The following is a 57,671-nucleotide window of genomic DNA, read 5'->3' as shown; positions in this document are numbered from 1 at the left end:
AGCGTAACCAACACGGCCACTTAAAGGCCAAACGTGCTGTGGCAATTAACAGCTAGGGAAGCGGCGCACCCTATAAAGCGCTTGTAGTTCTCGCGTAAATTGTTAAAATAGCGCGCTCATTTGGTGGGGCTGGATTAGTGATCGGCTCTTACCGTATTAAAACACTCATTTTTTGGAGTTATTTATGTCACTAAGCAACCAAGAAAAAGCAGATATCATCGCAAAATTCGCACGCGCTGAAGGCGACACAGGTTCACCTGAAGTACAAGTAGCTTTGCTAACTCACGATATCAACAAGCTTCAAGGCCACTTTGCTAACCACAAGCAAGACAACCACTCACGTCGTGGTCTGCTTCGCAAAGTAAGCCAACGCCGTAACTTGCTTAACTACCTAAAAGGTAAAAGCATCGAGCGTTACACTGCACTAATTCAAGAACTTGGCCTACGTCGCTAATTCTTTGAAATCAGTTTACAAAAAGGGGCTATCTAGCCCCTTTTTTTGTGTGCTTTTGGCGAGTATACTAGGCCCTGTCTAAGTCGATAGGGCAATGTATAGCCGTCGGCTAAGATGGCACCATATTGCCAATTGTAGTAAATAAAGGCATTCCAGCGTGAGTGTGGTTATTTACTGTAATTGGTAAGGTGCTTGAGAAAACCAAACTTTAGTCTGCTTAGGATGATTAAGTGGGGCTAAATGCAACTTAAAGGAAATAATTAAGTGCAACCAATTATTAAAGAATTTCAATACGGTGAACACACTGTAACGCTAGAAACGGGTGCTATTGCACGTCAAGCAGACGGTGCCGTACTTGCTAGCATTGGCGATACCTCGGTACTTGTGACTGTGGTTGGTAAGCGTGAAGCAAACCCAGGTCAAGACTTCTTTCCTCTGACTGTTAACTACATTGAAAAAATGTACGCAGCGGGTCGTATCCCTGGTGGTTTCTTGAAGCGTGAAGGTCGTCCATCAGACGGCGAGACACTGATCGCGCGCTTGATTGACCGTCCAATCCGTCCACTGTTCCCTGATGGCTTCGTAAACGAAGTGCAAGTTATCGCAACCGTTGTTTCAGTAGACCCTGAAATTCAACCAGATATCGTAGCGCTGATTGGTACTTCAGCGGCGCTTGCGCTTTCGGGTATTCCATTCAATGGTCCAATCGGTGCGTCTCGTGTAGGCTTTATCGACGGTCAATATGTCCTTAACCCAACACTTACTGAGCTAAACGAAAGTAAGCTAGACCTTGTTGTTGCTGGTACTGATAACGCGGTACTGATGGTTGAGTCGGAAGCTGAAACATTGCCAGAAGACGTGATGCTAGGCGCCGTTGTTTACGGTCATGAGCAGTCACAAGCCATTATTACTGCAATTAACGAATTTGCTAGCGAAGCAGGCAAGCCTGTATGGGATTGGACCGCACCAGCGAAAGACGAGTCGCTAGCGGAAAAAGTGGCTGCCATCGCGGAAGCGAAAATCGGTGAAGCGTATCACATCACTGACAAGGTAGCGCGTAAAGATGCGCTAAGCGCAGCGAAAGCACAAGTAATCGAGAAGCTAAGCGCTGAGCTGGGTGAAGACGAAAGCTTAGATGAGCAAGAAGTATCGGGTGTATTCGGTTCACTTGAGAAGAAAATCGTACGTGGGCGCATCATTGCCGGTGAAAAACGTATTGATGGCCGTACTCCTGAGATGATCCGTGCCCTAGATGTTAAAACCGGTGTGCTTGCACGTACGCACGGCAGCGCTATTTTCACCCGTGGTGAAACTCAGGCACTTGTTACTGCAACTCTGGGTACAGAACGTGACGCACAGATGATTGATGCCATTACGGGTACCTCAACTAACCGCTTCATGTTGCACTACAACTTCCCTCCATTCTGTGTTGGCGAAACAGGCTTTGTAGGCTCACCTAAGCGTCGTGAAATTGGTCATGGTAACCTTGCTAAGCGTGGTATTGCGGCTGTTCTTCCTACGCTTGAAGAATTCCCTTACTCAATCCGTGTGGTATCGGAAATCACTGAATCGAACGGTTCATCTTCAATGGCCTCGGTATGTGGTACTTCGCTGGCGCTTATGAATGCCGGTGTACCAACTAAGGCATCTGTAGCGGGTATTGCTATGGGTCTTGTTAAAGAAGGCGACAACTTTGTTGTTCTTTCTGACATCTTGGGTGACGAAGACCACCTAGGCGACATGGACTTTAAAGTAGCCGGTACTTCTGAAGGTATCACTGCGCTGCAAATGGATATCAAGATTGAAGGTATCACTAAAGAAATCATGCAAATTGCGCTTAACCAAGCACAAGCTGCCCGTTTGCATATTCTTGGCGTGATGGATGAAGCCATCTCTTCACCAGCGGCTGAGCTTTCAGATTACGCACCACGCATTTACACGGTGAACATTCCACCGAAGAAAATTGCTGACGTAATTGGTAAAGGCGGTGCGACAATCCGTGCGTTAACTGAAGAAACTGGCACTACTATCGAAATCGATGATGACGGTACCGTTAAGATCGCTGCCACCGATGGCGAAAGCGCACGCGCTGCAATCGCTCGCGTAGAGCAGTTAACTGCAGAGCTTGAAGTAGGCACTATCTACGAAGGTAAAGTAGTTCGTATCGTAGACTTCGGTGCGTTTGTTAATGTACTGCCAGGCAAAGATGGTTTGGTACACATTTCACAAATCAGCGAAGAGCGTGTGAATAACGTGACTGATCACCTTAGCGTTGGTCAAGAAGTTAAAGTTAAGGTACTAGAAGTAGACCGCCAAGGCCGCGTTCGCTTGAGTATCAAAGAAGCGCAGGAAAAACCAGCTGCAAACGCAGAAGAGTCAAAAAGCGCTGAATAAGCATTAATCTGATGTAAAAGGGGGCTGTTTAGCCCCCTTTTTTGTGGTTTAATGAAAATCTATAGCCGTTGAATATAGGTGCAGGACGTTGAGAAAACCCATTTCGCTCATTATTGCAGGCGCACTAGCCGCTGTGTTGGCTGGTTGCCAATCCACTTCCCAAGAGCCTCAGTATTTAGTTGCAGTGCCATTTACAGCGCCTTTGCCCAGTGATTTTCGCAGCGAAATTGCCATAGCTCGTTATACCGAGCTCATTGAGCAAGCTGAACTTCCTAATGAGCAACAAGCGCAGCTTTACTATGACCGAGGCGTACTGTTTGATAGCTTAGGGCTTAGTACCTTGGCGCGCATTGACTTTAACCGCGCGGTAAAACTCAAGCCTGATTTAGCCGAGGTCTATAACTTTTTAGGCATTCATCACACCCTAATGCAGCAATACGGCAAAGCTTACGAAATGTTCGACTCGGTGTTGGAGCTTAACGCTGAGCATGAATACGCATACTTAAACCGAGGCATCGCTCTGTATTATGGGGAGCGCCCTAAACTGGCCAGTGACGACTTACAAGCCTTTTTAGATTTTGCACCAGACGATCCCTACCGTGTGCTGTGGCTTTATTTAGCGCAAAGTGCGAACGACGCTCAACAAGCAAAAGCCAATTTAGCTAAGATGGCGCAAGCGTTAGACCCACAGAATTGGGCCTATCAGTTGGTCGCTTATTACAATGGCGATATTGATGAAAAGGCTCTGTTAAACACCTTGAGCGAGGGCGTTGAATCGCACCAGGAGTATGCTGAGCGATTGTGTGAGGCGTATTTCTATATCGCCAAGCGTCACCAAGCTGAAGGCAATACAGCCTTGGCCAGTGACTACTTTAAATTGGCGTTATCGACTAATGTGTACGAGTTTGTTGAATATAAGTACGCCCGTTTGGAGCTGAGCTTAATGGCAGGCGAGGGTGCGCACTAGTGTAATTATACTGCTGGCACTACTACTTTGTGCCAGCAGCAGTTTCTCCCCTCATTTAGCTTCCCATCTAGCGGCAAACTCTGCCAGTTACCTTGGTTATTGGCATCGCTATCAGCCACACAGTATCGACTATCAATCACTTAATCAGGCACAGCTGCGAGTGTTGGCAGGGCAGAGTGTGGCGCCAGCGCAACTGGCCCTAGCCGTCAAGCTACTCAATGACCACCGTATAGAGGATGCCACGCCGTATTGGCAGGCGGCGTTATCACATCAAAACGACACCCAAGCTGTGCAGTGGCAGCAACTAACCAAGGGGCTACTTCTTAATGAGCAATGGCACTCGCTCACGACCATCTCACAACACCGTGCGCTTAGTGAAGAGGTTGCTCAGCCTCTACTGATGCACCAAGGTGTGCCGCCAAGTCGAATTACCACTGACTATGCGCAGCATCATGATTTTGAAGTGCGCTTAGGAGCAATTGAGGCACGCCAATGTGATTACAATATTTTATTATTGGCAGATCACGCGCAAGGCATCGAGAGGTTAAAACAATTGCGTGAACGATACCTTGCAAAAGCAGAGCCACAACCGGGACTGATGTGTTTATCTAAGCCTGTTTATATGGGTAGTCAGCTTGCTTGCACGTCGAGTAGGGAGGGCTATGCGCGCTGCAATTGGCAGCCTTTGGCAGAGCAGCCATCACGACTGCCTCCGGGTTTTGATTTCATTGTTATGATGACCAAGCAGGGGCGCGCCAATGTCCAAGCAGGAGTCATGCAATTAAGCACAGAGGCACCTTATCATGTGTTTTTACACGAACTCATGCACTTTGCTGGGTTCACGGACGAATATCCGGGACCTAAAGCACAACAACACGCATGCACAGACAAAGGGCAAATCTATGCTAACCTTTATGTCGATGATACAAGGCCTTCTGGTTGGTATAAAAGCGATTTTTGCAACAATGGGCGTGGCTATAAACCCACTGAGCAAATCAGCATTATGCAACACTCAGAGGTTGGCTTATCGCCTTTGTATCGTCGCCTTTGGGTAAAACAATTGCGCCAACACAGCGATGAATTACTGCGCTATCACGATTACTTTCATCGCCTAAGTGCGCTACCAATCTGGCTACAACGCCACCCACTTGCCACACATGGAGCAGGTGAAGGCCGTACAACTATTGACCAAGCTAACAACTAGATTTGTAAGCAAGGTTAGTGAGGTGTTAATCTCAGCCCAAGTTTTAGGCGAATAGCCGCATCTAGGCTAGACAAAGAGTGAGCACAACAGTATAACTGACTAATTATTAATGTTTAATTGGCGCTATACTAACCCTAGTTGAGGAACTTAGCACACGGAAGCAAACCCGATGCTGGAGTTGATTATAAGAAGGTTGTTTGAAGGTTCAGCGACCATAATAAAGGTTCACAAACTATGACTTTGCTGTGGATACCCCTGTTATCCCTTATAGGCAGTTTACTTGCGAGTTTTACTGGTAAATTATCGCGCAATCAAAGTGCGATTATCACCGCAATAATGCCCATTTTAGGCTTAGCCCTAGTACTGAGTTTAGCCCCCGATGTGTTGGCAGGTGAAACCCTCTATTCCAGCCTACCCTGGATACCTGAATTAGGCGTGAACTTGTCTTTCCGTCTGGACGGGTTAGCCCTGCTATTTTGCTTGCTGATCCTGTGTATCGGTTTGCTGGTTATTCTTTATGCTCGCTACTACCTTAGTGAGAATGACTCCATGCCTAAGCTTTATGCCTACTTAATGCTGTTTATGACAGCCATGCTAGGTATCGTCACGGCGAATAATATTATTCAAATGTGGTTCTTCTGGGAGCTCACCAGTATTAGCTCATTTTTATTGATCAGCTACTGGTCCCATAAACCTGAAGCACGTAAAGGCGCACGTATGGCATTGGCTATTACCGGCGCTGGCGGTCTGGCCCTGTTGGCGGGCTTAGTGCTCATTGGCCAGTTAGTGGGCAGTTACGAGCTTGACGTTATTCTTCAAAGTGCCGAGGTGATCAAGTCATCGTCTTGGTATCCGGTTATTTTGGTGTTGGTGTTGCTTGGGGCGTTTACTAAATCTGCGCAGTTTCCCTTTCACTTTTGGTTGCCGCACGCGATGGCGGCACCTACGCCAGTCAGCGCCTACTTACATTCGGCAACGATGGTTAAAGCCGGAATTTTCCTGTTAGCCCGCTTTTATCCCGCACTGGCAGGCACCGAACTATGGTTCATTATTGTTGGCGTAACCGGCCTGACAACCTTGTTAGTCGGTGCTTACATTGCTTTATTCAAGCACGACTTAAAGGGCTTGTTGGCATACTCGACCATTAGTCATTTGGGTCTTATTACCTTGCTCCTAGGCCTGGATACGCAGCTGGCGACAGTTGCGGCGATTTTCCATATTATTAATCACGCTATTTTTAAAGCGTCACTGTTTATGGCCACCGGGATTATCGATCATGAAACCGGCACCCGAGATATGCGTAAACTAAACGGTATGTGGCGCTATATGCCCTATACTGCGACCTTAGCGATGGTGGCGGCGGCGTCCATGGCCGGTGTGCCGCTTCTGAACGGCTTCTTATCAAAAGAGATGTTCTTTGCTGAGACTTTACACCAGCAAATGCTGGGGTCTATGTCATGGTTAATTCCAGTGTTGGCGACGGTAGCCGGGGCATTGTCAGTGGCTTATTCGGCGCGTTTTATTCACGATGTATTTTTCAATGGTGAGCCCAAAGACCTGCCTAAGGATCCTCACGAAGCGCCGCGTTATATGCGCGTGCCCATTGAAGTGTTGGTTGCGATGTGTGTGCTCGTCGGTTTGTTCCCAGCCTTTGTGGTGGACCCTATTTTATCGGTCGCTTCCAATGCAGTTTTAGCCGGTGATGCACCGGATTACAAACTGGCTATTTGGCACGGTTTTAACCTACCGCTATTTATGAGTGCGGTGGCAGTCGCCGGTGGTTTGTTTATCTATTCTCAACGCAAATATTTATTCCAGTTCCAAGCTTCGCTACCCAGTGTTAATGCAAAAAGGGCATTCGACGCCGGTATCCAGCAGGTGATGACGTGGTCACGTGAGCAAGTTCTGCGTATAGAGAATGGCTCTTTGCAGCGCTATGTCTTTATTTTATTGCTCTCGGCACTGCTTCTTGCCGGTTTGCCATTATTTGAAATGCATACGCTGGCTGGGTCTAAAGGCCTGAGCGATATTGATGCTCATAATGCCATTGGCGCAGCCTTGCTCATGATTGGTGCGCTTGCCACCTTGGTATGGCATCGCTCGCGTATGGTGGCCCTCATCATGATTTCGGTGGTGGGGTTGATGACCTCAGTGGCTTTCAGTCGTTTCTCTGCGCCTGACTTGGCGCTCACTCAGCTTACTGTGGAAGTAGTCACGGTGATGCTATTGATGTTAGCGCTGTTTTTCTTACCGCAACGTACGCCAAAGGAATCAAGCTCAATTCGAATCTTGCGAGATTTAGGGATCAGTAGTGCCATTGGTATCGTTATTGGCAGTATTTGTTATGCGGTGCTCACACGCCCCCACGAGAGCATCTCGCAATTCTTTGTTGCCAATGCCAAAACTGGTGGCGGCGGTACTAACGTTGTAAACGTTATTCTCGTAGACTTCCGAGGCTTTGATACTCTTGGTGAAATTACTGTACTGGGTATCGCAGCGCTGGGTATCTACAAGTTATTACTAAATCTGCCACTGTTTATGCCAGCATCAGACAGTGAAGGGCGTCCTTGGGCTCGCGAACGTCACCCGCTATTGTTGGCGAGTATCTCGCAAAGTTTGCTGCCGCTGGCCATTATGGTGTCCGTGTATATTTTCTTGCGTGGTCACAACTTACCGGGTGGTGGCTTCATCGCTGGCTTGGTCACTTCTATCGCCTTTATCTTGCAGTACATGGCCAATGGTTCGAACTGGATACGTGCGCGCATGGATATCAATTACCGCAAGGTGATAGCCTCAGGGTTAGCCATTGCCACACTGACAGGCATGGGAAGCTGGCTGTTTGGGCGTAACTTCCTAACTAGCTGGTTTGATTATTTTGATATTCCGTTGGTGGGCAAAACAGAGCTCGCCAGCGCAATGATTTTCGACCTAGGGGTCTATCTCACTGTGGTAGGTGCCACGTTGATGATTTTGGCAAGCCTAGGTAAATTGACAGCAGAAACACCGAAAGAAAAGGTCAACCTCTAATGGAACTCTTATATGCAAGCTGTGTAGGTCTATTAGTGGCCTGCGGAGTGTATCTTATTTTACGAGCGCGCACTTTCCCTGTGGTGCTCGGGCTCACCATGCTCTCTTACGCGGTGAACCTATTTTTGTTCTCCTCAGGGCGTCTACAAATCAATAAGGCGCCGGTGTTGGGTCAGTCTGCAGGGTATGCCGATCCGCTACCTCAGGCGTTAGTATTGACCGCCATAGTGATTGGTTTTGCGATGACCGCGTTTGTGGTGATCTTGGCTATTCGTGGCCGCGCGGATTTAGGCAATGACCACGTGGATGGTCAACCGCGCTCGAAAAAGGGGTCATAGTTGATGCAGCATTTGATCACTTTACCTATCCTACTGCCTTTACTTGCGGGGATCATTTTACTGCTCCCGCCTTGTGGTAAAAACCTCATTATTCGCCGCTGGACGGCGATGTTTATGGCACTGCTTGCGTTAATAGCGAGCACGGTGTTATTGCAGCAACTGCTGCAAGGCGGCCCGATTGTGTATGCTATTGGTACTTGGCAGCCACCCTTTGGTATCGTTTTATACGCCGATCCGTTGGCGGTGCTACTGACTATCCTAACAAGCTTCCTAACCTTGGTTACCACCATTTACGCCAGTCGCGGTGATGACAAAAAAGGCAGCTTCTATCACCCCCTTACGCACTTCTTGCTTATGGGTGTGAATGGTGCCTTTTTAACCGGGGATTTATTTAACCTGTTCGTCTTTTTTGAAGTGCTACTGATTGCTTCCTATGCATTGCTAATGCATAAAACGGATAAACAGACCACCAAAGCCGCGCTTCACTACGTGGTGCTTAACTTAGTGGGCTCGAGTATCTTCCTCATTGCCTTAGGGATTCTTTATGGGGTACTCGGTACGCTGAATATGGCGGACTTAGCCACTAAAGTAGCTCAGCTACAGGGCGATGATATTTACTTGGCTAAAATAGGTGGTTTGTTGCTGCTTATTGTCTTCGCTCTAAAGGCCGCCTTATTGCCATTACATTTGTGGTTAGCGGCAACTTATAGCCGTGCAATGCCTGCGGTAGCAGCGCAATTTGCGGTTATGACCAAGGTCGGTATTTACGCCATGATGCGCGTGTTCACTATGATCTTCGGTGATAACGCCGGCGAGCTCAGCGGTATGGCCACCACTTGGTTATGGCCTCTGGCGCTGGTCACCTTAGTGGTTGGGGCTGTTGGCGTTTTAGCTTCGGAAGATTTACGTCGGCTAACGGCAAATTTAGTCATTGTTTCGGTGGGCACCTTAGTGGCTATGGTGGCTCTGAATAATGAACAGGCCACGGCTGTGGCAATCTATTATTTACTGCACTCAACAGTAGGCTGTGCGGCAATGTTCTTAGTCGCGGACTTAATTGGCTTACAGCGTGGTAAAGTGCAAGATAGACTGGTGAATAGCCGCAGTGTTGCTGAGCCTAAGCTACTCGGTATCTGCTTTGTGCTGTGCGCCATTGCCTTGGCCGGTTTGCCACCACTTTCTGGCTTTATCGCTAAATTATGGTTACTGGATGCGGCTTGGGAAAGCAACGTTGCCTGGGTGTTCTGGCCCATATACCTGATTGTCAGCTTGGCAACTCTTGTGGCTTTGTCGCGAGCTGGAACGAGCCTATTTTGGCATGACAACCCACAGCAAGATGAACAATTTGAAGATGCCGTATACGCTGGCAAACGCCGAAGCTTCGCGGTGCTATTGATGCTTGCAGTGCCAGTATTAATGACAGTGTTCGCTGCACCACTGACCGAAGTGAGCCAGCATGCAGCAGCGACACTGCATAATACTCAAGTCGCGGTTGATACTGTTTTTGCGTTGGCTAAGGGGCAATAAATGCGTTTACAAGCAAAATATAAGTGGTTACCCACCCCGTTTCGCACCATATTATTGTTTGCGGTTTGGCTGTTGCTTAACAACAGCATATCGCCGGGCCATTTAATTTTAGGGGCGGTACTGGCTATTGTTATTCCGTTGTCTATCGCACCATTTCGCAAGCCTCAGCCGTTAATATTGCGCCCCGGCTTGGCATTTAAGCAGCTACTTATCGTGCTGTGGGACATTATCACTGCGAATGTTGAAGTAGCGATAAAAATACTGGGGCCAAGCAAGCGTTTGCGTCCTGGGTTTATTAAAGTGCCGTTAGATTTGAAACATGATTTACCTATCACCATGCTTGCGAGCACTGTGTCGTTAACTCCCGGCACGGTCAGTGCTGAGGTGTATCCGATTCCAGAGTCTCTGCCACAAGGACAAGAGCCTGAACAACGCTTCTTGTTGATCCATGTACTTGATATGGGAGACGAACAGGAGCTGATTAACTCCATTAAAAGCCGTTACGAAGCGCCGTTGAAGGAGATTTTTCAATGTTAGAACATGTTTTACTTATCGTGTTTGCGATGATTGGCGTGTCACTGGTGCTCAATTTGTGGCGCTTAATTGTCGGCCCTTCTATCCCTGATCGTATCTTGGCACTCGATACCATGTACATTAATACCATCGCGTTGATTATTTTGTATGGTATCGGTATGCAAACACAGATTTACTTTGAAGCTGCGCTGCTTATTGCCATGCTTGGTTTTGTCAGCACTGTCGCAGTATGTAAATATTTACTACGTGGCGATATCATTGAGTAGGAGAGGGTATGTTTGAGTGGATAATTGCCGCGTTCTTACTGGCAGGCGGCGCGTTTATTTTAATTGGTTCTATTGGTCTGGTAAAAATGCCGGATTTCTTTATGCGTTTACATGGCCCAACGAAGGCCACCACCTTGGGGATGGCATCGCTACTTATTGCCGCCAATGTTTACTTTAGTGTTACCAATGGTGAAGTGAACATCAAAGAGATTCTGATTTCTATATTCTTGCTGATCACCGCCCCCATCACAGGTTATATGCTTATCAAATCGGCCATTCACCACGATTTAAAAGCGCGAGAAGATACCAAAGGGTTGGATAAAATAGAAGACGACTAAGTAACAATATGAGCAATGAAAACGGGGCGAAAAACGCCCCGTTGTTATATCTACCGCTTAAGTATCCGTTAGAAAGTGGTGACTACTTTAACGGCATCTGTGACGCTGCCAGCATCAACAAAGCCGATAGTATCGGGGTTTGAGCTGACTAACTGAATCACTTCAGCATCGTTATCTACCTCTTTAGGCGGTGTGCCTTTTCCTGTAAACACGAGCTTTGACCAATAAGCCTTGAGTTGTCCTGAGGACTTATTCAGTGCTTTTTGGTTAAATTCATCGGCGGTGGCTCCGCTGGCTTGGCTAATGGGAATTGCTTTATTGCCATTGGAGAACGATTTCTCTTTGCCAATAAAGATGCGCTCTACCGTATCTTTATTGATATCACTGCCATTACTGGGGTGAACGATAACGGCCACATCAGCCAGAGCGACTGATGAGCTCAATAGCGTGAAAAAAAATGCGATCTTATACATAATTGTGCTCCTCATTTAGAATACCGCGTCAACACCGATGGTGATCGACTCACTGTCACCCGCAACCGCTAAGTCAAAAGAATCATCTTCAACTTTATCGAATTGCACTTTAAATGCAGCGGACGGGTGGAAGTCCCACCTTACACCCACCGATGTGGTGTTGTGCTGCTCGGTATCGCCATCGCCTTCTTGATCAAATTCAGAGTAACTCACATAGGGGGTGATGCCATCAAAGCGATAGCCCGCGCTGACCATGTAGGTGTCGAGGTTGCCATCGAGATCGAGGCGGTTAAGCTCTGTTAATACAAAGGCGTCGCCAAAGTCGAGGTTCAAGGCGAGACCATAGAACTTACCGTCGCGTTCGGTATCCGCATCTTCCCAAACAACGATATTGCCACTGCGATAACGCTCATTGGTATAACGCATGTGTGTAGCCCGTATTTCAAACCAGTCGTTACTCGCTTGAATTACTCCGCCAATGATATCTTTCCATATTTCTCTGGTTGGCTCTTGGAAGAAAAATTCGCTGAGCAGCTTGTTGCTCTCATCGTCTTCACGGCCGCCATAAATATTACCGCTGATGGACCAATCACCAACATAGCCGTTGTATAGCAAGTTAAGACCGTTGTAATTGAATATTTGCCAAGTGTAATTATCGGCAGGAGGCCGCATCCATACATAGGCATAACCAACATCATAGAAATCCGAGTAGTAGAATAGCGGTAGGCGCTTCTTACCCCCTTGCAAAGTCCAATTCTCATTGAGCTCATAAGACAAGTAGGCCCACTCGAACTCAGCGTCAAAATCATTAGCACCGCGAGCCACTATTTGCCCCGTTGCGCTAAGACCATCCATCAAGTCGGCACTCACTTGAAGGCCGAATAGCGACTCGGGTTCGAAAGATATTTCATCGGTGTAAGCACTAACAATAGGGTAGTCGGCTAAAAAAGTCGGTTCTACACCATATTGTGGAACACCATCACCACTGAGCACTCTACCAGCATTTATGCTGACAAAGCCCGATACGTTGACATCAGCAAAACTTTGCGAGCTGAACGACAACGCCACTGCAATTAACGATAGTTTGAGTTTCATACCTGTTTCCTAAGTTGTGTGCTTAGTGCTCCTTGAGTATAGACAAATATAAGGTTTGTAAATTTTTTGTTATTATTTGACTGAGGGTAATGTTAGGGTGTTGTTTTTATATAATTAAGATAAATAACCCCAAAAAGACAAAAAAAAATAGAATTCTATTAAAATTGGTTAACACTTAGGGATAGATGGCCGATACTTATAAAGTATTTGATTTTGAGGTGAAAAGTATGAAGACGGGTTTCTCGTTTGCGAATTTAAGTATAACCAAAAAGATTCACGCCATTACCTGTGTAGCGGTAGTGGCCTTTGTGGTTATTGTGCTGGTCAATTACTCTGCTATGAGCTCAAATCAGCAATCACTCAACGAGCTTGAGACGTCAACTTATAAGTTACTAAACATAACAGCTGAGAATGTAACCACTCTTGGTGCAGTGGATGAGCTCTACACTCAGGCGGTTACATTTGGTGATGCAGAGCTTCTAGAAAAGGCGCAACAAGAGTATCTGACTATTAAAGATAATTTGCGTCAACTTAATAATATCCAACCGGGATTAATGCCTTCATACACATCACAACGGCTGCAAGACTATAAAACTATTGCGGCTGAGATTGCTCAAGGTATGATTGATGGCACTGCGGACTTTAGTAAAATTCAACAAAAAGCAAAACAGAAAACCGATATTTTTGAATCCCTTTCAGTCGATTTTAAAAATGCAGAAGAGCGCGCTAACTCTCGTTTTCTAGAGCTTATAAACGAAACGGAAAACCGCTCAGGCACCGCAATGACAACCATGTTAATTGTCGCCGTGGTCTCTGTGATTTTTGTGGTGCTACTTGCGGTGGTGATCGCCCGAGGTATAGGTAACTCGGCAAAAGATGCCGCGCAAAATTTGCATTTGTTGGCACAGGGGCAGGGGTCGTTGTCGACCACGCTCAATGTGCGTTCTCATGATGAAATTGGCCAAGTCTCCATCAATTTTAATGAGTTTATTGCTCTACTAAAAAAAGCGGTGGTTGAAGTGATGAATGTGGTTGAGCCGCTGATGGAGAACTCTACGCGCTTGGTGCAAGGCATGGAAAAAGCAGAGTCTGCGACCAACCAGCAAACCAGTGATGCAGAAATTGTCCGCCAGTCGATGGAAGAGATGCGCCAGAGTGTGGGCGATATTTCTCATTCTGCTTCGCAAGCATCCGACGCAGCGCAACTTGCCGAGCAAGAGGTGGCACAGAGCAAGGACCAAATCCGTGTATCCGTGAGTGAATCACAAACCCTGAGTGAGGAAATCAACCGCGCCGCAGGCACTATTAACAAGTTGGCGGATGATACTCAAAACGTGACCCAGATTCTCAATGTTATTACCTCGATTGCAGAGCAAACTAACTTATTGGCACTGAATGCAGCAATCGAGGCCGCCCGTGCTGGCGAGCAAGGTCGAGGCTTTGCGGTGGTCGCCGATGAGGTTCGAGAGCTGGCCTCACGCACCGCCAAATCCACCAATGAAATTCGCGAATTGCTTACCGTGTTAACTGAAGCAGCCAATGATGCCGTTAAAGCAATGACCTCAGCGCGTGATATGGCCAGTAATAATGCTCAAGCCGCCGAGCAAACAGGGCAATCGATTGAGCAAATCTCCGAACAGATTTTATCTATTAACACCATGAATGGGCAAATTGCCGCCGCCACCGAGGAGCAAACCTCAGTGGCCACTATGGTCGTTGATAATGTCACCTCAATGCACCGCTCCTTTGAAGATACGATGCAAGCGCTCAGTGAAGTGCGCGATGTCGCTAAAAACCTACACTATCTATCTGACAACCTGTTGGACGCCACTGCCAAATTTAAAGTGGAATAAGTGAATCAAGGGTGAGTAAGGGCGCTACTAAATGGCGCCCTTTTTTTAGGCCTTTACTGAGGTGTCGTCGCGCATTGCTGATCTCATGCTTTAGGTGAATAGGCTTAGACTCCCCCTTCAGATTGGTACATGTTCGGCTAAAAGGCCCCCGCGATAATAACAGTTAAACAAATCAAGACTACGAGCCAATGAAGCTCTTCACCGCTTCTACCTGATGTGTTCGTCGCTTAATGAATATTTGCTTTATGTGTTTGCGTAACCAAATCAGCCCTTTGTCAGTGTTTTGTCGCTTATGCCATAACATTGAAATTGAAGAGTGGGGAATATCGAGTGGCAGATGAGTAATAGCAAGCTCACCGTAAGCTAAATATTTGTGAATCAGGTCTGTAGGCAAAACCGCAATAAGATTACTCTCCATAATGATAGGGACGGCGGAGGAAAAGCTATTGACTGTAAAAGCTACTCGCCGACTTAGTCCCAGTTGCTGTAAAGCTTGGTCTGTTGGGCTAGCGATATCACCGGATAACGAAACTAATAAATGATCTGCCAATGAAAATGCCTCTATTGTTAAAGGCTTTTTCGTCAAAGGGTGGTCTTTACGCATGACACAAACATAGCTTGTATCAAATAAGTGCTCTGTACATATATTCTCTAAAGAGCGGTTACTTTGCCCTATCACAAGATCAACGTCAGCGGCATCTAACATTGTTTTAGTACGGGTTATAGCATAAGGGAGTGCATGTAAGTTAAGCCCTTTAGCCTCTTTTTCGAATAATTTTCTTAAATCTAGCCACAGCGCATCAAGTGCAATATCAGGCAAGGCAACTCTAAATGTTCGATTAGCGCTGCTGGGCTCAAACTCTTCAGGTTCTATTGCTTGCTTAATGTTATGTAGAGAACTTCGTATCTGTACCCAAAAATTAATGGCGTAGGTTGTTGGTTGTATTGTTCGACCATCAGGAACAAATAATTCATCTTTCCATAAGCCCCTCATTTTAGACACTGCATTTGACACAGCAGGTTGAGTCATTGATAGTCGTTTAGCAGCCAGAGTTATTGATTTCTCTGTCATTATCACATCAAAGATAACCAATAATTTTAACTCCTGCGGGCGCATAACTCTCATCCTTAATTGTTATTTTTAAGTATTGTATATATGTATAACTGATTATTTTGCTGTATTCATCATATTTTGAAATGAGTTGTATGCCATTTTAAAATTATATTTTTACCCTGTGTTCTCTTAATATGAGTTAGTCGGTTAAACATATAGAAAAATATGTACGTAAAAAAGATTCAGATTATCGTTCCTCATCACTGCAGTTTTGCATCTAACCGAAATCATGACAAACATAAGAGGCATGTCTGAATGATATGGTGCAAGCTATCTGCGTTACCCCCTTTGACAGAGCAGGAGAGAATCGGTGAGATTAATATATAAGACCAAGCTATTCTTTAGCACGATAGTTATTTTGGTGGCCACAGACAGTATCGCAACGCAACACATGATTCTACCAAGCGATGGTAAGACTGAAGATTACTTTGGATATAGTGTAGCGACTGATGGTAATAGTGTACTCGTTGGTGCATATAAAGCAGATACTAAAGGGGTAATGGATGCTGGAGCTGCTTATGTCTATGTATTAAATCATAGTGGCTGGTCTCAACAAGCGAAGCTTGTAGCAGAGCTAAGCTTCGCTGAAGACACTGTAGGTGGTAAGGTGGCATTGAAAAATGATGTGGCCGTATTAGGCGCTATGAATAGGGATGATAAAGGGAAAGACTCTGGTGCAGTGATCATTTTCGAGCGCCAGTCACATAACTGGAGGCAAACGCAAGTTCTCACCGCTCCAGATGCCAAACCAGGTGATGCTTTTGGCCAAAGTATTTCTCTTACTGAAAACCACCTCGTTGTTGGTGCTCCCCGAAACGACGCCTTGGGAGAAGATTCTGGAGCTGCCTACATTTATAGACGAGATAAGGGTAAATGGCGTTATCAAAGTAAAATCACTGCCAGTGACGGTGCTGCAGGGGATCTGTTTGGCATAAGCCTTGATACTCATGGTAGCACTATTATTGTGGGTGCTGATTTACATGACGACAAAGCTGAAAATGCTGGAGCTGTGTATGTTTACTCTCTAGAAGAGAAGCAATGGAAAGAAGAAGCCAAACTGATGGCGAATGATGGAAATAAAACAGACATCTTTGGTGTTAGAGTCGCGCTTTTTGATAATACGGCATTAATTTCAGCTAGAAGAGATGATATTGAAGGAGTAGGTATAGATGCAGGTTCAGCGTATGTTTTCGAGCGACACAAGGGTGTATGGAGGCAAATATCAAAGCTAACCTCCCCAGATGGAGCTGCAGACGACAGGTTTGGACGTGCAGTGGCACTAACCAAAGATACTGCAATCATAAGTGCAATGAACAATGATGCAAACGGTATTGATACCGGGGCGATATATATTTTTAAGAAAGAGTCAGGGGACTGGAACTTTGCGTCGAAAATCACAGCTAAGGTCAGTTCTTCCAAAGATAGGTTCGGCTGGAACGTTGCGTTATCTAACAGATTTGCAGTAGTTTCTGCCCCGAATCATGATAAAAACGGCATGGATTCAGGAGCCGTATTCATACAAAATCTAAATGCTAAAGCCAAATAAACTGTGTGACTAATTTGCATCTCGATGGAATGAGGGCAATTGATATAACTTAGCACTTTCGTAAATCAGCCTAGCTTAGGCTAGTTATTAGCAGTTGGCTTGGCGTTTCGCGTGAGTGTAATCAAAGTTTATTGTCACTTAACAAAACATTACCACCAACTATAAAAGGCGCTTAAAAAACTGCCAGATTGGACTAGGTTCCACTTATCCAATCTGGCAGGCTCAGTTTAGGTTTATTTAATTTAGAAGGTGGCGACCACCTTCACCTTGTCACTGGCACTTGCGGCACTAACGTACCCTATTGCCCCTGGGTTGGCTGCCACAAAATCAATCACCGCTTGATCGTTCGCTAACTTGTCCGGTGGTGTTCCTTTACCTGTGAACACCAGCTTAGACCAGTAGGCGTTAAGTTGTGAACTCGATTTGCCTACCACCTTATCGTTAAACTCATCAAAGGCGGGTGTGCCATCTTGATTCACCGCCGTGGCACTATTGCCATCAGGGAAAGACTTAGATTTACCGAGGTAAAGCTTCTTGATCGCGTTTTGATCTAGGCTTGCACCATTACTGGGGTGAACGACTACGGCAATATCCGCCCACACCCCTTGCGCAAATACTAAAAGCGAAACTGCTGCTACTTTTTTTAACATGTTTTTCCCCTTAGAAGACTAAATCTACACCCATAGATACAAGCTCTACTTCAGTATTAGTAATATCATCATCGAATCGACTCACATCGATTTTAAATGCCGCCGATGGATGGAAATTATAGCGTGCGCCTATAGTGTAGGTATTTGATTCTGCACGTTGAGAGAGTAGTACGAAGTTAGTAGCATCTCGCAGCAGCGGCGCATTTGGATCACTCGGGTTAGTCGACACATTGATAGGGCCGTTAGGTGTTTGGATCTGTGCGGGTATCGTGTTCAACTCGGAACTGTCATTTTCGTCGTCGTTGTTTTCATAGGTAAAATGTACTGTCCAGTCATCGATGCGATAGCCGACGGAAGCATAATATTGACGCTGTTTTGCTAGGAAGCTATCTTCGATTTCCCACTCGGTGTATTCAGCATCGAACAGGAAGTTGTCATAATCTACACCAAAACCGATAGCAGCAAAGTAAGAATCGTCTTCTTCGATTGCCAAATCTTGAGCCTGATCACTAAAACCGTAGCTTTCAATACCGGCTAAAAGGTTGTTAATTTGGTCGCTGTTACTCAGATCAATCGAAACTTCACTGATGATATAAGCTGCACGGGCGGTGAACCAGTCTCTCGATAATGTCCAGTTAAAACCTACAGCGTCCTTAATTTCAACACGGTCGCTATCAGTAACTGCTGCCATATCATCATCAACAGCGCCATACATAAGTTGGAGGCTGCTTTCCCAATCGCCAATGTTACTATTATATAAATAACTTAGCCCTTCATAAGTGGAAAAGTTGAGGTTATACACTGACTGTGGTGGGCGGACCCAACGGTATGCATAACCCACATCTAGGAAATCGGAATAGCGGTAAAAGGGAATGCGCATTTTTCCGGCGCTAAGCTGTGAATTATCAGATAGCTCATAAGTAAGATAGGCCCATTCAAATTCAGCATCAAAATCGTTTTCTCCGCGAGCAATAATTTGTGCGGTTGCGCTCAAGCGTTCTTGTAAATCTGCCGATACTTGCAAGGCAAATTTACTTTCCTGCTTCATGTCAAAGTCGTTTTCATAACCATAGAGGGTATCGTCATCATCCAGAGTTTGACCACCGACAATAGAGGCAAAGCCATTAATTCTTACCTCAGCAAAACTGGGTGAACTCATAAGCGCGGCTGCGACGGACAAGCCTAGCAATGATTTTTTCATGTTGATTTTCCTAGTGTTTTGTAACAGATCAATTTTATCATAGAACACATAATGCGAATAGCAAGATACGCCCTTAGTGCTTAGCAGAGCAGTAATAATCTTGCACAACTTAAACAAGTAAAAAAAGTGTCCACAGCGGACGCTTTTATTGTCCGCGGACACCATGTACATCTCAATGATTTTGATAAAAATCAATATAAAACAATGGGTTAAATGTTCTTTTTAAGTTGGCATGGTTTTCGTAACCCTGTACACATACGTACTAAGGGAAGTTGTTATGCTATTAACTTTATTTGTTTTTTTTACCTCTCCATTATTGGTGCTTGCGGCGGCACTTATCAGCACCTGGTTACACAGTAACTGCCTGTTGGTCGGGGAGACGCAGTCATGATCCGCGATACCCAAGCACAGGACACTGTTGTGAAAGAGCGCCAGCGCTCATACAAACCCTTGTTGATTGGTCTTATCAGCGTATTAGTCATCGCCGCAGCGCTCTATACCTTTGCTAGTCCCCAGTCTAATACCAGCCACTCCATTGCCCGTGAGAGTGTCAAAATTGCCACCGTCGAGCGGGGCAACCTGGTTCGCGATATCGCTACCACAGGGTTTATCGTCGCGGCCAATGCCCCGCAAGTATATAGCCCAACGCAGGGCTATGTGGAACTGCTGGTCAACCCCGGCGATACCATTGCCGTGGGGCAGGTCGTGGCGCGAGTTAAAAGCCCCGAGCTGGCCAACAACTTAAAACAACAGCAGTCTGAGCTTCAGCGTTTAGAAGATGAGCTTTCGCGCAAAGAATTACAGGTGCGCCGCGATAAACTCGCACTTATGCGCACGCTGGATATGGCCAAAGTGACTTTAGATGCGGCTAAACGTGAGCATCGTCGAGCGCTTATCTCTATTAAAGACAATCTTATCAGCCAAATTGATATGGAACAGGCACAAGATGAATTAGCGCGTGCCAAACTAGCCTATAAACATGCTCAGCAAGAAGTACAAATTGGCGAAGACACCTTAGCATTCGAATTAAAGTCAGCACACAGCGATGTCACCAGGCAGCAGCTTGTTGTTGATGACATCAGTCGTAAAGTGCGCGAATTAGCGATTGTTGCGCCGGTCAGCGGGGTGGTGGGTAACCACTTTGTTCAACAGCAAGCAGCTGTGGCTCCGAGCCAGGCACTGATGACGTTGGTTGATTTAAGCGCTTTTGAGGCCGAATTACAGGTACCTGAAAGCTATGCCAATGAGCTTGGCTTAGGCCTTGAGGTCGAACTCAGTATTGGCTCTGAGCAGCTGGTGGGGGAGCTGGTGTCTATCTCTCCTGAAGTGAAAGATCGCCAAGTGAGCGCCCGAGTGCGTTTTACCCAGCGTGAGGGCTTGCGCATTCGTCAAAACCAACGGATTTCGGCACGCATTCTTCTAGAAAACCGTGAAGATGTATTGATGGTGCGCCGTGGGGCATTTATGAATCAAGGCGGCTTTGTGGCCTATCGCGTCAATGGCGACGTGGCTGAACGAATTCAAATTCAAACAGGGGCGAGTAGTATGGCGGCGGTCGAGCTCACCGCAGGGGCACAGCAAGGCGATGAACTCGTGGTGTCCAGTTACGATGTATTTAACCAAGCGCAACGTGTATTGCTGCGTTAAGCGCTTATATAAAAGGATATAAAAATGATTAGAATGAATAATATCAACAAGGTATACCAAACGGATATGGTGCAAACCCACGCCCTACGGGATTTCAACCTTAATGTTGAGCAGGGTGAATTTATCGCTGTCACTGGGCCGAGCGGCAGCGGTAAAACCACGTTTTTAAACATTGCCGGGATGTTAGAGCCATTCTCTAGCGGTCAGTATCAGCTCGACGGTGTGGATGTGGGTGGTTTGAACGACAATCAACGAGCTGATTTACGAAACCAAAAAATTGGCTTTATTTTCCAAGGATTTAACCTTATCCCAGATTTGAACTTGTATGAAAATGTGGAAGTGCCATTGCGATATCGCGGTATCAAAGCCGCAGAGCGTAAAAAGCGCATTGAGCGATGTCTTGAGCTGGTAGGCCTCGGTGCTCGCGCCAAACACCTGCCACAACAGCTCTCTGGGGGACAACAACAGCGTGTCGCGATCGCTCGGGCGTTGGCCGGCGAACCGCGCTTTCTACTTGCCGATGAACCAACCGGAAACCTCGATAGTTTAATGGCGCGTCAGGTCATGGAAATTCTTGAAGATATTAACCGTGAAGGGGCGACCATTGTTATGGTTACTCATGATCCGGAGTTGGCACGCCGAGCGCCGCGTAATATTCAGGTCGTCGATGGCCAACTTGCTGATTTTAGTCTGTATCAAGGCCGACCTAATAGCGCAAGCAGTGCCGGCGATATTGCTCAACAGGCTGTAGGGGGCTAATGATGTTTTGGCACTATATTGATTTAAGTTGGCGTTCGCTCAAGCGTACCCCCATGGTGAGCACCTTGATGGTGTTGGCTATCGCCATTGGCATCGGTGTAACGATGACGACTTTATCGGTGTATCACATGATGAGCGCCGACCCTATTCCGGCAAAAAGTAAACAACTGTTTGCCGTGCAATTGCAGTCTATGGACGATGGCGACGGCTGGTGGACCAGCGATGATTTGCCTTATCAACTGTCTTTCCCAGATGCAGAAAATCTATACCAAGACCGTGCAGCGAAAGCGCAAGCGCCAATGTTGCGCACAGGTTTTGCCGTACACCTTGGAGATGCGCGTACCAAGCCACAACTGATGGGGGCAAGAGCGACGAGTCGCGACTTTTTCAGCATGTTTAACGCCCAGTTTGTGCATGGTGGAGCATGGCGCGAGCAGGCGGACAAAGACGCAATGAAACAGGTGGTCATTGAGCGTAGCTTGAGCGAAGAACTTTACGGCCAGCAAAGTCCAGTGGGAAAAACCTTATACCTCGACAATCATGTGTTTGAAGTGGTGGGGGTCGTTGCGCCAATCACCCGTCATATCAAATTTTACGATTTGAATAATGGCGCGTTTCGCAAGCCAGAACGCATTTTTGTGCCGTTCTCTTTAATTCGTGAGCTGGAATTGCCCTCATGGGGGAACTCCAACGGTTGGAAACGCGAAGAGATCAAAAGCTATCAAGATAAATTGAATTCGGAGATTTATTGGCTGCAATATTGGGTCGAGCTCGATAATGATGAGCAAAAGCAGCAATACAGCGACTATTTGCGCAATTATATCGACCAGCAAAAGCAACTGGGGCGGTTCACGCGAGAGCATCCGAAGTTTTCCTTGCGCGATGTTAATCAGTGGATGACGTACAACAAGGTCGTCAGCGAAGACAATAAAATTTTAGTGTTATTAAGCTTTATGTTCTTGGCTGTTTGCTTGGCGAATATCCTCGGTCTACTGCTCGCTAAGTTTATGCGTAGGGCACCGGAAGTGGGTGTGCGCCGAGCCTTGGGGGCGAGCAAAACACAAGTATTTATGCAGCATTTGGTCGAGGTTGCCTTGCTTGGCAGCTTAGGCGGTGTGCTCGGTATTTTTCTGGCACAGTTGAGCCTCTGGGGCGTGCGAGAAAGTTACAGCGCCTACAGTGACTTGGCTACCATGGACGCGTTCATGCTTATCAGTGCGCCAGTCATTGCCATTATCGCGTGTGTCGTCGCTGGCTTGTTACCGGCTTGGCAGGTGTGTCGAACCAACCCCGCTTATTATCTGAAAACGCAGTAGGAGCTAGAGCATGTCAGAATTAAAACCCATGATAAACGCATTACTGCGCTCAAAAATTGGTGCTGTGTTACTACTGGTACAGGTAGCCATCACCTTGGCTATCGTCAGTAACGCGGCGTTTATGATAAGCGACCGTCTCGCCTATTTGAATCAACCTACTGGCTATGACGAGTCGGCTATTTTTAGTTTTCGAGTGAATAACTTTGACCCTGATATCAACCTGGTTCAGCAATACGCCTTGGATGAACAGGCGATCCGCTCTGTTGATGGTGTGGTTGATGTGGCGATGACTAACTGGGTGCCACTGTCCGGCAGTGGTGACTCGAGCAGTATGCACACTTCGCCACCGCCAGAGATGGGCCGTGGTGTGCGTGCAGCGTATCAGCTTACCAGCGACAGCGCCCTTAATACCCTAGGTGCCACCTTGATTGCTGGGCGTAACTTCCGTGCTGATGAAGTTGTGCACAGTGATAATCGCGACAATTTGCCAACCACAGCCATTGTCACCAAAGATTTGGCCGAGGAGATGTTTCCCGATGAGTCAGCGCTTGGGAAAACCGTTTATCAAGGGCAAGGCGCACTGAAAATAATCGGGGTTATCGATACCATTAAAGGCCCTTGGCTTGATGATAGTCGCCCGGCCAATGTGATCTTCTTCCCGTTTAATTATGCCGACTCGCGAGCTGAGTTCATTGTTCGCACCGAGCCCTATAAGCGTGCACAGATAATGGCACAAATCGAAGAGCTGTTACTTAACAACGAATCTCAGCGCGTGATCTATCGTATTGAGGGATTAGATGAAAGCAAAGCCGCTTATATGGCACGTGATAGGCTGGTCATGCGTATGCTGATCGTGTTAATTGTGGTCTTAGTACTGGTTACTGCGCTAGGTATTTTTGGCTTGACGCTGTTTAATATCTCCAAACGCACTAAACAAATCGGTACGCGTCGCGCCTTAGGTGCAAGACGTTCGGCCATTGTTCGTTACTTCTTGGTCGAGAATGCATTGGTTGCCAGTGTCGGTATTGTTCTTGGAGCGGGTCTGGCCATGTTATTAGGGCAGCAGCTTATGACGGTCTTTTCTCTGCCTAGTCTATCGTGGACTTTTGTCTTGGCGAGTGCCACTTTTATGCTCATAATGAGTTTGATTGCCGCTTGGGCGCCGGCTCAGCGAGCCGCCAATATCGAACCCAGCATCGCTACACGGTCTATATAATTACAATAACAAGCGGCGCCGATAGGTGCGCCGCCACATTATGGATAATATGAAAAAGATACTCATCGTTGACGATAACACCGCAGTGTTGGAAGCATTGTCGCTGCTACTGGAGATTCATGGTTATCATCCCGTGGTCTGTGAAACGCCCACCGAGGCGCTGCATATCGTTCGCTATCAACGCATTGCTTTAGTTTTACAGGATATGAACTTCAGTGCCGACACCACCTCAGGTGAGGAGGGCAGAGCGCTGTTTTATCAGTTACGAGAAATCAACCCACACCTTCCGGTGGTCTTGATCACCGCTTGGACCGAGCTCAGTACCGCAGTGGAATTAGTCAAAGCCGGCGCAGCCGACTACATTGGTAAGCCTTGGGATGACCAAAAGCTGTTAACGACCATCGAAAACCTTGTCGCGCTGGGCGAAGCCGCCAGTGAGAATGCAACCTTTAAACGCCAAGCCCAAGAGCGCAGCCAAGCTCATGCTGGCGCTGATTTAGCCGGGTTGGTATTTGCCAGTGCTGCAATGCAGCGGGTTGTGGATATGGCGTTGCAGGTGGCCCATGCTGATGTGCCTGTGCTTATCACGGGAGCGAATGGCAGTGGTAAAGAAGGCATCGCTGAGATTGTGCACCGTAACTCTGTACTCAAAGCACAGCCCTTTATTAAAGTGAATGCCGGGGCACTGCCTAGCGACTTAATTGAAGCAGAATTATTTGGCGCTGAAGCCGGCGCATTTACCGGAGCCAAAACCACACGCATAGGACGCTTTGAAGCCGCTGATGGGGGCACCTTGTTCCTTGATGAAATAGGTAACCTATCACTCGATGGGCAAATGAAATTGTTGCGTGTGCTGCAAAGTGGTGAATTTGAACGCGTTGGCTCCACGCAAACCCGTAAGGTCTCGGTGCGGGTGATCTCTGCGACCAATGCAGACCTGCGCAGTGATATTCAACAAGGGCGTTTTCGCGAAGACTTATATTATCGCCTCAATGTCATTGAATTAGCGGTGCCACCTTTGTGCCAACGCCAAGATGATATCCCAGCTTTAATTGCGCACTTTTTGCCAGGACGAGAGCTGAGTCCTCATGCCGAGCAGGCGCTGCGTCATCATAGTTGGCCAGGAAACGTACGCGAGTTGGAAAACGCCTGTAAGCGTATAGCGGTGCTTAAGCCGCAAGGTGAATTACAGGCAGATGATTTTGCTTTGCAAAGTGCTGAGCAAGCACAGGTGCAAAAACATGAGCCCTCGAAGCAGGACATTGAACACTCTATGCGTCTACATCAAGGGGTGGTGGCCAAAGTGGCACGGGATTTTGGTTTATCGCGACAAGCGCTGTATCGGCGTATGCAGAAATTCGGTATTGAATACTAATGGCCTTGTTAACTTCACCCACTAGTCGCCTTACTTGGCAGCTGAGCTCATGGCTGAGCTTGTTTGTTTGTGCGCCGGTTGTAGCTGGGGTATTGCTAGGGTTGTTATCGGTGTTGCAGGCGTTGCTCTTAGCCGTCGTGCTTGGCGCGCTGCAAGCCATGTTTATACATTATGTGGTCACACCCAGAGTGAAAGGGCTCCAGGCTATAGAGTCAGGGCTGTTGAATTTTAAGGATGGAGATTTTTCCACCTCTTTGGCTTATAACAAAAATGATGAGCTGGGCGATTTGTGTCGGCTTTACAATGAAACCGCGAGCAAATTACATCAGGAACGGCAATGGATATACCAACGAGAATTGATGCTCGATAAGGTTCTGCATAGCTCGCCGCAAGCGCTGTTATTAGTGAATGACAAACAGCAGGTGGTGTACAGTAACCACAGTGCTAGGAGCTTATTGTTTGCCGATTTACGCGTTGAGGGTGAGCAATTATCGGTATTGTTTGCGCGCATGCCAAACGGGTTAGCGCAAGCTTTGCAGGCAGGGAAAGAGGGCTTATTTAGTGTTGAGCAGCAACATGAGCAGCGGCAAACATGGCACTTAGCCACCGGACACTTCTTGCTCAACAATCAAGCTCATACCTTGTATATACTCAAGCCCATGACACGGGAGATCTCACGCCAAGAAGTGCAGGTGTGGAAAAAGGTGATCCGAGTAATTAGCCACGAACTCAATAACTCCCTCGCGCCGGTATCATCCATGTTGCACTCTGGGCAGTTGTTGGCACAAGGCATTGAAGACACCCGTTTAGCGCGGGTATTTACGACGATTGACGAACGAATCGGTAAACTCAGTGAGTTTGTTCAAGGGTATGGGCGGTTCGCTAAATTACCACAACCGCAAATGAAATATTTCAGCTGGGACAATATGATGCAAGGGCTTACGCAGCAATGGGCTTTTACACTGCTTGGGGAATTGCCAGAGCAGGGCTATGGCGATGATACTCAGCTTGAGCAATTGCTTATTAACCTGCTCAAAAATGCCCATGAATCAGGCTCTCCAGAGGCAGATATCAGTGTTGAGGTGAATTGTAGCGAGGCGCAGCAGGAAATACTGGTTCGCGATCGCGGTAAAGGCATGTCAGAAGCCGTGATGGCCAGTGCGTTGGTGCCCTTTTACTCCACTAAAAGTTCGGGGTCAGGGCTAGGCTTAGCGCTGTGTCGTGAAATTTGCGAGGCGCATCATGGTGACATCAGTTTACACAATCGCCACCACGGTGGCTTAGTAGTGCGTGTGCACCTGCCCCTTGCTTAGTCGGTTGTGCCAGGCAAAAACAAAAGCGAACGTTAAATTAGCATGAGTAACACTTTATACATCACCGGCGCTGGGGTTAGCGCCGCCAGCGGTATTCCCACCTTTCGTGGTGAGGATGGGTTCTGGCGCATCGGCAGCGCACACTACACGCCTATGGAAATGGCAACTCGGGCCATGTACCAACATAATCCCAAGGAGTTTTTAGCCTGGTATTATCATCGTTTTGCTACGTACCGCCATCATGGCCCGAATGATGTGCATCACTGGCTCAGCGATAAAAATTTGATCACCCAAAATATAGATGGCTTAGATGCCAAGGCGGGGAACAACAATTATATCGCTATTCACGGGCGCTTAGATTTAATGACCGAATTTCATAACCAAGGAGAGGCGGTGACGACACACCCAGCGCCTTGGGAGAGCATTGATGAGGGGAACCTCCATGCTTCGTTGCTGGCGGCCTTTGCCATTGACGGTGAAAAGCCCCAGCTATACCACTCTTACAAACCTTTGGTCCTGCTCTTTGATGAGTATTACACCGATCTATATGGTATTACCGAGGCTCAGCAACGCATGCTATCAGCGGATAAAATCGTGTTTATTGGTACCTCGTTCAGCGTCAATATTACGCAAATGGCATTGGAGATTGCTCGAAGCAGAGGCATTGATGTTGAGGTTGTTGACCCTGAACCGGTGCAAGTAGCACACGCACCGGTGACTTATCACCGCATGACGGCGTTGGAATATGTGCAACGTATGGGTTAGCAGGTAATAAAAAAGCGCCCAACTGGGCGCTTTTAGTTAACGACTAGGAGTTAGTTGCTAATTTCGAAAATAACGCTTTGTTCTTGTTCGAGAAACCCGAATGTCATGAGCGCATCACCGCTGACATCCGGCTTTGCAGTGACATTCAAATACACTTCGTCACTTGCGCGCTTATTTAAGGTAGCAGTGACTAAGCTGTTATTGATAATCCACGTACTGGCATCAGTGACGTTAATGTTGTCGCTAAAGCCAGTGTAATCCGCATACACACGTATTTCGGTGCTTTCACCTGCATTTAAGCTGATAGTTTCGCTATTGTCGTTAATAAAAATAGCAGATAACTCACCTTCTTGCGCGGAGGTGACTGACAGGCTGATGGAGTCTTGTACAGAGTCTGAGCAGCTCGCATACACCAATCCATCCCCTTTTTCTGTTGCCAATACGGCGCCACTGAATCTTGGGTTTGTTTCGATATAGGCGATAGCGTTGTTATTTTCAGCCCAGTTCACACCTGGCGTAACATCAACACTTTGCTCGTTAAGTGTGCCACGCACTTGCAAGGTTTCGCGCTCACCTAAATCAAGGTCTAAAGACTCATAGCTCTGCTCGTCGCTATCGACAAAACGAATGCTGGTGATTTGTGTTGGCGCGGTTGTGAAACTGAGTTGGTTACTGTTTGCTTGTGCGTAGGAGGCGCGTACTTGGAGATCATCACCACTGCTATCTGAGGTATATAAAACACCAAAATCATTGATGTAAGCCGTGGCGCTGCCTGCCACTTCCCAGGTCAGCTTGTTGTTATCCACGGTGCCTTGATACCCATCATCATAGGTGACGGCGGTGGTAATTGTGTTTGGTTGACAGGCATAAGCACGGGCACTGTTTGCGCTCAAGGTCAGGCTCGCTACTTGAATGTCTTTAATAGATACTTCGATGCTTTCACTAACGTCATTGATGGTTGTCGCAGTGAAGGTGACTAGGCCTTGTTCAGTGTCACTTTGAGCTTTAGCGGTGATTTTACCCTGGTCATTAATGCTCGCAAAATCAGGGTGTGAGGATTGCCATGTCACCTCTTTGGTAATGTCGCGAGAGTCGCCTTTTGAGTCCACCCCAGTGGCCTTGAGTTGCAGCTCATCACCAGGCTCAATACGAATGCCACCGCCAGTAATGGAAATGCTTTCAATAAGTTCACCAGATTGTCTTTGGCGCTCTTTCTCGAATGCGGTGTTAATGCTGTTGGCATTGTCATTGTCACTGCAGCCACTGAGCATGCCTAAACTTAAAAGCAGGCTGCTTGCCAATAGAGTTTTATTCATTGCTTTATCCTTAAAAAACATAACTCAGGCCAACGCCCCACGCGTCAATGAGGATATCGTCTTTGTTATAACGCTGCTGGTAATCGGCATTAATACGAAAATTATAGGGAAGGTCATAATTTACTCTGCCTCCCCAAGCAAAGCCTGAGAATTCTTCTAAGCCATCATAGACACTGGGCTTGCCACTGAAGAGCACTTCGGTACGCGCATAACCTAAGGCTAAATCGACGCTAAAACCATCGTAGTTCGGTGAGCGAAAGCGAAAAAATGCGCTGTAATTTTGGTCGATGTCCGTGGTGACACCTAGAAGATCGTCGTCGCTGCTACTTACTCCGCTTTGAAGCTCAAGGAAAATACCATTGTAAAGTTCAGCACCTAGCTTAATATTGTTCACTGTGGGGGAGGCGCTATTGCCATCAAAATCGGTGCTTAGTTGCAGATAATCTGCACCGATATAATATTCATTGGCGTGAGCGTAATTGCACGCGAGCGCCAAGCCTAAGCACAGCAGTTGCTTTTTCATTGTGTCTTCCTTCTCGAGATGATCCACAGCAGTGTATCAAAATTGTATCTAAAGTGGGTAACAAGATGTAACCTAAATTTCGCCAACAGGCTATGCTAGGAACGCAGCGCCCGTGGCATGATAGTGCGCCCTTTATACAAGGGGTTAAAAATGATAACTCACGCCTAAACCGTAGCTGTCGAGCTCAACTTCGTTACCTAAATCACGTGATGTGTAATCAAACGCAACATGCCAGTTAGGGTTCACGGCGTAGTCAATGCGTGCAGAATAGGCAAAGCCATCGTCAGAGATACTTTGGTTAAGTGCTTGATTAGTTAAATCTACTTCGGTGTGGGCATAGCCTAATCCTAAATCAAAGGCAAAACCACGATGGCGAGGGGTGAGTAAACGCACAAACAATGCGCGGTTAGCGCTTAACTCATAAGTGGTACCCTCAACCATGTCATCATTGTCGTAGACACCCAGCTGTGCCTCCAACGCAATTTGTTCAAAGATAAATACACCACCGCGTAAATTAACGTGGCTAAAATCTGCTTGTCCGGGCGTGCCGACAGTCTTTAGATCCATTAATTGATAATCGCTACCAAGATAAAAGTCCATTGGGTGTTCAAAAGGACGATTGTCGGCATGGGCATTCAGGCAGGTAGCGGCAAGCAAGGCACACAGGAGCTTATTCATAACATTATCCCTGTTGTAGTGAGCAAAAAATTGTATGCAAAATCCTAACTTAATGATTTAGCGAAGTAAATGGATGTACTCTATGGTGCTAACACAGCAAACAATAAAAAACCCAGCGCTAGGCTGGGTTTTGGTGCATCACAATGTTGAACTGTGGCTGTTATTGATTCGCTTCTAACTCTTCGCGTTTAGCGCGAATTTTTTCTTTCAGCTCTTCAATCTTTTCTTTTGTTTCTTCTGATAATTCACCGGCACCTTCTTTTGACTCTTCCCAAGCTTGCTGGGCTAGATCTTTAGAATCGGCAACTAGATTATCTAAATGTGTTTTACCTTCTTCACTGGCTACGGCAACAAGTGCTTGTGTTTCGTTAACAAGCTCATCAAGTTGCTCACCGAAAGACTCATCATGCAATTGCGCGCTAAGATCTTTAGCATCTGCAACAGCAGAGTCCCATGCTTGGCTGATCTCTTCTTTTGCTTCGACCGCACTGTCTTTCGCTTGCTCTTTTGCTTCATTAGCATCTTCACAAGCACTCAGTACCAAGGCACTGGCTAGAACAGTAATAACAGCTAATAATTGCTTCATTGTGTCTTCCTCTTTGACAAAACCTGGGCTCAGTATAGCGGTAAAAATATAAATAGAGCATGAATTTGCTACTTTTATCTGAGCAGTTGTGACCGTGCACCATTTCGAAGCAGCGCTGTGCACTGATGGCGCAATGACTGCACCGGATTATGCGAATAAAAATTTAAGGTACTGAACACGAAAAGAAAAATAGAGTTGGCACTAATTCTGCGGCGGTCTTTGCCAAGCAAGGGGTTGAGGAGCACCGACATGGGCATTAGTTACCTGAGCGTGATTGAACGCTATCAAGAGCATCATAGCGTCATCACCCCCTTACTCGATGCACTTATTCAGTCTTTGCAAGCCCACCCGCAGTGGCAAAACCAGCCACACCTTGCTTTTGCAAAGCTATGCCAACATTACCATTTTGCTGAGCTGTGTTATTTACTTGATAGCGACGCGGTGCAACTGAGTGCCAATATCGATAACAAAGGGAATACCCTGCACGGGCAGGGGTGTAGTCGAGCCTCTCGGCCTTACTTCACGGCGCAGCAGCAGGGCCAATTTACTCTCAGCGAACCATACATCTCTTTAGCCACCGGCAACCTATGTGTGTCGGTGATGGCCCCTTGCCAACAAGGTAGCGATAACAAAGGCTATGTCGTGGTTGATATTCACCTCGCTCAGCTGGTGGAGTATGTGATGGGGGACCGTTCTCGAAGCCGTTTTAGCGGCGTATTTAAAGCCGGCTACAGTGTCATTGTTATGAGCTTATTTACACTGGTATTAGTGCTTATGTACACCGTTAGCATGGAAATTTGGCACTTATTGCTGAGCCTAAATGGTGATAGTGACCCGCTGCAGCCTTTTGGCATTATTATCTTTATTACCTTAGCGTTATCCGTATTTGACTTAGGTAAAACCATCCTCGAGGAAGAAATTTTAATGCACAAAGATATCTTCCGTCACAGTTCTACGCGACGAACAATTACGCGATTTATTTCCACCATCCTTATTGCCATCTCCATTGAAGCGTTATTGACCATGTTCAAGGCTTCTTTGGGGCAGACAGAGTACACCACCGCCGCGCTGCTGATGATGCTGAGTGTGATGGGGTTGCTGATAGGGCTAGGCGTGTATGTTTATCTAGGTGCTAAGGCAGAGCTGCTGTTAATACAAGCTCAGCGAGCTAAAAAAGGCAGTTGAGGGCGTCTCTACTATACTTGTGGCAACGTTTACGCGGGCCTTGGGAGTGGTGAGCTATGTATGACAACTTAAAGAACCATCAGCACTATACGGTGATTCTTTACACCCCAGATAAAGACATCGATCAGCATGCGATTGATGTGCTTAGCAGACACTTTGACCATATTTTGGTTACCAGCGATAAGCAGCAATTACTGACTGCTGTGAGCCAATCTCCCGCTGTAGTTGTGTTTATGTCTTTTGAGCATTTTGCCGACGCGCTGCAGTTTTATTACACCCATTTAGAGCCAATGCAGCGCACGCCGCCCACCTTTAAGGTTGCCTACCTTATTGCTCGTAAAGACGAAGCGGACGCCTATAATGCGTTTGCCATCGACGCTATTGATGACTACGTGGTGGTGCGCCCGCTCTACGAGGTACATCGGCCGATATTAGTTGCAACCACCTTAATGCGCCAATTGGGTGTGATGGCAGCGTCAAAGCAAGCTAAAAAGGCCCATTTTAAACAGCTTCACCTGAACACTAAAGTAGAGCAGCAAATGCTTGAAGGGCTGCGACATAAAAAAGCGCTGAAAGAGGCATTTACTCACTCTATAAATGAATTACAAGCGCACATTGCGGATCAGTCCCAGCACTTGGGTGATGACGGTGAACAGGTTGATGTTAAAGAGGTAAAGGCACTGCTGTCGCAGCTATGCTCCAATGAGTTGCGGCCTACGCTGCTCCATTTACAGCAGCAAGCTTTAGATCTTCTGGAGCAATGCTTGCACAACAGCAGTCAGCAAAGCGGTGGCACTGTTGATACGTCGAAAGCCACAAACGAGTCAGTGCAGCCCTGTATCAAAGATGCGCAAGTCAATAATGTTTTACTGGTGGATCACGATGAGGTGTCGTTACAATTAAGCGCCCGCTGCTTAGCGCATTATCAGTGTCAGGTGGTTGAAGTACTTAATGGCCGCGAGGCACTGAAATTATTACAACAACACGCATTTGATTTAATCGTGCTGGACATTAACCTTGATGACTCCGATGGTATAAACATCGCATATCAAATTCAGCATAACCAAGGCACTAATCAGCAAACGCCCTTGATATTAATGGTCAAGCAGCTGTGCAGTGTAACCAAGCAGCGCGCAAAAGACGCGGGTTTTGAGGTACTTTTGGAAAAACCTTTGACCATGAAAAGCTTAGATTCAGCGCTTACTCAGCTGCAGCGCCGTCTAGCGCTAAAAGAATGAGCGCTTTTCAAATGATAATTAATGGTTGAATTTACACAACTGGTAATGTGATGTAGATAAGTTAGGCTTTGCTTAGCATTATTTTCGAGGATATGAGTCAGTGACTACTGATTTGTTACCATCGCTGGGGAGTATTTAACCCTACAGGCTAGTCTAGCGCCCATGTTCATCTTGCGCCACGCACATGCCGACAGTTGTTACCGAGGTTTGAATGTTATTAAGCTTGCTTTGGTAGTTCTAGCTTCTTTGGTCTATAAAAAAGGCTGGACTGATAACAGTTTGCGAGTATGTTTTCACAGTTTTAGTACGCCTTACTTTATCAACCCTGAGCAGGGGTTAGTGCCTGACTTTGCTGATCTTACGAGTCAACAACTGCGAGCGGGGGTCAAGGCTGTCGCGCTACCCAGAAAACATTTAGTTGAGATGTTAGCTTTGAGAGTTCAGCATTGTTCCTTTTGCGAGCCCGCGATTTTATTAAGGACTGCACTTTATAATCCCGTTGGTCACACGTGCTGTTTCATGACCGTTAAAAGTGAGTGCTCTTGCTCGGCTGAGCTTTGGCGAATATTTCGTCTTTGAGTGTCTAGCTGGCCTGAACCCCCAAGGTTATAGTGCTTGATTAAGTTACACTTTATTGATGGGTGCAGGTTAACTCGATCTTTAAACCGCGTTCAAGAATGCGGTTGAGTTTAGTTATCTGACTAGAAGCACATAGCCTGTTGAGAGCTATCAACGTCGGTTTGTAATTACACCACTGGCAACAGCAGTATTGGTATCAGTTTGTGGAAATATAATATTTATCATTGAGCTTGTATGGGATCTTACAATGTCCGTAAACGGTGGGGGAAATTTACATTGTGATACCTTTGATCTCTAAAATGAATTCACTAATATTTAACGAGGATATGAAAAGCTAGTAGTTTGCTCTATACTGTAAGATTTAACATCTGCACACTATTAGACTATATGATGTCATCAAGCAACAAGGTACTATCTAAATAAGCTAGAGAGTCTTTTTTAGGAAAAGTAGCAACTAAAATTGGAGCTTTAAAAGTGTTTCTTACTAGGTTTCATTTGGGCATTTTTACTTTTCTTTGGAGTTCTTTGAGGTGCCAGTTTAGCTTGTAATGTTGAAAATTTACCCGCACAACTAAGTTTTTATAGCGTATTTTTTTACAAAAATATATTTAAATTAATTAAGAAGGAACTTAAATAATGAAAAAGCGTGTACACCTCAGGAAATTTTCCCCCGACGAGCTCATTTTTAATGAAGATGAAACAATAACAATCTTGAAGTTTATTTTTAAAAAGGAACACACCACAATTGAACACCTTCAAATTACTGACCCTATCAGAGAGTTCGCTCAAGCACTATTAGTTGAAGCAGTGGATGCGTCCTACGCCCTAGGATTTGTCGATATCTTATTCCGTACGGTTTCTAAACCAAGCTCAGGTGCAAAAAAGGTCATTATAAAATTTGGTAGCAAAGCTCTAAAGCATTGGTTTAAGCATGCTACGGCAAATGATCTGATGTCTATCAAAATTTACGACCGTGTCGTTGATCAGCTTGCTGCGAATTTTGTTCGAGTTTTACAAATGCATGCTGCTGGAATAGCTAAATTAAATGACAACCACTTTGGTGTGCTCTTATTAAACGATATGAAAAGCGCAAAAAATAAAGTTGTCTGGGCATAGTAATGAAGAAAACAAGTTTACTTTCAATTCCCGCTATAGGCATCTTACTGTACTTTTTTGGAGCATTTTATTCACTATCTGAAAGCTCTGTTGAAGATGTTGTAATTTGCAGCACTAATAGCGATACACATCATATACCCTCAGGAGTATGTGAATATTACCTGTTCAACTATCGCTCCACAAATAAAGATATTGCAGAACTTGAGTTAAATAGTGGTTTGGCTTTCTTTTTTGGCATAGACGACAAAGAAAAGCGCAGTAAATATATTGTGCACTTCTTAGAGCATGGTGCATCTATTGATAAACATAGTCATATAGACGGCTTAACGCCCTTGCATGCTGCGATACTTTTGAATGAAGCAGATCTCGTAAAACTAATTATTGATCAGGGAGCAGATCTAAACCAAGTCGAGTTAAACAGCGAGTTAACCCCTTTAGACTTTTTGAAGAAAATTGAGAGCACCAACACAGCTATTGATCGATCTCAGGTAAGCAAAGTTTTACATGAAGCAATGGAAAAGCGTAATTCTAAAAGCTTAAAATAGTACTTATTAGCTCCCCGGAGGTTCGTCAATGGGGAGTTATGCATTACCTAGTTACTGCTGTTACAAGTTTGGATCTAGCAACCATAAAAGCTTGGTATTAGGAAGCCAACTCAAAAACACTTTTATTTTATTCTATATCTAACCCTAATGTTTTTGAGTCGGCGCCAAAAGTAAAATGTTGGTGCCGGCACTTCATTCATTTTCATTAGTATCACTAAAGCAATCAACGTAGTCGGGTAGTCGGGTAGCCTTATCAATTGCTAGACGATAAGAGAGTCGATAAGTAACGTCCTGTACAGTAGGGATTAAAGTGCCTGTTACTTCTAGCCAATTGCCACTGCAATTATCCATGAAATTGATGTTGTTCGTCGGCTCTACCAGTAACACTGAGATGGCTGACTCGGTGTCGTTTATCCTTTCGTGCGCAGGAGATAGGAATAAATAGGGCTGACCTATCTGTGAATAAAAGCCTTTTAAGCTAATACGTTTTCGTGAAAACTTCTGTGGGTTAGCGATAACTTCAGTCACCGATGTGGTATCGAAGTGTGCTTGTACTTGCTTGTCAACGGCTATGGCTTGGCTAGCAAAGCCAGCTAGTGTTGAACTTACTAGTCTTACTAGTATAGGAGTGAGTATGTTCATGAAAGTCCTTTTAAATAGTAGCTTTCTTTCCAAAGAGGTTGAGAGTGTAACATTATCTGTGTAAGTGGCATTCTTAATCTGTTCAAAGGAAATACAGAATGCCAATATCAGACAAACTTATCGATCAGCTTCTAGAAGGTTGAGACTCCGCTGAAGACATCGAGTGAGTTACCGATACTTGGTTGCTGTCGATGGCAACATCAAGGTCCATGTTAGTCGGATCTGAAAGCAAATCTAGATTGTTGATGTCATCAATACATACCCAGCAGTTTCTCTGTTTCCGCTTCCCAATGTAAAGTGCATTATCAGCCAGCGTTACCAGATTTTTCCATGTCATACTTGCAATGCGTTTGGATTCGCCTGGATAGATTATTCCACCAACAGTGCAGCTGACATCAAGTGACGTGTCATGAGCGACTTCAAAAGGTTTGTGATTGATCGTTTTCACAATACGGTCAGCGAGCTGGTGAAAACATTCTATATTTGACACTCTTGAAGCCAGTAAGAACTCTTCACCACCCCACCTAACGAACATATCGGACTCTCGAACACTTTCTCGAATCCGCCGAGAAAATTCTTTTAGGACAACGTCGCCAATATCATGTCCGTAGTTATCATTAACCTTCTTAAAATGATCGATATCAAAGATATACACACCAAGGTAGCTATCTTCTTTTCCCTCGTTATCTCTTAAAACAAACTTCAAGTCTCGATCAATGTTTTGCTCAAAGAAACGCCGATTATTAAGCCCTGTCAACCCATCAACAAGGCTTAATTGAGCATACTGCTTGGCCAATAGTTTCTTCTGCCGTAACTGCAGCAGGACAAGTAAAAGAACAAGTAAAAATACAGCAACAATGGCTATAGTTAACTTGTTTTGACTCGCAGCCTTTTCTTCATTCGCAATTGCAAGTTGCTTCTCTCTCTCAATAACTTGATCCTTTAACCTAGACTCATGTTGCAACCTGTTGAGTTCGGATCTGGATGCTGACTTTACTGAATTTTGTTTTAATAAGGACTTAAGTGTATTTTGATATAGCGCATAGAACCTATCGTAGCCAAGTCGTTTTGCGTCAATAATTTCAGATTCGATGAGTCGAGAGTAAATATCCAATTGAACCTCTAAAGGAGTGTCTCTTCCCAACTGACTACATCGCTCAAGATTATAGTTCATATCGATCTTAGCTTTAATTATTTGCTGATAACAGAGCAAATAAGTTGAATCAGACAGCTGACTTTGGGGTGTTTCGTAGGACTCTTGCAGTAACTTCTTGGCTTCTACCGGTTCATTTAATTCTGTATGTGCGAGGCTTGAAAATACCAATACCGACTGCCGAATGTCGACAATATCAGGATCTACTTTTGCAAACCACTTTAACGCTTCTCGATAGTCAGGTTTGTGAAACATATAAGCAATGCCTAGATTAAAATAACCGTTAGCCAATGTCTGTTTCACGTATATTGTGTCGAGTGAATCGGATACACTTTTGCTCCTTAATTCATCAAGAGCACCTTGCACCAACTTGACACCCTTCTCAAAATATTCACCATCGCCATGCATAATATAAAGCTGTGATAAATTAAGAGTAATATCACTTCTCAGGTAGATATTCTCATCGCTAGCGAGCTCCATAGCCATCTCGTAACTTCTGAATGCCTGCTCAATATCCCCAAGACTAGATTGGATCCAAGCCATTGAACTGAGGGATTGCGCTGCGATACTTAGATTACCGAGATCAATGGCATCCGATAGCAGCAAAGTCAATTTATCTAGCTTAGACTCATCACTCTTCTTTATCGATGAAATACAATAAAATCGATAGTCTATGTCAGCTTTAATTGGCTTATTAGATTGGCAAACAGAAAGTATCAACTCATTGGAGCTGGTCCAGTCATATTGAAATGCGAGTTCTCTGGCTAAACGATATGTTTCGGCTGGGCTGTGAGTTTTGCCAAGCTCATTTTCCAGCCATGCGATCCTTTCATTATAATCGTATGACTCATACTTTTCAGGAAGTGGAGGAAGGTTTATTAGATCTTCAATGCCAAATCCTTCTTTAGAAAATAAGGTTGGTGATAACGCGCTAAGAAGAATTGCCGAAATCAGGCAGAGCAACTTACCAAAACTCATTTGTAACCCAAATCAAAATAGTTGACTGAATCGCCCCGAGTTCATCGGAGACCAGTTTGTTTAAGTCAGGCCACTTTACCTGACTCGCTTAAATTATCATAGCAGTCTATTTCATATTGAGCTGGTGAAATATACCCAATTGAAGATAATAGGCGTTGATTATTAAACCAATTAACCCACTCTAACGTGGCGTATTCAACAGCATCAACATTCTTCCACGGGCCATTTCTGCGAATAACCTCTGTTTTAAATAAGCCATTAATTGTTTCAGCCAATGCATTGTCATAAGAGTCACCCACACTGCCTAAAGACGCTTGAATTCCAGCTTCAGCAAGTTGCTCAGTGTATCGAATAGACAAATATTGACTCACTCTGTCGCTGTGGTGAATTAACCGCTCGGGCTTGCCACGGTGCCAAATTGCTTGCTCTAATGCATCAAGAATAAGTTCTGTGTGCATTGTCGTTGATACACGCCAATCTACAATGTATCGTGAAAAAGCATCTATCACGAAAGCGACATAAACAAAGCCACTCCATGTGGCAACATAGGTGATATCAGCGACCCAAAGTTGATTTGGCTGCTCAGCTGTAAATTGACGATTAACTAAATCCAGTGGCTTATCTTGTTGCTCGTCAGGTATCGTTGTCTTATGTGCTTTACCCCGACGAACACCTTGAATTCCCATAATTCTCATCAATCGCTCGACTGTACAACGGGCGACTTGATGATCGTCAAGCTGTAGCTGTTTCCATATTTTTCTTGCACCATAAACTGACATATTATCCTCCCACACTTCGCGAATGAGTATCATCAGCTCAGCATCACGTTTTTGCGGTTAGACAGTCGCCCAGGCTCTCTTTGTATCTGTTTATGAGAATAATACGTTGATGGTGCAATCGGCAATTCCTTGCAAATTGACTCGACACCGTAATGCTCTCGGCAAGCATCAATAAAATCCACTATCACTTCTGTTTGCGGTCGAGTTCCGCTTGGGCGAAAAAAGCGGCAGCTTGCCTCAGAATATCATTCGCTCGCTTGAGCTCTTTATTCTCGCGTTCTAAGGCGGCAAGTCGTTCTTCAGTTGATTAAGTGTTAGAAGCGGATTTAGACGGTTGAGCTTGAGATTTCTTAACCCATGCTCTAAGTGTTTCTGGTGTACATCCCAGTTTATCTGAAATCGATACGAGCGCAGCCCAAAGTGATGGGTATTCATGCTGTTGTGTGGTAACAAGCCTAATTGCACGTTCACGAAATTCTGATGTATAGCGATTTGATTTTTTCATAGTTCCAGTTTCTCAAGTTATTGAGCCTCTGGCAAACTCGGGGCGATTCAGTGATCCCACCCTGGGCATTTCTCAAGGCCCTAATTGGGGCTAAATAACAATTGCTTTCTATTCAGAATGAAAGTCTTAGAGAGGATTGATTGTTACTTTGGGTAATGCACCATAAATTAGTATACAAATAATGCACGGTTAAATTTCAAAGAAAATACTGTTTAAATAATATTTATCGTGTTTAAATTAAGATTAAACAATTAAATAAATTAAGGGGTTAGTTTATTTCATTAAATTCGATACCATTTAATTTTCTTTGGGTAACTAATTTCTTAAATTCTTCACCGCAAAATAGCCCTATCCCATTTAACAGCTTAGATTTAAATAGTAATTTGCTGTTTATATCTGAATCAATAAATGCAAAGCTTTTATATCCACTTCTTACTCCTTTAGAGTAGTCCTCAATACATTTATCTAGATCTTCTTGGCCAAAAACACGCAAGTTAAAAAGTATCATTTCACAGCCATTTACGTTTATTTTTAGGAACTCACCATACTCATTTAAAAGCTGGTATAAATATTCATAGGCTTTCTTAGATAATAATAAAAACCCACCTTGTATATAAATATCAACTTTTTCATAATCATTAGACAGCGGCTTTATAGGCATAACATCCGGCCATATATTTTCAATTGAGTCATTATTGGCATGTAAATCAAAAATTTTAACCATAAACTCTGCTTCAGAAGTGTCCACGTATTTTTTTAGTGATTGATATAATGAGTAAGGGTCAAAATCTAGTATATCCCCTTGGTCATTCTTACAGTTAATTCTATATACTTTCATGAGCATTATCCTAAAGTGGGGAAATTACCATCCTTAATTAAAATTTTGGCAATTCTTAGCTCGTTTATAAATAAGCTTTTATCATCTCTAAGCGCCTTACGGCCTAAATTGTCACCAAGCCAAGTTTCATATTTTTTGGTGTGTATAGTCTTGTGAGCAGGAGCATCCGGTGTGCCCCAGTCATACTGTTTATTATTAGGATTATTAAAAAGCCAAACGCCATTTTTAGCATCATTAATGCCTATTCCATTAAAATGTAAGTTAAGTCTTGCCCTCATCACTGCAGCTTGATCCCAACGTCCTTTGCAACAAATTATATGGTGTGCCTCATGGTTTACTGAGGGCTTCATCTCTCCAGCTGCTCTTAGGTTTTTTTGAAGAACTTTTGTAGGGCGATACTTTTCTTCCATTTTTTGCTCAATACTTGAACTTTCACTATTGGTTCTATAAGACGCTAAAATAGCCCGAGCCTCTGCTGGCCTTAAAATTCTTTCTCTTTCTTTGTTTAAGTGAGCCATATCTTTCGCCATAGCTTTTTTTGTTTCCGCAGAATTGGGGCTATTTTTTAAAAGCTTTTGATAGTGTTTCCTTGCTAGTAATTCAAAATTGTAAAGTTGTAACTCTGCTGGGGAGTTTGGTTTTATCATTTATAATGTTGATTGTTATAGCTTTATTGAAGTTGAATGTTGATATTTAGTACGTTTCTAAGTACATCAAAGTGGTACCTAAATTAACTTTGAACCGCCGTCTGAAATATCTATATCTGCATATTAAAACAGCGTACCGCAGTCAGTTTTAATAAATCCTAGATGTCATTCCTACCAGAAAAACGAAGTCCGTTGAATTTTTTTGATAGCGCGAATTCAACCCCGAAGTGCACCACTTGTTAAATTAGGCCGCATTGCGTAATTCATTGAACACAACGATAGGCTGCTTAAAGCCGAGACACTTTCTCGGTCTCGCTTACCGTGCGTAAATCAGTGCCTTTGCGAATATATTGACGTAGTAAGCCGTTGAAATTCTCGTTCAGTCCTCGCTCCCACGATGAATATGGGTTGGCGAAGTAAATATCCGCTTTCAGCTTATCTGCAACCCGCTCGTGAGCACAGAACTCTGCACCGTTATCGGCAGTAATCGTGCTGACATGGCGGCGGTAACGCCATAGCATGCCAACCATCGCTCGCCCCACATCGGCCGCACTTTTTGCTGGCACTTTGCGTATCAGATACAGCTTACTTTTGCGCTCAACCAGGCTGACTATCGCTCCTGTTCCTTGCTTGCCTAATACTGTATCTGCTTCCCAGTCACCAAATCTTTCCTTCTTATCCACAATCGCTGGTCGGTGTTCAATACCAACTCGGTTTGGAATAATAACGCGCTTCGCTCGGCTGCCTTTGCGGTATTTACGGTGGCCGCGTCGCAATTGTTTATACAGTTCGCCACCGCCCAATTTGTCACGCCGCACAAAGCCATAAATCCATTCATGGCTGACGGGGTTTCCAACGATTTTACTGACCCCCGCAATTTGCTCTGGACTCCATTTGTGGTTCAACCCGAACTCGACGAGAGATACAGTCACAGCGGATACGCGGTATTTCGCGGCCAAGCACCTTCGTTTCACTGCCTTAACGTGCGCGATTTCGGGCAGGTAATGATTATGATGAAACGAGTTGCGCCTCACTTCACGGCTAATAGTACTGTGGCTAACGTTCAACCGCTTGCCAACCTCTCTGTAGCTAAAACCCTCGCGCAAGTAGGCTTCGATCTGATATCGTTGCCCTTCGATCAACTGCTTGTAACTCATGGTGATACTCTTTTTGTTTGGCGACATTAGAATACCACCAACAGGCAGTTGATCGTCTGTCACCCTTTAACCATGAGTGGTGCACTTATTATCTGAATTCGGGCTTTGAAACGCTATGGTGTTATTTGATGACGCTTTACAACTCAAAATATTCAGGTACAAACTTGGATGCATTAAAAATCTGAAATATACTGATTTATCAATGTGCTAATGATGCGGAAGCTACCGGCATCATTAGTTGACTTTGTCCAATAATGGAAGTTAAGAATATGAGCATGGAACAGGCTTTAGCTTGGTCAAGTAATCTAACCTATATCGTCATCTTTTTCATAATTTCAGCATTTTTAGTAGCCATATGGCAATGCAAAAAAGGTCGAGCTGGTGAATTTGTATCATACGCTCCGGCTTTACTCACTTCTCTTGGTATATTTGGTACTTTTGCTGGGATAGTAATAGGCCTAATGGCATTTGATGCCGCCAACATTGATGGCAGTATCGAAGGTCTTCTTAATGGTTTAAAAACTGCGTTTTTAACAAGCCTAGTCGGTATTTTACTCTCAATAATATTTAAGGTGTTGCAAACTTCTGGAGCTATTTCAAAACCAGATAGTGCTGAAACTATTACTGGGGCAACACCAGAAGATATATTAAGTGCCATTAACAACCAAAGACAATCAATCGATGCATTAGTAACTGCCATTGGTGGTGATAGTGATGGCTCAATTCTAAGTCAGTTGAAACTTCTTAGAGGTGATATCAATGACAATCAAAAGCTAACGATTAAATCCAGCCAAGAAACAGCTGAAACATTGAAAACAATAAATGAGCAATTAACGAATCAAAAAGAAGCTTTCACCACATTCTCAGATAAGCTTTGGATTAAAATGCAAGACTTTGCAGATATGCTTTCCAAGTCTGCTACTGAAACCGTCATCGAAGCACTAAAACAGGTAATTACCGATTTTAATAATAACCTAACGGAACAATTTGGTGAAAATTTCAAACAGCTTAATGAGGCTGTGAAAGAGTTAGTCACTTGGCAAGAAAATTACAAAGTTCAAATTTCAGAAATGACCGAGCAATATAAGCTTGGTGTTGCTTCTATTTCTGCCACTGAAGAGTCTGTAGCCAAAATTAGCTCTGAATCAAAAGTAATACCTGAATCCATGACTGATTTAAGAGATATCATGCAGGTTAACCAACATCAGTTAAATGAACTAGAAAGACATCTTGACGCATTTAAAGATATTAGAGACAGAGCAGTTGAAGCTGTACCCGAGATAAGAAAGCAAATTGATGAAACGGTCAAAACCATTGCGAACTCAGTAGAGTCTGCGAGCACGCACTATAAAGAGTTGCTAACAGAATCAGACAAATATATTCAATCTCACATATCTTCGTCGAATGAGTTACTGGAAAAGTTTGTGACTAATACCCAAAACGGTGTGGAGACTATTGGCGAGAAACTCGCTGACAGCGCAAGTAAAGTTGAAAAAGTAATTTCCGAAGGTGCTAATGAATTCACTGACAAGGTACATCAAACTAATGCAGGTCTTCAAACTACTGCTGATCATCTAACCAGCCAAACTGAAGTTATCAAGGATCACCTTAAAGATACAGTGGAGGACTTGAATGCTCACGTCCGTCAGATGATTCAAACATTAGTCGATGACTCTAAGGCTTTAGCTAATACTTTAACTGATGCGAACAAAGCTTTAATTACGGACACATCTTCGGTAAGAGATAATGTCACTCAAAGTATCGAAACAATGCAGAAACGATTAGAGACTTCACTCGAAGATGTATTTGCTTCGCAAACTCAACATATGACGAAAGTGTTCTCCAATATTGATGCCAGCTTGAAAGACCAAGTAGGCAAAACAGGTGAAGCGGTTGAGAAACAGTTAAGCATGATAGACCAGTCGATGCAGCAAGAGTTAAATCGTGTAATGAGTGAAATGGGTAAGGCACTTGGGCAAATTAGCAATCAGTTTGTTAAAGACTACTCAAGGCTCGTTAACCAAATGAATTCTGTTGTAGCTCAGGCGAGTTAATCTATGGCTGACACAAGCTCAATATTTGGTTCACCCCGCCAAAAAGAAGAGGGCGAGCACTGGTTAACTGTTTCTGATTTGATGGCTGGCTTAATGATGGTATTTTTATTTATAGCCATCGCATTTATGCGCCACGTATCAATAGAGCGGGACAAAATTAAAGATGTTGCAGTGGCTTACCAACAAAATCAGGTTGCAATCTTTGATGCTTTGAATGCAGAGTTTGAAAAAGATTTACCTAAGTGGGAAGCTTCTATAGACAAAGAAACCTTATCTTTTCAATTCGACTCACCAGAAGTGTTATTTGATAGCGGTGACAGTGCACTCAAAGATGAATTTAAAGATATCTTGGAAGCCTTCATTCCACGTTACTTAAAAGTATTAGATCAGTACCGAGAAAGTATTGATGAAGTACGGATTGAAGGTCACACATCATCTGAGTGGGGCTACGACACTCATCCGGATGATGCTTATTTCTTCAACATGACACTATCTCAGAATCGCACTAGGTCTGTGCTGAACTATTCATACCACCTGGAAAGCTTGTCAGAAAAACAAAGGGCTTGGGTGAAGTCGTCCTTTGCAGCTGTTGGTCTGGCATCATCCAGATTAAAACTAAATGATGATGGTTCAGAGAATAAACAAAAATCACGTCGAGTATCATTTCGAATTATTACCAATGCTGATATTCAAATCCGTAAGATTGTAGAAGGTTTATAAATGAAGCTTACAGTGGACCTCTCTCTTCTGCATCAAGCTGTCACAATAATGGGTGCGGAGATAATTGATTTTGAGCTTTCTAACGAACTAATACCAATTGAACCAATAGATAAACAACTAAGTGAAGGCTTAGAAGTTAACTTTGAGGATATTGAATTTGACACTGGCCTTGCTAGTTACCAAGGTAGGCAGGTTCTTCTTTATATCAAAGATCATAGTTACAACAACAAGATATATACAGTTCTTGAAGATGGCAGTAAAGGAAACAGGTTTCATGTCGCAGACTGTGAAATGCTCGAACGAATGAGACAAAAAGGTCGATTTGACCGTTATGTTGTTACAAATAAACTAGATGGTATGTTTCCGGTTTCTGGAACTGATAACAGAACGAATGAATTAGTTGAAGGCGAAACTGATTTAAGCGTGTGTCAATACTGTCTAGAAGCGACTAATTTCCAGAAGTTTGCGTCATTAAAAAGAGGAGCGCCTAGGCGAGAGTTTGTTCAAAACTTTAAGTTGGCGGACTTCTTCGACACATATAGTTCTTTTTTTAAGTTTATGCCTACTGGTGTTGCGAGTAATCAAACAAGTCACTACACAAAAGACTGGGAAACGGTTTCCAAGAGAATTCGTGAACAGTTTAATTATCAATGTCAGCAATGTGGATTGGATTTAGCCCAACATAAGCGTTTATTGCATGTCCACCATATAAACGGCGTAAAGTCTGATAATAGTGATAGTAACTTAACCCCGCTATGTTGCGATTGTCATCGTAAACAGCCAGATCACCAACACATGTTTATTAAACATGAAGAAACCAAGTTAATTTCACAGTTACGTAATGCTCAAGGATTAAATGTTAAAGAAAATTGGCAAGACGTATACGACTTAGCCGATCCGGGCATGCACGGTGTTATTGATTTATTAGAAAAGTATCATGTTTCTTTGCCTGAAGTAGGCGAAGAAATTCAGAATGAGAAGAATGAAGTTGTTGCCGAGTTAGAATTGGCTTGGCCGTTAAAAAAGGTCGGAATTGCCATTGATAAACCAGAAGCAATAGCAGCAACCAAGCTCGGTTGGAAAGTATACAGCATGCGTCATGCGCTAAGTCAGATAGACCAACTAGCAAGTAGTTTGAGATAAGAAATGAACATACAAACCAAAAATACAAAACCAACAAACTACACACCCGGTATGAGAATTGTTGTTCGCGATGCAGAATGGGTAGTGAGAAAGTCAGATCCCACAGTTGACGGGGGTTATCTTATTGAATGTGAAGGGATCTCCGAGCTTGTTCGTGGTAAAGAAGGGCGCTTTTTAACATCTATCGAGAATAATAAAGAGTTCTCCAATTCTTCGATTGAAATACTAGATCCGGCGACAACTAAATTGGTTGAAGATAAATCTCCCAATTACAAAGACAGCATGCTCTATATTGAAGCAATGCTACGCCAAAAAGTACCAACAGATGAGCATATATACTTTGGCCATAAAGCGGCCATGGATACCTTGCCATTCCAGCTTGATCCAACCATAACAGCACTTAAACAGCCTAGACAGCGTATATTAATTGCAGATGCTGTTGGTCTAGGTAAAACGCTGGAAGCTGGCATATTGATGTCAGAACTTATCCGTCGCGGTAAAGGAAAACGTATATTAGTATTGGCGGTTAAATCAATGTTGACTCAGTTCCAGAAGGAGATGTGGAGCCGATTTTCAATACCATTAACACGACTTGACTCAGCGGGTCTACAAAGAGTCCGTAATCGTATCCCAACGAATCACAATCCGTTTCATTTCTACGACAAGTCCATCATATCAATAGATACTCTAAAGCAAGATGTCGAATATCGCCATTATCTAGAACAAGCATATTGGGACATTATTGTGATCGATGAAGCCCACAATGTCGCAAGACGTGGCTCAAACTCACAGCGCAGTCGTTTAGCGTCATTATTATCTCAGCGGTCAGATACATTAATTATGTTATCTGCTACACCGCATGATGGAAAACCAGAAAGTTTTGCCAGTCTAATGAATATGCTGGATGCCACTGCTATTTCAAACGAAAAGGAATACGAGCACGACGATTTTAGCGATAAGGGATTAGTAGTTCGTCGTTTCAAGAAAGACGTAAAAGATCAAATAGCAAAAGATTTCCCAGAACGTGATATTCAAACGGTTAAATCCCAAGCTAGCGCCGTAGAAGAAGACGTTTATAGAGAATTAACGGCTCTAAAACTGAGTACTCTCGACAAAGGTAAAAAGGCCAGTCAGTTGTTAAGGGTCACGTTAGAAAAAACTCTCTTCTCTAGTCCCATGGCGTGTTTATCGACTGTAAACAATCGAATAAAGCGACTAGAAGCTAAAAATGACGCAGACTTTGAGGATGATCTTAATTCACTAAAATCTTTTGCTTTTGCATTAGAGCGAGTTACACCTGAGAATTTCAGTAAGTATCAACGTTTATTAAAACTTATTTCAGACAAGAAAGAAGGTTTTGGCTGGAAACCAAATAAAAAAGATGATCGCCTTGTAATCTTTACTGAAAGTATACCAACGCTTAATTTCTTGTATGACAACCTCCAGAAAGATTTAGGATTAAAAGAAGAGCAAATTGGCTTTTTAAAAGGCCAAGAAATGTCAGACACGGAGCTAATGCAAACAGTAGAGGAATTTGGCAAAGAGCAGTCGAAATTAAGGCTTTTAGTCTGTTCTGATGTCGCTTCAGAAGGAATCAACTTACATTACCTCAGCCATAAAATGATCCACTTCGATATCCCATGGTCGTTAATGGTATTTCAGCAACGTAATGGTCGTATTGATCGTTATGGTCAAACAAAGCAACCTCTCATTCGTTACCTAGTAACAACTAGCTTAAATGATGATGTCCGTGGTGACAGTCGCACCAGTGAAGTGTTAATTGAAAAGGATGAACAAGCACAGAAAAATATTGGCGATCCCTCTGAGTTTACTGGCAAATACGATCAGGAATCAGAAGAGGAAGCCGTGGCAGAAGTTATTGCCGCAAGCTTCACTTCCGGTGAAGACATCTTGGCAGATATCTTTGGTGATTTTGATGAGCCAGAAGAGAAGTCACAAGGCCCAATGGATGCATTTTTACCGGCAGAAATGCATGTGTCTGACAGTACAATTGAAACGAGAGAACTTGCATCACTCTTTGAGTCGGACATTAGCTTTGCAGAGCAAAGTCTGGATTATATAAAGCGTAAAGGCCAGCGATTAGAGTTTCATAAAACCAACTCGTCTACATTGTCATTAACCGTGAATAAAGAGCTTGAGCAAAGGTTAAAACAATTACCACCTGAAGTGTATCCAGAAGGCGATCAATTTGTCTTGACCAACGACATAGAGCAGATGGCGATTGAAATAGCCGAATCTAGAGGTCAGCAACATGCATGGCCTAGGAAAAACTATTTGTGGCAACTTCATCCTGTAATGGAGTGGCTAAACGATAAGGTCCTTTCCGCCTTTGGGCGTCATCACGCTCCACTTGTTCGTGTACCTCATAAAATGGTCAGTAATAAAACAGCGTTTATTCTTAATGCTATTTATCCAAACAGAAAGAGCCATCCATTAATCAACGACTGGGTGGTGGTTAACTTTACTAACGACCAGTTTGATAGCTTTGACAGTTTCGAGCAATTCGCTGATCAATTAAATCTTAAAAAAGACAAGTTATCCAATCCGGCTAAAACTGACAATACAGCAATGCAGCAAGCCTTGTTGAAAACAGCGATTGCTAAGGCATCTGAATATTTTCAAACGATGCGTAAAGAAAAAGAATCCAAAATTGACCATAAGTTGCAGAAACAAATTGATGCGCTCGAAGCCCTTAGAGATAAGCGAGTAAAGCAATTAGCATTCAGTTTTGAACAAACTGGCGGCATTCAACAAATCGTTGAAGATAAAAAGCAAAAAGAACAAAAGCGTATTGAGCAATTATTTGATGATTATATTCAATGGATTGAAGACACCATGACAACAGAAATCACACCTTATATTCAGTTAATAGCCGTATTCACAGGCAGTGAGGAGTAATAAGTCATGTCAAATTTAGTAGGTATTTACAACGAAAACGACTTTTACTCACACCATTATTTAACGTCTGTGTTTGAGTCTGATATTCGTGGTGTAATGGAACAATGGGCGAGCAAAGAGACAGAAGCTCGTGAGTTTGAAAAAAAAGAACGAGCATTAGGTCGCGAAGTAGAGCAAGGCTTTCGTTCACCTTATTCCAAATTATCTTCCTATGCTGGCAGTTATTTTAAACAACTAAATGAACACAGTAGAGAAAGAGAGTTAGAGAAAAGGCTTCAGCAGCAAAGAAGACGTTGGACAAATATACTATCGCCGTTAGGTTATCAATTAAAGCATACCTTTGTAGAGCTTGATTCGGGTTTAAAACTGCCACTATTGGCAAATTATCAACAAAACGACACGCCGTTTTTGTGGGTGGTCGAAGCGCACGATAAGTTTGATGATGACAACCAAGATCCATTAGCACTTAACCTTCTGCAACAACAGTTAGATAAGTCGGTTACTCAAGAAGCTGAGTTATTAAAAAAACACAAAAGCTCTTTCTTAAGTCTTAGCTGGCAAGACATTATCTCAAAACACATTCTAACTGAAGATAACCCGCCAAGATGGGTTTTGTTGTTGGGTAACCGTCAAGCGCTATTAATAGATCGTACCAAATGGGCACAAAACCGTTTATTGCGTTTTGACTTTGAAGAAATTCTCGGAAGAAAAGAAACCGATACTCTAAAAGCTTGTGCTGCGTTATTGCATAAAGACTCTGTAATGCCAGAATCTGGTCAGCCGCTGCTTGACAACCTAGATGAAAATAGCCACAAGCATGCTTTTGCAGTGTCAGAAGATCTTAAATATGCCTTACGTGAATCAATCGAATTACTAGGTAACGAAGCAACTCAATATTTAATTAAACAAGGTAAAGCCAATTACACCGGTAGTAATGCAATTCAGCCAGAAGATCTGAGCCGTGAGTGTTTGCGTTATATGTACCGACTTTTGTTCTTGTTTTATATTGAAGCAAGGCCAGAGCTTGAATATGCTCCTTTAAAGTCGATGATCTACCTAAAGGGATATAGCCTAGAGACTCTAAGAGACTTGGAACTTGTTCCGCTTTACAGTGAAGCTGATAAACAAGGTCGTTATATTCACGACAGTCTAAATTTACTGTTCAAGCTTATCCACAAAGGATATGAGCCAAACAAAAAGAAAGACAATTTGACCCAAGAACTGGAAGCAACAGGTGGTGGGTTAGATACGTTTAAGATCACTCAATTAGACAGCCACCTGTTCGATCCAAAGCGCACACCTACGTTAAATAAAGTGGTGTTCACCAACCAAACAATGCAGCGTATTCTTAACTTAATGTCGTTAAGTAAAGAAAAGTCAGGGAAGTCACGCCGTGGTCGTATTTCATATTCGCAACTAGGTATCAACCAACTCGGTGCAGTATACGAAGCATTATTATCATATCGAGGATTTTTCGCCCAAGAAACTTTGTACGAAGTGAAGAAAAAAGGCGATAAATATAGCGAGTTAGAAACAGGTTACTTTGTTACTGCCGAGCAGTTTAATGAGTATGACGAAGATGAAAAAGTCACGCATACCGTATATGAAGGTGGTGAGAAAAAAACACGCTATAAAAAGTTTGATAAAGGTAGCTTTATATACAGAATGGCAGGGCGTGATCGTGAAAAATCAGCCTCATACTACACGCCAGAAGTGCTCACTAAATCACTGGTGAAATATGCACTTAAAGAGTTGTTTAAAGAAAAAATAGAACCGCTGAAAACAGCACAAGAAAAAGCAGATGCCATTATCAAATTGACTGTTTGTGAACCAGCAATGGGCAGCGCAGCTTTCTTAAACGAAGCTATAAACCAGCTGTCAGAGCACTATTTGTATTTTAAGCAGCAAGCCGAAAATAAACGTATACCGCAAGACGAATACACCCGTGAATTGCAACGGGTTAAAATGTATATCGCCGATAGCAACGTATTCGGCGTTGATTTAAATCCTGTCGCTGTAGAACTGGCAGAAGTGTCTTTGTGGCTGAATGCGATAAGCTCAGAAGCGTTTGTTCCATGGTTTGGGTATCAGTTATTTAATGGTAACTCGTTAATTGGTGCTCGAAGGCAAGTGTTCCCAGCCCATCAGTTAACCTATAAATCACAGAAAAACCCAAGTTGGTTAAACCAAGCGCCAATAAGAATTGAACCCGGTAAAAAACGCGAAGACCATCAAGTATATCATTTCTTGCTGGGTGATCTCGGTATGGCTAACTATACCGACAAAGTAGTAAAAGGCTTAAAGCCGGATGAGATCAAAACCATCAACGAGTGGCGCAAAGAGTTTAACAAACCATGGAGTGATGAAGATAAATCTGCTCTACAACGCATAAGCAAGAAAATAGATGATTTATGGGCCGAGCATACGAAAAGTAGAGCTAAAGAACGTCAACTAACCACCGACGATCTGCCACTTTGGCCAAATAAAGCTGATGCCATGTCTATCACCAATATGGCCACCAAAGACAAAATGCTAGAAAAAGCCATGACTGATGGTGCGAGCAGTTATCAGCGTTTAAAAATGGTAATGGATTATTGGTGTGCACTTTGGTTTTGGCCAATTGATTTGGCAGAGGAGTTACCAGAACGTTGGGAATATTTGTCTGATATTGAGACCTTACTCGATGGTTATATTCAAACAACACCACAAGAATTAGAAGAAACAGTAATGGATGACGCTGTTGATTCTGGCTTTATGGACGACTTATTTGCAGAGCCTAAAGTTGCAGAGCAGTCGGTTCAGTATCAATCTTTATTAACCTCCAAAGGTACGCTTAATAAGAAAGTCATTTTTGATGTAATGCCTAGGGTGAAAATTGCGGATACTCTGGCCGAAAGGTACAAATACTTCCATTGGGAGTTAGAGTTTACCGATATTTTTGAAAAGAATTCTGGCTTTGATTTGATTTTGGGAAACCCGCCTTGGTTGAAGGTGAGTTGGGAGGAAACAGGGATCATAGGGGATTTTGAACCTAAGTTTATATTAAAGAAACTATCTGCTTCAGGACTCAATACGATACGAGAAGAAACTTTTAATAAATTACCTAAACTTCAAGATGCTTATTTAAGAGAGTTTAATGAATCGGAAGGTACTCAGAATTTTTTGAATTCTATAGTGAATTATAACGAGCTAAAAGGCCAACAAACCAACCTTTACAAATGCTTTTTACCGCTTGGCTGGAGAATTTCAAACCACAATGGTATTTCTGCTTTTTTGCATCCTGAAGGAATTTACGATGATCCCAAAGGTGGTAATTTAAGAGAGATGATTTATCCTCGCTTGAGAGCGCATTTTCAATTTCATAATGAAAAATCGCTGTTCTCTGAAGTTCATCATGCAACAACTTACAGCATTAATGTATATGGCACAGCCAGACACCAAAGTTCTTTTAAAAATATAGCTAATTTATTTGTTCCCAAAACAATAGACGAAATTTTTAGTCATGACGGTTCAGGTAATACACCGGGATTGAAAGACATAAATATAACGCTAGATGGCAAGGTTATTAGCAACTGGGGAACTACCCCACATGCCAGCAGAGCACTAACCATAAACGACGATGTCTTAGCATTATTTGCCAGACTTTATGACGTTATTGGCACTCCGGCGAAAGCTGCTAGATTACCTGCGTTACACTCCACACATCTAGTTTCTGTTTTGGAGAAATTTTCGGCATATCCTAGTAGGTTGTCTGATTATAAAAGTGAATACTTGTCGCTTGAAATGTGGCATGAAACAAACGCTCAAAAAGAAGGGAATATTGAACGACTCACTAAGTTTCCAAGTAGTTCAAAAGAGTGGATTATCTCAGGCCCACATTTTTTTGTTGCTTCGCCTTTATATAAAACACCTAGATTTCCATGCAAACTGAACAGTGATTATGATGTGTTAGATTTAACTAGTTTACCTGAAGACTATTTACCTCGAACAAACTATATTCCAGCATGTAACGAGGCGGAATATTTAGCTAGAACGCCAAAAGTTCCATGGGTAGTTAACAGCGAAACTACTTCAAAACCTATCACTGATTTCTATCGATTAGTAAATCGTAGAATGTTCGGAGCTTCGTCAGAGAGGTCTTTGATATCTGCAATTGCTCCTATTAATTCAGCAAATATTAATACAGCAATATCTACAACATTTAGGTGCACAAAAAGACTGGCGAATTTTTCCTCATCAACTCACTCATTAATCTACGATTTTTATTTGAAATCTACAGGTAAATCTGATCTGTACGGCTCCTTGTTGGAAACCTTCCCTTATATTGAAAATGATGCAATTAGGCTTCGTGGCTTATCTTTGAATTGTTTAACAAAACATTATGAAAAATTGTGGTCCGACAATTGGCAAGAGTGTTTTAGAAATGATAGTTGGGCTATAGAAGACACTAGATTAAACAATAGTTTTTATAAGAACCTGTCCTCTAATTGGTTCAGAGGTAGTGCATTAAGAACAGATTTTGAAAGAAGGATAGCGCTAATAGAAATTGATGTGTTAGTAGCTCTCGAATTAGGTTTGATTTTAGATGAGCTGCTTACTATTTATAGAGTTCAGTTTCCGGTAATGAGGCAGTATGAACTAGATACTTGGTATGATCGCTTGGGGCGCATCGTATTCACGTCCAGCAAAGGGTTACTGGGAGTCGGTTTAGATCGTAAATATAACAAGAAAAATGATTTCAATGTAAGCATAAAAGAAGGAGTGTTTGTTGAAGGCTGCGAGCAAATCTCAAAACTAAAAGCGGGCACTGAAGACAATCCATGGAATGAAGAAAACGGCCAGATTGGCTGGGAAGATATTAAAGATCTTAAATCTGGCATCGTTACCAAAACCTACATGGACGATACTGTTCCAGATGGTCCAGTTGAGCGCACCATAGAATACCACGCACCATTCGACAGATGCGACCGCGAAGAAGATTACAAAACTGTATGGGCAGAATTCGAACGCCGTTTTGGAACTAACAAGGAGTAGAATTACAGATGGACCAAGCAGTAAAAACGGCAAAAAGCCAAATAGAGCAGTTTATTGAAGAGGATTATCTAATAGCAGCCAATACAGGTGAATGTAATTTACCTGAGGGAACAAAAGCTAGATTGAGAAACTCTTTAAAGATTCTTTCAGAACAGCTTTACTCTAAAGATATCCATTTTATTTTTGAGCTGATTCAAAATGCGGAAGATAATCATTACGACGATAATGTAACACCTGAACTTAGCTTTGAGTTGCTTAATTACGACCCTACCAATACAAAAGGTTGTAGTGGCTGTTTGGTGATAAGAAATAATGAATTAGGCTTTAATATTGACAATATTAAAGCTGTTTCATCAATCGGCGAGTCGACCAAAGCCAATCAAAAAGACGCTGGCTATATTGGTGAAAAAGGGATCGGTTTTAAGTCTGTTTTTGTTGTCTCTCCAGCTCCTCATATTTTGTCTAACGGTTTTCAAATTAAGTTCTTGAAAGATGACCCCAAAACTGGACTTGGTTATATAGTGCCATATTGGTTAGAGGATGATTTTTCTGAATTTTATAATGGCAGTGGAACTACCTTGTTACTGCCGTTGCAGGACAAGCAAGGCAGTGAATTTAGGATGTTTGATAAAGTTCAGACAGAACTGTCAAAGCTTTCACCTGAACTGGTATTGTTTTTAAGAAAATTAAAAAAACTTTCTATCAAAACACCTAACTACTACGCTGATTATCATTTAACAAAAGACGGTAATTACGTTGAGCTAAACACTCAATCTTCTAGCCAAAACACTAGCGTTAAATACTTATTAAAAAGCCAAACAATCAGTGTTCCAGCAGATGCCGTAAATGAGCTTAGGGAAAACGTTACTAAGCGAGATATTTCTATCGCTTTCCCCGTTAATTTCGAACTAGAAGAAAGCCCGCTATATTGTTACTTACCTACTGAAAGTGAGACAGGGCTTCCATTTTTAGTTAACGCAGATTTTATTCTAAGCGCCAGTCGAGAGTCTATACGACAGGACTTAAAATGGAATAACTGGATGCGTGGCGAAGTAGCGAACTTTGCTGCTAAAACTATCTCCAAAATACTTTCGCAAAAAGGGGATATAAGCCGATGGGCTTGGGTGCCAGTTTTTGGCAGTAATAGAGTTATATATTGGAATAATGTTCGAGAAAGGGTCGAGGAAGCGTTAAAAGTATCAAAGTGCATACCGACGCTATCAGGTAAGTATGAACTTCCGTCAAAAGTACTATCTCTTGGCAATACTTATGGCTTTTTGCAATCTTGGCCATTAAGTGTTACTAAGCGTTTTCCGTTTGATTTATTCTGGGACGATTCATCACTAATTTCTAGAGTAAGCTCAGCCATAGGCTTAAAAAGCTTTGGTCAGAAAGAATTTGTTAGCTTCTTAGGGCTTATTAAATCAGACGATGATATATCTAATGACGACTTAATGCCCGTCATTGTTGAAGTTACGCAACAAAAGGGGCAATGGGGCAGCGCAAAGAAATATGATAACTATTTGAGTCAGTTGCGTTCGTGTAATTTATTTAAATGTGAATCTGGACTGCAAAACTCAAAGTATAAAAATTTATTTCTACCTAGTGAAGACAAACATGAAGTACCAGTTTTAGTTAATGGTGAAGGTGAAAACACTCAACCGAATTATATTGATAAAACCTTTTTCAATATAATGCCACCACATATTAAAACATCAGTAAAATTGATGTTTAATGTGGATGAAGTCCATGCGGTGAGCTATTTAGAAAGTTCAGTTGTAGGTTTTTTAAAGCACAATAAAAATAGTTGTACAGAGGAGTCGCTGGAAGCTCTTAGTAAGTATTTAGTTGAAAATATTGATGATTTGCCTGTTGAAACGTTAAGAGCTTTAAAAAGCGTTTTACCATTTAAATCTGCTGATGGTAAGTGGGTTACTCCGTTGGAACATACTCGGTATGTTGTTCCCTTATCTGAAAATGAACATCCTTTATGGCAAAAGATTTATACGAACGCTGATGAGTTAAAACACATAATTGTTTTATGCGAAGACTATGTTAATTGGGTAGACGAAGACTTAGCTTCAGACTTTTTTAGCGCATTAGAAATCAGTGATCATGTAACACCATTCGTTATATCGGTAAACGAAAGCCCAAAGTTTAAAGCAACTCCCAGAGCATTTTTGGATACTGAATTTTGGACAGATGAGGATAATCGTAAACGAGCCTATGAATGGCTTTATAGGGTATATTCTGACGATGAAATTATTAAATCAGAATATAAAAGCAATTTCTGTCTGAGTTATTTTTTATTAAACGAGTCTTGGTTACTGAGCACTAGTCAAGGCTTTGTTAAACCCTCTCCTACACTACATTGTTTCTCTGAATCGGAAAGAGGTTATTTTGGTAGATCATTAAACTACTTGAAAGACAACGTATCTAAAGTATTCGCTAAAAAACTTGGCTTAATAACCGAGCCTACACCTAAAGGATTCATGGATCAGATAAAAGCACAGAAGAGCAAAGATAAAGTAGACGTAGACTTTTTAATTTTAGCTTACGATGCGCTGTCTAATTGGAAAGATCCGGGAGAAGCTGCTCGTATTCAAAAAAGGTTATCTTTAGAGAAATTAATTTACTTGAACGAGCCTAGAGACGAATGGGTTGCTCCTGAAAATTCTGTGTGGGAAAACATATCTTCTCTTGGAGCTAGTTTTGTAGGGTTATCGAGCTACTTACCTGAAAAGCTAAGGTTTTATACAATAGACACCTTAGGTGTGAAGGAAAGACATGGTATTGAGTCTTATTATTCTGCATATCAAGTGCTTGCAAAAAGTAACAAACCACTTTCAAAAGAAGAAAAAGATCGATTAAACAGAGTTGTTAGGCATATTAATACAAACATTCGCTCAGAAGAGTTTGTACAAGATGTCCAGTGGAGTAACTTTGCAAAGAGTGCGAAAGTGTATACAGACATAGGCACTTGGCTTTCGCATGATAAGCAACTTTATGTTGCGGACGATGGCAAGATAAAAAGGTTATTTGAAGATCATGGAAGTGTAAATTTCACTTGGTCAAGTGCTACTGAGTTTTTTACTTTCTTTGAAGGCTTGGGAGTTAAAAAGGCTTCTGAGAATATTACCGTAACGGTTAGTGGTGTATCGGGATTAAACAAAGAAACGAAGGTACAAATAACTGGTTTTGCAAAAAAGGCTATTTGCTTGTTTATAGCAGATAACCTGAGTCTGGATGATGAAATTATTCAGCAGCTTGCTAATTTTTATCGTTCGAAAGAATACGCTTGTGAACAGTTAACGGTTAGGTATTCACTTGGAGACAAAAGCCATGTCGAGGTCAAAACTGAGCTTGGTGTTTATGATCCCGATGAGCCTGCACTAATCCTTGTTAATGATACCGACAATGATATTGAAGATATCAAAGATGAACTTGCCCAAAGCATTGCGCGACACTTCTTCGGTAAAAGAGCGAATAGTTATGAAAAATTTATTCGTGTATTTATAAATATTCATTCAGAATCTCGTTTGCAAACTGTTATTCAAAAGGAAAATCTTGAGCTTGATGATAGTAAGGCTGACATTGTTGAGCGATTGTTTAGTGAGAGTTATGATGTTGAGCAAACAGTTGAAGACGAGCAGCATCATAATTCAGAAACCTTTGATACTTCAGAGCCTGAAAATGACCAAGCCTGTGACAAAGCAATAGTCGAACATGATACTAGTTTTAAAGAAGCCTTTGGTGAATCATCTCTTGATGATGAAAGCGAGGGAGAGGCTGTATCTGCTGTATATGAACAATTAAAAACTACAGAAGATGACAGTGAGCCTAGTGCAGTTGAATCGCATGATAATGTTTCTTCAGCTTCTACAACTCAAGAAAATGAAAAAGCTAAAAGTGACTTATACAAAGAGCCTGTTTCGCGAGGAGATAACTACTCTATCTCTAATCA

General features: G+C 43.4%; 43 protein-coding genes, 2 pseudogenes and 1 other annotated feature (2 of these 46 cut by a window edge). Of the genes and pseudogenes, 30 read left to right on the top strand and 15 right to left on the bottom strand.

The features are described from left to right. The 11 genes from truB to EXT46_RS11200 form a co-directional block, all read left to right on the top strand. Nucleotides 1-56, top strand: the final stretch of a protein-coding gene (gene truB, locus EXT46_RS11250; RefSeq protein ID WP_130147334.1) for a tRNA pseudouridine(55) synthase TruB. It extends 880 nt beyond the left edge of the window; the window shows 56 of its 936 coding nt (coding positions 881-936); its start codon lies off the left edge, out of view; its stop codon occupies nucleotides 54-56. 128 nt (nucleotides 57-184) lie between these two features. Further along, nucleotides 185-454: a 30S ribosomal protein S15 gene (gene rpsO / locus EXT46_RS11245; RefSeq protein ID WP_026111212.1), complete on the top strand. Its 270-nt coding sequence runs from the start codon at nucleotides 185-187 to the stop codon at nucleotides 452-454. A gap of 264 nt (nucleotides 455-718) precedes the next feature. Further along, the gene (gene pnp / locus EXT46_RS11240) at nucleotides 719-2,848 is read left to right on the top strand and encodes a polyribonucleotide nucleotidyltransferase (protein ID WP_022945694.1); all 2,130 of its coding nucleotides are present in this window, start codon (nucleotides 719-721) and stop codon (nucleotides 2,846-2,848) included. 88 nt (nucleotides 2,849-2,936) lie between these two features. Next, the gene (gene nlpI / locus EXT46_RS11235; protein WP_022945693.1) at nucleotides 2,937-3,815 is read left to right on the top strand and encodes a lipoprotein NlpI; all 879 of its coding nucleotides are present in this window, start codon (nucleotides 2,937-2,939) and stop codon (nucleotides 3,813-3,815) included. Next, entirely contained in the window at nucleotides 3,805-5,019 is a 1,215-nt protein-coding gene (locus EXT46_RS11230) for a hypothetical protein (RefSeq protein ID WP_130147332.1), read from the top strand. The genes nlpI and EXT46_RS11230 overlap by 11 nt, the downstream gene beginning before the upstream one ends. 234 nt (nucleotides 5,020-5,253) lie before the next feature. Continuing rightward, nucleotides 5,254-8,046: a monovalent cation/H+ antiporter subunit A gene (locus EXT46_RS11225; RefSeq protein WP_130147330.1), complete on the top strand. Its 2,793-nt coding sequence runs from the start codon at nucleotides 5,254-5,256 to the stop codon at nucleotides 8,044-8,046. Continuing rightward, nucleotides 8,046-8,384, top strand: coding sequence for a Na+/H+ antiporter subunit C (locus EXT46_RS11220; protein ID WP_022945690.1), 339 nt, complete (start codon nucleotides 8,046-8,048; stop codon nucleotides 8,382-8,384). The genes EXT46_RS11225 and EXT46_RS11220 overlap by 1 nt, the downstream gene beginning before the upstream one ends. Then, on the top strand, nucleotides 8,385-9,911 hold the full coding sequence (locus EXT46_RS11215; protein ID WP_130147328.1) for a monovalent cation/H+ antiporter subunit D: 1,527 nt from the start codon (nucleotides 8,385-8,387) through the stop codon (nucleotides 9,909-9,911). Beyond that, nucleotides 9,912-10,448 carry a Na+/H+ antiporter subunit E gene (locus EXT46_RS11210; RefSeq protein WP_130147326.1) on the top strand — a complete coding sequence of 179 codons (537 nt, stop codon included), beginning with the start codon at nucleotides 9,912-9,914 and terminating at the stop codon, nucleotides 10,446-10,448. Then, nucleotides 10,442-10,711 (top strand): K+/H+ antiporter subunit F, encoded by a 270-nt coding sequence (locus EXT46_RS11205; RefSeq protein WP_022945687.1) that lies wholly within the window; start codon nucleotides 10,442-10,444, stop codon nucleotides 10,709-10,711. The genes EXT46_RS11210 and EXT46_RS11205 overlap by 7 nt, the downstream gene beginning before the upstream one ends. An 8-nt stretch (nucleotides 10,712-10,719) precedes the next feature. Continuing rightward, the gene (locus tag EXT46_RS11200) at nucleotides 10,720-11,049 is read left to right on the top strand and encodes a Na+/H+ antiporter subunit G (RefSeq protein WP_022945686.1); all 330 of its coding nucleotides are present in this window, start codon (nucleotides 10,720-10,722) and stop codon (nucleotides 11,047-11,049) included. Between the two features lie 68 nt (nucleotides 11,050-11,117). Here EXT46_RS11200 and EXT46_RS11195 read toward each other — a convergent pair whose 3' ends face one another. Then, nucleotides 11,118-11,522 (bottom strand): phosphate ABC transporter substrate-binding protein, encoded by a 405-nt coding sequence (locus EXT46_RS11195; RefSeq protein WP_130147324.1) that lies wholly within the window; start codon nucleotides 11,520-11,522, stop codon nucleotides 11,118-11,120. Nucleotides 11,523-11,537: 15 nt separating this feature from the next. Then, nucleotides 11,538-12,617: a porin gene (locus EXT46_RS11190; protein ID WP_130147322.1), complete on the bottom strand. Its 1,080-nt coding sequence runs from the start codon at nucleotides 12,615-12,617 to the stop codon at nucleotides 11,538-11,540. Nucleotides 12,618-12,844: 227 nt separating this feature from the next. On the opposite strand from EXT46_RS11190, the gene EXT46_RS11185 reads away from it, so the two are divergent. Continuing rightward, complete coding sequence (locus tag EXT46_RS11185; RefSeq protein ID WP_130147320.1) at nucleotides 12,845-14,470, top strand: HAMP domain-containing methyl-accepting chemotaxis protein; 1,626 nt, start codon at nucleotides 12,845-12,847, stop codon at nucleotides 14,468-14,470. A gap of 178 nt (nucleotides 14,471-14,648) precedes the next feature. Here EXT46_RS11185 and EXT46_RS11180 read toward each other — a convergent pair whose 3' ends face one another. Next, nucleotides 14,649-15,587: a LysR family transcriptional regulator gene (locus EXT46_RS11180; RefSeq protein ID WP_240701126.1), complete on the bottom strand. Its 939-nt coding sequence runs from the start codon at nucleotides 15,585-15,587 to the stop codon at nucleotides 14,649-14,651. A gap of 307 nt (nucleotides 15,588-15,894) precedes the next feature. On the opposite strand from EXT46_RS11180, the gene EXT46_RS11175 reads away from it, so the two are divergent. Continuing rightward, the gene (locus tag EXT46_RS11175; protein WP_240701125.1) at nucleotides 15,895-17,130 is read left to right on the top strand and encodes an FG-GAP repeat protein; all 1,236 of its coding nucleotides are present in this window, start codon (nucleotides 15,895-15,897) and stop codon (nucleotides 17,128-17,130) included. Nucleotides 17,131-17,372: 242 nt separating this feature from the next. Here the strand turns inward: EXT46_RS11175 and EXT46_RS11170 are convergent, their stop codons facing one another. Both EXT46_RS11170 and EXT46_RS11165 read right to left on the bottom strand, forming a co-directional pair. After that, nucleotides 17,373-17,780: a substrate-binding domain-containing protein gene (locus EXT46_RS11170; RefSeq protein ID WP_045978152.1), complete on the bottom strand. Its 408-nt coding sequence runs from the start codon at nucleotides 17,778-17,780 to the stop codon at nucleotides 17,373-17,375. A gap of 10 nt (nucleotides 17,781-17,790) precedes the next feature. Continuing rightward, the gene (locus tag EXT46_RS11165) at nucleotides 17,791-18,981 is read right to left on the bottom strand and encodes a porin (protein ID WP_130147316.1); all 1,191 of its coding nucleotides are present in this window, start codon (nucleotides 18,979-18,981) and stop codon (nucleotides 17,791-17,793) included. Nucleotides 18,982-19,368: 387 nt separating this feature from the next. Between EXT46_RS11165 and EXT46_RS11160 the strand changes: the two genes are divergently transcribed. From EXT46_RS11160 to EXT46_RS11130, 7 genes are read left to right on the top strand one after another with little or no spacing between them, the layout of a single operon-like run. Continuing rightward, the gene (locus EXT46_RS11160; protein WP_130147314.1) at nucleotides 19,369-20,628 is read left to right on the top strand and encodes an HlyD family efflux transporter periplasmic adaptor subunit; all 1,260 of its coding nucleotides are present in this window, start codon (nucleotides 19,369-19,371) and stop codon (nucleotides 20,626-20,628) included. Nucleotides 20,629-20,652: 24 nt separating this feature from the next. Continuing rightward, nucleotides 20,653-21,387 (top strand): ABC transporter ATP-binding protein, encoded by a 735-nt coding sequence (locus EXT46_RS11155; protein WP_022945676.1) that lies wholly within the window; start codon nucleotides 20,653-20,655, stop codon nucleotides 21,385-21,387. A 2-nt stretch (nucleotides 21,388-21,389) separates the two neighbouring features. Beyond that, nucleotides 21,390-22,703 carry an ABC transporter permease gene (locus EXT46_RS11150; protein WP_130147560.1) on the top strand — a complete coding sequence of 438 codons (1,314 nt, stop codon included), beginning with the start codon at nucleotides 21,390-21,392 and terminating at the stop codon, nucleotides 22,701-22,703. 10 nt (nucleotides 22,704-22,713) lie between these two features. Then, a complete protein-coding gene (locus EXT46_RS11145) occupies nucleotides 22,714-23,919 on the top strand; it encodes an FtsX-like permease family protein (protein WP_130147312.1) in 1,206 nt (401 codons plus the stop codon). Between the two features lie 49 nt (nucleotides 23,920-23,968). Continuing rightward, nucleotides 23,969-25,294, top strand: coding sequence for a sigma-54 dependent transcriptional regulator (locus EXT46_RS11140; protein WP_026111208.1), 1,326 nt, complete (start codon nucleotides 23,969-23,971; stop codon nucleotides 25,292-25,294). Continuing rightward, nucleotides 25,294-26,607, top strand: coding sequence for an ATP-binding protein (locus EXT46_RS11135; RefSeq protein WP_130147310.1), 1,314 nt, complete (start codon nucleotides 25,294-25,296; stop codon nucleotides 26,605-26,607). The genes EXT46_RS11140 and EXT46_RS11135 overlap by 1 nt, the downstream gene beginning before the upstream one ends. A gap of 42 nt (nucleotides 26,608-26,649) precedes the next feature. Then, the gene (locus EXT46_RS11130; protein WP_022945671.1) at nucleotides 26,650-27,372 is read left to right on the top strand and encodes a Sir2 family NAD-dependent protein deacetylase; all 723 of its coding nucleotides are present in this window, start codon (nucleotides 26,650-26,652) and stop codon (nucleotides 27,370-27,372) included. A gap of 50 nt (nucleotides 27,373-27,422) precedes the next feature. Here EXT46_RS11130 and EXT46_RS11125 read toward each other — a convergent pair whose 3' ends face one another. From EXT46_RS11125 to EXT46_RS11110, 4 genes are all read right to left on the bottom strand, one after another. Beyond that, nucleotides 27,423-28,688, bottom strand: coding sequence for a hypothetical protein (locus EXT46_RS11125; RefSeq protein ID WP_130147308.1), 1,266 nt, complete (start codon nucleotides 28,686-28,688; stop codon nucleotides 27,423-27,425). Nucleotides 28,689-28,698: 10 nt separating this feature from the next. After that, entirely contained in the window at nucleotides 28,699-29,211 is a 513-nt protein-coding gene (locus EXT46_RS11120; protein ID WP_130147306.1) for an outer membrane beta-barrel protein, read from the bottom strand. Between the two features lie 144 nt (nucleotides 29,212-29,355). Further along, nucleotides 29,356-29,889, bottom strand: a complete 534-nt coding sequence (locus EXT46_RS11115; RefSeq protein WP_130147304.1) for a porin family protein — start codon at nucleotides 29,887-29,889, stop codon at nucleotides 29,356-29,358. 160 nt (nucleotides 29,890-30,049) lie between these two features. Beyond that, on the bottom strand, nucleotides 30,050-30,475 hold the full coding sequence (locus tag EXT46_RS11110) for a hypothetical protein (RefSeq protein WP_022945666.1): 426 nt from the start codon (nucleotides 30,473-30,475) through the stop codon (nucleotides 30,050-30,052). Between the two features lie 249 nt (nucleotides 30,476-30,724). Between EXT46_RS11110 and EXT46_RS11105 the strand changes: the two genes are divergently transcribed. From EXT46_RS11105 to EXT46_RS11090, 4 genes are all read left to right on the top strand, one after another. Beyond that, the gene (locus EXT46_RS11105) at nucleotides 30,725-31,660 is read left to right on the top strand and encodes a general glycosylation pathway protein (RefSeq protein ID WP_130147302.1); all 936 of its coding nucleotides are present in this window, start codon (nucleotides 30,725-30,727) and stop codon (nucleotides 31,658-31,660) included. A 56-nt stretch (nucleotides 31,661-31,716) separates the two neighbouring features. Next, nucleotides 31,717-32,898 (top strand): response regulator, encoded by a 1,182-nt coding sequence (locus EXT46_RS11100; RefSeq protein ID WP_130147300.1) that lies wholly within the window; start codon nucleotides 31,717-31,719, stop codon nucleotides 32,896-32,898. Nucleotides 32,899-34,113: 1,215 nt separating this feature from the next. Continuing rightward, nucleotides 34,114-34,593, top strand: coding sequence for a hypothetical protein (locus EXT46_RS11095; RefSeq protein ID WP_130147298.1), 480 nt, complete (start codon nucleotides 34,114-34,116; stop codon nucleotides 34,591-34,593). Between the two features lie 2 nt (nucleotides 34,594-34,595). After that, nucleotides 34,596-35,138 carry an ankyrin repeat domain-containing protein gene (locus EXT46_RS11090; RefSeq protein WP_130147296.1) on the top strand — a complete coding sequence of 181 codons (543 nt, stop codon included), beginning with the start codon at nucleotides 34,596-34,598 and terminating at the stop codon, nucleotides 35,136-35,138. 192 nt (nucleotides 35,139-35,330) lie between these two features. Here EXT46_RS11090 and EXT46_RS11085 read toward each other — a convergent pair whose 3' ends face one another. The 6 genes and pseudogenes from EXT46_RS11085 to EXT46_RS11060 form a co-directional block, all read right to left on the bottom strand. Further along, nucleotides 35,331-35,780 carry a hypothetical protein gene (locus EXT46_RS11085; RefSeq protein WP_130147294.1) on the bottom strand — a complete coding sequence of 150 codons (450 nt, stop codon included), beginning with the start codon at nucleotides 35,778-35,780 and terminating at the stop codon, nucleotides 35,331-35,333. Between the two features lie 124 nt (nucleotides 35,781-35,904). Further along, nucleotides 35,905-37,911, bottom strand: a complete 2,007-nt coding sequence (locus EXT46_RS11080; RefSeq protein WP_130147292.1) for a GGDEF domain-containing protein — start codon at nucleotides 37,909-37,911, stop codon at nucleotides 35,905-35,907. Nucleotides 37,912-37,976: 65 nt separating this feature from the next. Further along, nucleotides 37,977-39,195 (bottom strand): annotated as a pseudogene (locus tag EXT46_RS11075) (IS3 family transposase). Beyond that, nucleotides 38,801-38,917 (bottom strand) — a sequence feature (AL1L pseudoknot). It overlaps the preceding pseudogene by 117 nt. Before the next feature lie 268 nt (nucleotides 39,196-39,463). Beyond that, complete coding sequence (locus tag EXT46_RS11070; RefSeq protein ID WP_130147290.1) at nucleotides 39,464-40,033, bottom strand: hypothetical protein; 570 nt, start codon at nucleotides 40,031-40,033, stop codon at nucleotides 39,464-39,466. 5 nt (nucleotides 40,034-40,038) lie between these two features. Continuing rightward, the gene (locus tag EXT46_RS11065; RefSeq protein ID WP_130147288.1) at nucleotides 40,039-40,680 is read right to left on the bottom strand and encodes an AHH domain-containing protein; all 642 of its coding nucleotides are present in this window, start codon (nucleotides 40,678-40,680) and stop codon (nucleotides 40,039-40,041) included. Between the two features lie 244 nt (nucleotides 40,681-40,924). Further along, nucleotides 40,925-41,837 (bottom strand): annotated as a pseudogene (locus tag EXT46_RS11060) (IS30 family transposase). 269 nt (nucleotides 41,838-42,106) lie between these two features. On the opposite strand from EXT46_RS11060, the gene EXT46_RS11055 reads away from it, so the two are divergent. The 6 genes in view from EXT46_RS11055 to EXT46_RS11030 are tightly spaced (at most 8 nt apart) and all read left to right on the top strand, a layout consistent with a single transcriptional unit that may run on beyond the window. After that, nucleotides 42,107-43,891: a hypothetical protein gene (locus EXT46_RS11055; RefSeq protein WP_240701124.1), complete on the top strand. Its 1,785-nt coding sequence runs from the start codon at nucleotides 42,107-42,109 to the stop codon at nucleotides 43,889-43,891. A 3-nt stretch (nucleotides 43,892-43,894) separates the two neighbouring features. Then, on the top strand, nucleotides 43,895-44,611 hold the full coding sequence (locus EXT46_RS11050) for an OmpA family protein (protein WP_130147284.1): 717 nt from the start codon (nucleotides 43,895-43,897) through the stop codon (nucleotides 44,609-44,611). After that, on the top strand, nucleotides 44,612-45,754 hold the full coding sequence (locus EXT46_RS11045) for an HNH endonuclease signature motif containing protein (protein WP_240701123.1): 1,143 nt from the start codon (nucleotides 44,612-44,614) through the stop codon (nucleotides 45,752-45,754). A 3-nt stretch (nucleotides 45,755-45,757) separates the two neighbouring features. Next, nucleotides 45,758-48,673 (top strand): DEAD/DEAH box helicase, encoded by a 2,916-nt coding sequence (locus EXT46_RS11040; RefSeq protein ID WP_130147282.1) that lies wholly within the window; start codon nucleotides 45,758-45,760, stop codon nucleotides 48,671-48,673. 6 nt (nucleotides 48,674-48,679) lie between these two features. Beyond that, nucleotides 48,680-53,707 (top strand): hypothetical protein, encoded by a 5,028-nt coding sequence (locus EXT46_RS11035; RefSeq protein ID WP_130147280.1) that lies wholly within the window; start codon nucleotides 48,680-48,682, stop codon nucleotides 53,705-53,707. A gap of 8 nt (nucleotides 53,708-53,715) precedes the next feature. Continuing rightward, on the top strand, nucleotides 53,716-57,671 hold the 5' portion of the coding sequence (locus EXT46_RS11030; protein WP_130147278.1) for a DUF3883 domain-containing protein. Its footprint extends 1,003 nt past the window's final position; the window shows 3,956 of its 4,959 coding nt (coding positions 1-3,956); it begins with the start codon at nucleotides 53,716-53,718; the stop codon falls past the right edge of the window.

The sequence above is a fragment of the Pseudoalteromonas sp. CO325X genome (assembly GCF_004208955.1).
Classification (GTDB): Bacteria; Pseudomonadota; Gammaproteobacteria; order Enterobacterales; family Alteromonadaceae; genus Pseudoalteromonas; species Pseudoalteromonas ruthenica.
This window is presented reverse-complemented; position numbering and strand designations above follow the sequence as displayed.

Coding starts and splice junctions, on each gene's coding strand:
- EXT46_RS11035 (WP_130147280.1), top strand. CDS start 48,680: ATGTCAAATTTAGTAGGTATTTACAACGAAAACGACTTTTACTCACAC.
- EXT46_RS11105 (WP_130147302.1), top strand. CDS start 30,725: ATGGGCATTAGTTACCTGAGCGTGATTGAACGCTATCAAGAGCATCAT.
- rpsO (WP_026111212.1), top strand. CDS start 185: ATGTCACTAAGCAACCAAGAAAAAGCAGATATCATCGCAAAATTCGCA.
- EXT46_RS11220 (WP_022945690.1), top strand. CDS start 8,046: ATGGAACTCTTATATGCAAGCTGTGTAGGTCTATTAGTGGCCTGCGGA.
- EXT46_RS11100 (WP_130147300.1), top strand. CDS start 31,717: ATGTATGACAACTTAAAGAACCATCAGCACTATACGGTGATTCTTTAC.
- EXT46_RS11085 (WP_130147294.1), bottom strand. CDS start 35,780: ATGAACATACTCACTCCTATACTAGTAAGACTAGTAAGTTCAACACTA.
- EXT46_RS11205 (WP_022945687.1), top strand. CDS start 10,442: ATGTTAGAACATGTTTTACTTATCGTGTTTGCGATGATTGGCGTGTCA.
- EXT46_RS11095 (WP_130147298.1), top strand. CDS start 34,114: ATGAAAAAGCGTGTACACCTCAGGAAATTTTCCCCCGACGAGCTCATT.
- EXT46_RS11150 (WP_130147560.1), top strand. CDS start 21,390: ATGTTTTGGCACTATATTGATTTAAGTTGGCGTTCGCTCAAGCGTACC.
- EXT46_RS11145 (WP_130147312.1), top strand. CDS start 22,714: ATGTCAGAATTAAAACCCATGATAAACGCATTACTGCGCTCAAAAATT.
- EXT46_RS11180 (WP_240701126.1), bottom strand. CDS start 15,587: ATGCGCCCGCAGGAGTTAAAATTATTGGTTATCTTTGATGTGATAATG.
- EXT46_RS11155 (WP_022945676.1), top strand. CDS start 20,653: ATGATTAGAATGAATAATATCAACAAGGTATACCAAACGGATATGGTG.
- EXT46_RS11040 (WP_130147282.1), top strand. CDS start 45,758: ATGAACATACAAACCAAAAATACAAAACCAACAAACTACACACCCGGT.
- EXT46_RS11165 (WP_130147316.1), bottom strand. CDS start 18,981: ATGAAAAAATCATTGCTAGGCTTGTCCGTCGCAGCCGCGCTTATGAGT.
- EXT46_RS11140 (WP_026111208.1), top strand. CDS start 23,969: ATGAAAAAGATACTCATCGTTGACGATAACACCGCAGTGTTGGAAGCA.
- EXT46_RS11050 (WP_130147284.1), top strand. CDS start 43,895: ATGGCTGACACAAGCTCAATATTTGGTTCACCCCGCCAAAAAGAAGAG.
- EXT46_RS11090 (WP_130147296.1), top strand. CDS start 34,596: ATGAAGAAAACAAGTTTACTTTCAATTCCCGCTATAGGCATCTTACTG.
- EXT46_RS11225 (WP_130147330.1), top strand. CDS start 5,254: ATGACTTTGCTGTGGATACCCCTGTTATCCCTTATAGGCAGTTTACTT.
- EXT46_RS11125 (WP_130147308.1), bottom strand. CDS start 28,688: ATGAATAAAACTCTATTGGCAAGCAGCCTGCTTTTAAGTTTAGGCATG.
- EXT46_RS11200 (WP_022945686.1), top strand. CDS start 10,720: ATGTTTGAGTGGATAATTGCCGCGTTCTTACTGGCAGGCGGCGCGTTT.
- EXT46_RS11160 (WP_130147314.1), top strand. CDS start 19,369: ATGATCCGCGATACCCAAGCACAGGACACTGTTGTGAAAGAGCGCCAG.
- EXT46_RS11170 (WP_045978152.1), bottom strand. CDS start 17,780: ATGTTAAAAAAAGTAGCAGCAGTTTCGCTTTTAGTATTTGCGCAAGGG.
- EXT46_RS11210 (WP_130147326.1), top strand. CDS start 9,912: ATGCGTTTACAAGCAAAATATAAGTGGTTACCCACCCCGTTTCGCACC.
- EXT46_RS11045 (WP_240701123.1), top strand. CDS start 44,612: ATGAAGCTTACAGTGGACCTCTCTCTTCTGCATCAAGCTGTCACAATA.
- EXT46_RS11115 (WP_130147304.1), bottom strand. CDS start 29,889: ATGAATAAGCTCCTGTGTGCCTTGCTTGCCGCTACCTGCCTGAATGCC.
- EXT46_RS11065 (WP_130147288.1), bottom strand. CDS start 40,680: ATGATAAAACCAAACTCCCCAGCAGAGTTACAACTTTACAATTTTGAA.
- EXT46_RS11190 (WP_130147322.1), bottom strand. CDS start 12,617: ATGAAACTCAAACTATCGTTAATTGCAGTGGCGTTGTCGTTCAGCTCG.
- EXT46_RS11120 (WP_130147306.1), bottom strand. CDS start 29,211: ATGAAAAAGCAACTGCTGTGCTTAGGCTTGGCGCTCGCGTGCAATTAC.
- EXT46_RS11080 (WP_130147292.1), bottom strand. CDS start 37,911: ATGAGTTTTGGTAAGTTGCTCTGCCTGATTTCGGCAATTCTTCTTAGC.
- EXT46_RS11135 (WP_130147310.1), top strand. CDS start 25,294: ATGGCCTTGTTAACTTCACCCACTAGTCGCCTTACTTGGCAGCTGAGC.
- EXT46_RS11195 (WP_130147324.1), bottom strand. CDS start 11,522: ATGTATAAGATCGCATTTTTTTTCACGCTATTGAGCTCATCAGTCGCT.
- EXT46_RS11110 (WP_022945666.1), bottom strand. CDS start 30,475: ATGAAGCAATTATTAGCTGTTATTACTGTTCTAGCCAGTGCCTTGGTA.
- EXT46_RS11070 (WP_130147290.1), bottom strand. CDS start 40,033: ATGAAAGTATATAGAATTAACTGTAAGAATGACCAAGGGGATATACTA.
- EXT46_RS11055 (WP_240701124.1), top strand. CDS start 42,107: ATGAGCATGGAACAGGCTTTAGCTTGGTCAAGTAATCTAACCTATATC.
- EXT46_RS11185 (WP_130147320.1), top strand. CDS start 12,845: ATGAAGACGGGTTTCTCGTTTGCGAATTTAAGTATAACCAAAAAGATT.
- EXT46_RS11130 (WP_022945671.1), top strand. CDS start 26,650: ATGAGTAACACTTTATACATCACCGGCGCTGGGGTTAGCGCCGCCAGC.